Origin of the sequence: Helicobacter pylori Shi112 (assembly GCF_000277405.1) — a bacterium.
Lineage (GTDB): Bacteria > Campylobacterota > Campylobacteria > Campylobacterales > Helicobacteraceae > Helicobacter > Helicobacter pylori_C.
In genome coordinates, this window is record NC_017741.1 from 979,970 (window position 1) to 1,037,640 (window position 57,671).

At 38.7% G+C, this 57,671-nt stretch carries 50 protein-coding genes, 4 tRNA genes and 2 pseudogenes (2 of these 56 running past the window's edge); 25 read left to right on the forward strand and 31 right to left on the reverse strand.

Translation table 11 applies throughout. The annotated features are described in order from the left end of the window. On the forward strand, window positions 1-3,970 hold the 3' portion of the coding sequence (locus tag HPSH112_RS04685) for a vacuolating cytotoxin domain-containing protein (protein ID WP_014662258.1). 3,209 nt of this gene lie to the left of the window's left edge; only the last 3,970 of its 7,179 coding nucleotides appear in the window; the start codon falls outside the window, past its left edge; the stop codon is at window positions 3,968-3,970. Between the two features lie 52 nt (window positions 3,971-4,022). Beyond that, window positions 4,023-5,120: a Hop family outer membrane protein HopJ/HopK gene (gene hopJ / locus HPSH112_RS04690; RefSeq protein WP_001172978.1), complete on the forward strand. Its 1,098-nt coding sequence runs from the start codon at window positions 4,023-4,025 to the stop codon at window positions 5,118-5,120. A 57-nt stretch (window positions 5,121-5,177) separates the two neighbouring features. Here the strand turns inward: hopJ and HPSH112_RS04695 are convergent, their stop codons facing one another. Further along, window positions 5,178-5,384: a 2-hydroxymuconate tautomerase family protein gene (locus HPSH112_RS04695; RefSeq protein ID WP_001115888.1), complete on the reverse strand. Its 207-nt coding sequence runs from the start codon at window positions 5,382-5,384 to the stop codon at window positions 5,178-5,180. A gap of 145 nt (window positions 5,385-5,529) precedes the next feature. Here HPSH112_RS04695 and recR point away from each other — a divergent pair, with 145 nt between their 5' ends. The 11 genes from recR to HPSH112_RS04750 all read left to right on the forward strand — a co-directional run bounded on the left by recR (window position 5,530) and on the right by HPSH112_RS04750 (window position 15,149). Next, on the forward strand, window positions 5,530-6,111 hold the full coding sequence (recR, locus tag HPSH112_RS04700; protein ID WP_001099588.1) for a recombination mediator RecR: 582 nt from the start codon (window positions 5,530-5,532) through the stop codon (window positions 6,109-6,111). Continuing rightward, on the forward strand, window positions 6,108-7,253 hold the full coding sequence (gene truD / locus HPSH112_RS04705) for a tRNA pseudouridine(13) synthase TruD (RefSeq protein ID WP_001052413.1): 1,146 nt from the start codon (window positions 6,108-6,110) through the stop codon (window positions 7,251-7,253). The genes recR and truD overlap by 4 nt, the downstream gene beginning before the upstream one ends. Continuing rightward, window positions 7,222-8,172, forward strand: coding sequence for a zinc metalloprotease HtpX (gene htpX, locus HPSH112_RS04710; RefSeq protein WP_195727936.1), 951 nt, complete (start codon window positions 7,222-7,224; stop codon window positions 8,170-8,172). Before truD ends, htpX begins: the two co-directional genes overlap by 32 nt. Then, window positions 8,173-8,715, forward strand: coding sequence for a GTP cyclohydrolase I FolE (folE, locus tag HPSH112_RS04715; protein WP_000426951.1), 543 nt, complete (start codon window positions 8,173-8,175; stop codon window positions 8,713-8,715). It abuts the gene before it with no gap. 15 nt (window positions 8,716-8,730) lie between these two features. Further along, window positions 8,731-9,642, forward strand: coding sequence for a polyprenyl synthetase family protein (locus HPSH112_RS04720; protein ID WP_001064288.1), 912 nt, complete (start codon window positions 8,731-8,733; stop codon window positions 9,640-9,642). Continuing rightward, window positions 9,639-10,442 (forward strand): 5'/3'-nucleotidase SurE, encoded by an 804-nt coding sequence (gene surE / locus HPSH112_RS04725; protein WP_000722482.1) that lies wholly within the window; start codon window positions 9,639-9,641, stop codon window positions 10,440-10,442. The genes HPSH112_RS04720 and surE overlap by 4 nt, the downstream gene beginning before the upstream one ends. Beyond that, on the forward strand, window positions 10,439-11,098 hold the full coding sequence (locus tag HPSH112_RS04730; RefSeq protein WP_000041796.1) for a hypothetical protein: 660 nt from the start codon (window positions 10,439-10,441) through the stop codon (window positions 11,096-11,098). Before surE ends, HPSH112_RS04730 begins: the two co-directional genes overlap by 4 nt. Window positions 11,099-11,101: 3 nt before the next feature. Beyond that, entirely contained in the window at window positions 11,102-11,704 is a 603-nt protein-coding gene (locus HPSH112_RS04735; RefSeq protein WP_000236865.1) for a 6-pyruvoyl trahydropterin synthase family protein, read from the forward strand. Between the two features lie 3 nt (window positions 11,705-11,707). Then, window positions 11,708-12,463, forward strand: coding sequence for a 7-carboxy-7-deazaguanine synthase QueE (locus HPSH112_RS04740; RefSeq protein WP_000775609.1), 756 nt, complete (start codon window positions 11,708-11,710; stop codon window positions 12,461-12,463). 10 nt (window positions 12,464-12,473) lie between these two features. Continuing rightward, entirely contained in the window at window positions 12,474-12,959 is a 486-nt protein-coding gene (locus HPSH112_RS04745; protein WP_000153436.1) for a GNAT family N-acetyltransferase, read from the forward strand. A gap of 225 nt (window positions 12,960-13,184) precedes the next feature. After that, complete coding sequence (locus tag HPSH112_RS04750) at window positions 13,185-15,149, forward strand: porin family protein (protein ID WP_001228491.1); 1,965 nt, start codon at window positions 13,185-13,187, stop codon at window positions 15,147-15,149. Window positions 15,150-15,281: 132 nt separating this feature from the next. Here the strand turns inward: HPSH112_RS04750 and HPSH112_RS04755 are convergent, their stop codons facing one another. From HPSH112_RS04755 to HPSH112_RS04795, 8 genes and pseudogenes are all read right to left on the reverse strand, one after another. Further along, on the reverse strand, window positions 15,282-16,664 hold the full coding sequence (locus HPSH112_RS04755; RefSeq protein WP_080024716.1) for an MFS transporter: 1,383 nt from the start codon (window positions 16,662-16,664) through the stop codon (window positions 15,282-15,284). Window positions 16,665-16,927: 263 nt separating this feature from the next. Beyond that, window positions 16,928-18,255, reverse strand: a pseudogene (locus HPSH112_RS08495) (GmrSD restriction endonuclease domain-containing protein). Between the two features lie 274 nt (window positions 18,256-18,529). Continuing rightward, window positions 18,530-19,243 carry an amino acid ABC transporter permease gene (locus HPSH112_RS04770; protein WP_014662261.1) on the reverse strand — a complete coding sequence of 238 codons (714 nt, stop codon included), beginning with the start codon at window positions 19,241-19,243 and terminating at the stop codon, window positions 18,530-18,532. After that, window positions 19,227-20,003 (reverse strand): amino acid ABC transporter substrate-binding protein, encoded by a 777-nt coding sequence (locus tag HPSH112_RS04775; protein ID WP_014662262.1) that lies wholly within the window; start codon window positions 20,001-20,003, stop codon window positions 19,227-19,229. The genes HPSH112_RS04770 and HPSH112_RS04775 overlap by 17 nt, the downstream gene beginning before the upstream one ends. 66 nt (window positions 20,004-20,069) lie before the next feature. Beyond that, window positions 20,070-21,203 carry an alanine racemase gene (gene alr, locus HPSH112_RS04780; protein ID WP_000917977.1) on the reverse strand — a complete coding sequence of 378 codons (1,134 nt, stop codon included), beginning with the start codon at window positions 21,201-21,203 and terminating at the stop codon, window positions 20,070-20,072. A gap of 6 nt (window positions 21,204-21,209) precedes the next feature. Continuing rightward, on the reverse strand, window positions 21,210-22,562 hold the full coding sequence (locus tag HPSH112_RS04785; protein WP_000447570.1) for an alanine/glycine:cation symporter family protein: 1,353 nt from the start codon (window positions 22,560-22,562) through the stop codon (window positions 21,210-21,212). A 40-nt stretch (window positions 22,563-22,602) separates the two neighbouring features. Beyond that, a complete protein-coding gene (locus tag HPSH112_RS04790; RefSeq protein WP_000712564.1) occupies window positions 22,603-23,835 on the reverse strand; it encodes an NAD(P)/FAD-dependent oxidoreductase in 1,233 nt (410 codons plus the stop codon). A gap of 22 nt (window positions 23,836-23,857) precedes the next feature. After that, complete coding sequence (locus tag HPSH112_RS04795; RefSeq protein ID WP_000665805.1) at window positions 23,858-24,235, reverse strand: RidA family protein; 378 nt, start codon at window positions 24,233-24,235, stop codon at window positions 23,858-23,860. A gap of 323 nt (window positions 24,236-24,558) precedes the next feature. Here HPSH112_RS04795 and HPSH112_RS04800 point away from each other — a divergent pair. The 7 genes from HPSH112_RS04800 to HPSH112_RS04830 all read left to right on the forward strand — a co-directional run bounded on the left by HPSH112_RS04800 (window position 24,559) and on the right by HPSH112_RS04830 (window position 27,691). After that, window positions 24,559-24,633 (forward strand) — tRNA-Gly (locus tag HPSH112_RS04800). Window positions 24,634-24,664: 31 nt separating this feature from the next. Next, window positions 24,665-24,964 carry a TRL-like family protein gene (locus tag HPSH112_RS04805; RefSeq protein ID WP_014537130.1) on the forward strand — a complete coding sequence of 100 codons (300 nt, stop codon included), beginning with the start codon at window positions 24,665-24,667 and terminating at the stop codon, window positions 24,962-24,964. 64 nt (window positions 24,965-25,028) lie between these two features. Beyond that, a tRNA-Leu gene (locus HPSH112_RS04810) sits at window positions 25,029-25,115 on the forward strand. A 74-nt stretch (window positions 25,116-25,189) separates the two neighbouring features. Further along, window positions 25,190-25,264 (forward strand) — tRNA-Cys (locus HPSH112_RS04815). 47 nt (window positions 25,265-25,311) lie between these two features. Continuing rightward, a tRNA-Ser gene (locus HPSH112_RS04820) sits at window positions 25,312-25,399 on the forward strand. Window positions 25,400-25,524: 125 nt separating this feature from the next. Next, window positions 25,525-27,015, forward strand: a complete 1,491-nt coding sequence (locus tag HPSH112_RS04825; RefSeq protein ID WP_000524348.1) for a Na+/H+ antiporter NhaC family protein — start codon at window positions 25,525-25,527, stop codon at window positions 27,013-27,015. A gap of 313 nt (window positions 27,016-27,328) precedes the next feature. Continuing rightward, window positions 27,329-27,691, forward strand: a complete 363-nt coding sequence (locus tag HPSH112_RS04830) for a hypothetical protein (protein ID WP_014662263.1) — start codon at window positions 27,329-27,331, stop codon at window positions 27,689-27,691. Window positions 27,692-28,267: 576 nt separating this feature from the next. Here the strand turns inward: HPSH112_RS04830 and HPSH112_RS04840 are convergent. Genes HPSH112_RS04840 through accD form a run of 3 tightly spaced genes read right to left on the reverse strand, consistent with a single transcriptional unit; the run spans window position 28,268 to window position 30,626 of the window. Next, entirely contained in the window at window positions 28,268-29,281 is a 1,014-nt protein-coding gene (locus tag HPSH112_RS04840) for a LapA family protein (protein WP_001213525.1), read from the reverse strand. Window positions 29,282-29,290: 9 nt separating this feature from the next. Next, complete coding sequence (gene rlmH, locus HPSH112_RS04845; protein WP_001203873.1) at window positions 29,291-29,743, reverse strand: 23S rRNA (pseudouridine(1915)-N(3))-methyltransferase RlmH; 453 nt, start codon at window positions 29,741-29,743, stop codon at window positions 29,291-29,293. Between the two features lie 13 nt (window positions 29,744-29,756). Then, complete coding sequence (accD, locus tag HPSH112_RS04850) at window positions 29,757-30,626, reverse strand: acetyl-CoA carboxylase, carboxyltransferase subunit beta (protein WP_000505031.1); 870 nt, start codon at window positions 30,624-30,626, stop codon at window positions 29,757-29,759. Between the two features lie 80 nt (window positions 30,627-30,706). On the opposite strand from accD, the gene recO reads away from it, so the two are divergent. Both recO and HPSH112_RS04860 read left to right on the forward strand, forming a co-directional pair. Further along, on the forward strand, window positions 30,707-31,321 hold the full coding sequence (recO, locus tag HPSH112_RS04855; RefSeq protein ID WP_014534432.1) for a recombination protein RecO: 615 nt from the start codon (window positions 30,707-30,709) through the stop codon (window positions 31,319-31,321). Window positions 31,322-31,331: 10 nt separating this feature from the next. Beyond that, a complete protein-coding gene (locus HPSH112_RS04860) occupies window positions 31,332-31,988 on the forward strand; it encodes a nicotinamide-nucleotide amidohydrolase family protein (RefSeq protein WP_000669207.1) in 657 nt (218 codons plus the stop codon). 2 nt (window positions 31,989-31,990) lie between these two features. Here the strand turns inward: HPSH112_RS04860 and HPSH112_RS04865 are convergent, their stop codons facing one another. The 18 genes and pseudogenes from HPSH112_RS04865 to glyS form a co-directional block, all read right to left on the reverse strand. Further along, window positions 31,991-32,557, reverse strand: coding sequence for a hypothetical protein (locus tag HPSH112_RS04865; RefSeq protein WP_000476671.1), 567 nt, complete (start codon window positions 32,555-32,557; stop codon window positions 31,991-31,993). A 64-nt stretch (window positions 32,558-32,621) separates the two neighbouring features. Continuing rightward, on the reverse strand, window positions 32,622-33,254 hold the full coding sequence (rdxA, locus tag HPSH112_RS04870; protein WP_000670101.1) for an oxygen-insensitive NAD(P)H-dependent oxidoreductase RdxA: 633 nt from the start codon (window positions 33,252-33,254) through the stop codon (window positions 32,622-32,624). Beyond that, window positions 33,251-34,105, reverse strand: coding sequence for a prolipoprotein diacylglyceryl transferase (lgt, locus tag HPSH112_RS04875; RefSeq protein ID WP_000995099.1), 855 nt, complete (start codon window positions 34,103-34,105; stop codon window positions 33,251-33,253). The genes rdxA and lgt overlap by 4 nt, the downstream gene beginning before the upstream one ends. 9 nt (window positions 34,106-34,114) lie before the next feature. Beyond that, window positions 34,115-34,843 (reverse strand): RluA family pseudouridine synthase, encoded by a 729-nt coding sequence (locus tag HPSH112_RS04880; RefSeq protein WP_000409608.1) that lies wholly within the window; start codon window positions 34,841-34,843, stop codon window positions 34,115-34,117. A gap of 16 nt (window positions 34,844-34,859) precedes the next feature. Then, window positions 34,860-36,041, reverse strand: coding sequence for a lipid IV(A) 3-deoxy-D-manno-octulosonic acid transferase (gene waaA / locus HPSH112_RS04885; protein WP_000472192.1), 1,182 nt, complete (start codon window positions 36,039-36,041; stop codon window positions 34,860-34,862). Further along, the gene (locus tag HPSH112_RS04890) at window positions 36,042-36,794 is read right to left on the reverse strand and encodes a zinc ribbon domain-containing protein (RefSeq protein WP_001091743.1); all 753 of its coding nucleotides are present in this window, start codon (window positions 36,792-36,794) and stop codon (window positions 36,042-36,044) included. A gap of 9 nt (window positions 36,795-36,803) precedes the next feature. Next, complete coding sequence (locus HPSH112_RS04895) at window positions 36,804-37,535, reverse strand: GTP cyclohydrolase I (protein WP_001229705.1); 732 nt, start codon at window positions 37,533-37,535, stop codon at window positions 36,804-36,806. 1 nt (window position 37,536) lies between these two features. Then, window positions 37,537-38,433, reverse strand: a complete 897-nt coding sequence (glyQ, locus tag HPSH112_RS04900; protein ID WP_001150909.1) for a glycine--tRNA ligase subunit alpha — start codon at window positions 38,431-38,433, stop codon at window positions 37,537-37,539. Between the two features lie 13 nt (window positions 38,434-38,446). Next, the gene (locus HPSH112_RS04905) at window positions 38,447-39,385 is read right to left on the reverse strand and encodes an NAD(P)H-dependent glycerol-3-phosphate dehydrogenase (protein ID WP_000401707.1); all 939 of its coding nucleotides are present in this window, start codon (window positions 39,383-39,385) and stop codon (window positions 38,447-38,449) included. Window positions 39,386-39,705: 320 nt separating this feature from the next. Then, entirely contained in the window at window positions 39,706-41,946 is a 2,241-nt protein-coding gene (locus HPSH112_RS04910; protein WP_000513318.1) for a dynamin family protein, read from the reverse strand. Continuing rightward, a complete protein-coding gene (locus HPSH112_RS04915) occupies window positions 41,946-44,288 on the reverse strand; it encodes a dynamin family protein (RefSeq protein ID WP_000993661.1) in 2,343 nt (780 codons plus the stop codon). Before HPSH112_RS04915 ends, HPSH112_RS04910 begins: the two co-directional genes overlap by 1 nt. Before the next feature lies 1 nt (window position 44,289). Then, window positions 44,290-45,936 (reverse strand): annotated as a pseudogene (locus HPSH112_RS08785) (dynamin family protein). 198 nt (window positions 45,937-46,134) lie between these two features. Further along, window positions 46,135-46,422: a virulence factor gene (locus HPSH112_RS04925; RefSeq protein WP_000271449.1), complete on the reverse strand. Its 288-nt coding sequence runs from the start codon at window positions 46,420-46,422 to the stop codon at window positions 46,135-46,137. Window positions 46,423-46,489: 67 nt separating this feature from the next. Further along, entirely contained in the window at window positions 46,490-46,771 is a 282-nt protein-coding gene (locus HPSH112_RS04930; RefSeq protein WP_000880304.1) for a DUF3240 family protein, read from the reverse strand. Between the two features lie 10 nt (window positions 46,772-46,781). Then, complete coding sequence (locus HPSH112_RS04935; protein ID WP_000881215.1) at window positions 46,782-49,841, reverse strand: efflux RND transporter permease subunit; 3,060 nt, start codon at window positions 49,839-49,841, stop codon at window positions 46,782-46,784. Continuing rightward, window positions 49,841-50,920, reverse strand: a complete 1,080-nt coding sequence (locus HPSH112_RS04940) for an efflux RND transporter periplasmic adaptor subunit (protein WP_000816801.1) — start codon at window positions 50,918-50,920, stop codon at window positions 49,841-49,843. Before HPSH112_RS04940 ends, HPSH112_RS04935 begins: the two co-directional genes overlap by 1 nt. Beyond that, window positions 50,917-52,212 (reverse strand): TolC family protein, encoded by a 1,296-nt coding sequence (locus tag HPSH112_RS04945; protein ID WP_014662264.1) that lies wholly within the window; start codon window positions 52,210-52,212, stop codon window positions 50,917-50,919. Before HPSH112_RS04945 ends, HPSH112_RS04940 begins: the two co-directional genes overlap by 4 nt. Then, window positions 52,202-54,304 (reverse strand): glycine--tRNA ligase subunit beta, encoded by a 2,103-nt coding sequence (gene glyS / locus HPSH112_RS04950; protein WP_000555182.1) that lies wholly within the window; start codon window positions 54,302-54,304, stop codon window positions 52,202-52,204. The genes HPSH112_RS04945 and glyS overlap by 11 nt, the downstream gene beginning before the upstream one ends. A 111-nt stretch (window positions 54,305-54,415) precedes the next feature. Between glyS and HPSH112_RS04955 the strand changes: the two genes are divergently transcribed. Genes HPSH112_RS04955 through gatC form a run of 3 tightly spaced genes read left to right on the forward strand, consistent with a single transcriptional unit; the run spans window position 54,416 to window position 57,258 of the window. Continuing rightward, a complete protein-coding gene (locus HPSH112_RS04955; protein ID WP_000681997.1) occupies window positions 54,416-55,474 on the forward strand; it encodes a hypothetical protein in 1,059 nt (352 codons plus the stop codon). Window positions 55,475-55,486: 12 nt separating this feature from the next. Next, window positions 55,487-56,962 carry a 2,3-bisphosphoglycerate-independent phosphoglycerate mutase gene (gene gpmI, locus HPSH112_RS04960; RefSeq protein WP_000057745.1) on the forward strand — a complete coding sequence of 492 codons (1,476 nt, stop codon included), beginning with the start codon at window positions 55,487-55,489 and terminating at the stop codon, window positions 56,960-56,962. A gap of 14 nt (window positions 56,963-56,976) precedes the next feature. Next, window positions 56,977-57,258 carry an Asp-tRNA(Asn)/Glu-tRNA(Gln) amidotransferase subunit GatC gene (gatC, locus tag HPSH112_RS04965; RefSeq protein ID WP_001165197.1) on the forward strand — a complete coding sequence of 94 codons (282 nt, stop codon included), beginning with the start codon at window positions 56,977-56,979 and terminating at the stop codon, window positions 57,256-57,258. 71 nt (window positions 57,259-57,329) lie between these two features. On the opposite strand, the gene HPSH112_RS04970 is transcribed toward gatC, so the two are convergent. Beyond that, window positions 57,330-57,671, reverse strand: partial view of an adenosylmethionine--8-amino-7-oxononanoate transaminase gene (locus HPSH112_RS04970; RefSeq protein ID WP_001010864.1) — the final stretch only. 969 nt of this gene lie beyond the right edge of the window; 342 of the gene's 1,311 nt are visible here — the last part of the coding sequence; its start codon lies off the right edge, out of view — the gene reads right to left on this strand; its stop codon occupies window positions 57,330-57,332.

Consider the following 57,671-nt stretch of genomic DNA (forward strand, 5'->3'; position numbering starts at 1 on the left):
CGCTCAAAAAGGCATTACTGGCATTAGTGGGGCTAATGGCTATGAAAAAATCCTTTTTTATGGCATGAAAATCCAAAACGCTACCTATAGCGACAATAATAACATTCAAACTTGGTCGTTTATAAACCCTCTCAATTCTTCTCAAATCATTCAAGAGAGCATTAAAAATGGGGATTTAACCATAGAAGTTTTAAATAACCCTAACTCGGCTTCTAACACTATTTTTAATATCGCTCCTGAGCTTTATAATTACCAAGCTTCTAAGCAAAATCCTACCGGTTATAGCTATGATTATAGCGATAACCAAACAGGCACTTATTACTTGACAAGCAATATTAAAGGTCTTTTCACCCCTAAAGGCTCTCAAACGCCTCAAACCCCAGGCACTTATAGCCCGTTTAACCAGCCTTTGAATAGTTTGAATATCTATAATAAGGGTTTTTCTAGTGGGAATTTAAAAACGCTTTTAGGGATCCTTTCTCAAAATTCCGCTACCTTAAAAGAAATGATTGAATCCAATCAATTAGACAATATCACTAACATCAATGAAGTGTTGCAACTCTTAGATGAGATTAAGATCACCCCAGTGCAAAAGCAAGCGCTCCTAGAAACCATCAACCATTTGACTGACAACATCAATCAAACCTTTAATAATGGGAATCTCGTTATAGGCGCTACTCAAGATAATGTTACAAACTCTACTAGCTCTATATGGTTTGGGGGCAATGGTTATAGCAGTCCTTGCGCGCTAGATAGCGCCACTTGTTCTTCTTTTAGAAACACTTACTTGGGGCAATTATTAGGCTCAACTTCCCCCTATTTAGGCTACATCAACGCTGATTTTAAAGCTAAAAGCATTTATATCACTGGAACGCTTGGAAGCGCTAACGCCTTTGAAAGCGGAGGGAGTGCGGATGTAACCTTTCAAAGCGCTAATAACTTAGTGTTGGATAAAGCTAACATAGAAGCTCAAGCCACAGACAATATCTTTAATCTTTTAGGTCAAGAAGGGATTGATAAAATCTTTAATCAAGGGAATTTAGCGAATGTTCTCAGTCAAGTGGCTATGGAAAAAATCAAGCAAGCCGGCGGTTTAGGGAACTTTGTAGAAAACGCTCTAAGCCCTTTGAGTAAGGAATTGCCCACTAGCTTGCAAAATGAAACCTTAGGCCAACTTATAGGTCAAAATAATTTAGATAATTTATTGAATAATAGTGGAGTCATGAATGCAATCCAAAATATTATCAGTAAAAAACTAAGCATTTTTGGTAATTTTGTTACCCCATCAATCATAGAAAACTACCTTGCTAAGCAGTCTTTAAAAAGCATGCTAGACGATAAAGGGTTTTTGAATTTTATCGGTGGGTATATAGACGCTTCTGAATTAAGCTCTATTTTAAGCGTGATTTTAAAAGACATTACTAATCCTCCTACAAGCCTGCAAAAAGACATTGGTGTGGTGGCGAACGACTTGTTGAACGAGTTTTTAGGACAAGATGTCGTTAAAAAGCTAGAAAGTCAAGGTTTAGTGAGCAATATCATTAATAATATTATTTCTCAAGGCGGGTTAAGCGGCGTTTATAATCAAGGTTTGGGGAGCGTGTTGCCGCTCTCTTTACAAAATGCACTCAAAGAAAACGATTTAGGCGCTCTTTTATCGCCTAGAGGCTTGCATGATTTTTGGCAAAAAGGGTATTTTAACTTTTTAAGCAATGGCTATGTTTTTGTCAATAATAGCTCTTTTAGCAACGCTACAGGGGGCAGTTTGAATTTTGTTGCTAACAAGTCTATTATTTTTAATGGCGATAATACGATTGATTTTAGCAAGTATCAAGGCGCATTGATTTTTGCTTCTAATGGCGTTTCTAATATCAATATCACAACCCTAAACGCCACTAATGGCTTAAGCCTTAATGCGGGTTTGAATAATGTGAGCGTTCAAAAAGGGGAAATTTGTGTTAATTTAGCCAATTGCCCCACAACAAAAAACAGCTCTTCTACAAACTCTAGCGTAACCCCCACTAACGAATCTTTAAGCGTGCGCGCTAACAACTTCACTTTCTTAGGCACAATCGCTTCTAATGGAGCTATTGATTTGTCTCAAGTAAAAAATAATAGCGTTATAGGCACGCTCAATCTTAATGAAAATGCGACCTTGCAAGCCAATAATTTAACGATCGCTAACGCTTTTAACAACGCCTCTAACTCTACAGCTAACATTAATGGTGATTTCACCTTAAACCAACAAGCGACTTTAAGCACTAACGCTAGTGGTTTGAATGTCATGGGGAATTTTAATAGTTATGGCGATTTGGTGTTTAATCTCAGCCATTCAGTTAGCCATGCTATTATCAACGCTCAAGGCGCAGCGACGATTATGGCTAATAACAATAACCCTTTAATCCAATTCAACACTTCTTCAAAAGAAACAGGCACTTACACGCTCATTGATAGCGCTAAGGCCATTTATTACGGGTATAACGACCAAATCACAGGAGGCAGCAGTTTAGATAATTACCTTAAGCTTTACACGCTCATTGACATTAATGGCAAGCGCATGGTGATGACTGACAACGGCTTAACTTATAACGGGCAAGCCGTGAGTATTAAAGATGGCGGTTTAATTGTAGGCTTTAAAGATTCTCAAAATCAATACATTTACACTTCTATTCTCTATAATAAAGTGAAAATCGCTGTTTCTAATGATCCTATCAATAACCTACAAGCCCCCACTTTAAAACAATATATCGCTCAAATTCAGGGCGTTCAAAGCGTGGATAGCATTGATCAAGCTGGAGGCACTCAAGCGATTAATTGGCTCAATAAAATCTTTGAAACTAAGGGAAGTCCTTTATTCGCTCCCTATTATTTAGAAAGCCATTCCACAAAAGATTTAACCACGATCGCTGGAGACATTGCTAACACTTTAGAAGTCATCGCTAACCCTGATTTTAAAAATGACGCCACTAATATTTTACAGATCAACACCTACACGCAGCAAATGAGCCGTTTAGCCAAGCTCTCTGACACTTCAACCTTTGCTAGCGCTGATTTCCATGAGCGTTTAGAAGCCCTTAAAAACAAGCGATTCGCTGATGCGATCCCTAACGCTATGGATGTGATTTTAAAATACTCTCAAAGAAACAGAGTTAAAAATAATGTGTGGGCGACAGGAGTTGGAGGGGCTAGTTTTATTAATGGAGGCACTGGGACTTTATATGGTATCAATATAGGGTATGACAGGTTTATTAAGGGCGTGATTGTGGGGGGTTATGCCGCTTATGGGTATAGCGGGTTTCATGCAAACATCACCCAATCAGGCTCTAGCAATGTCAATATGGGTGTTTATAGCCGAGCGTTTATCAAAAGAAGCGAATTAACGATGAGCTTGAATGAGACTTGGGGATACAATAAGACTTTCATCAACTCTTATGACTCCCTACTCTCAATCATCAATCAGTCTTACAAATACGACACTTGGACGACTGACGCTAAAATCAATTACGGCTATGATTTCATGTTTAAAGATAAAAGCGTTATTTTTAAACCTCAAATAGGCTTAGCCTATTATTACATTGGTTTGTCTGGTTTAAGGGGCATTATGGATGATCCTATTTACAACCAATTCAGAGCCAATGCTGACCCTAATAAAAAATCCGTTCTAACGATTAATTTTGCCCTAGAAAGTCGGCATTATTTCAATAAAAACTCTTATTATTTTGTGATTGCGGATGTGGGCAGAGATTTATTTATCAATTCTATGGGGGATAAAATGGTGCGTTTCATCGGTAATAACACCCTAAGCTATAGAGATGGCGGCAGATACAACACTTTTGCTAGCATTATCACAGGCGGGGAGATAAGGCTATTCAAAACCTTTTATGTGAATGCCGGCATAGGGGCTAGGTTTGGGCTTGATTATAAAGATATTGATATTACCGGAAATATTGGTATGCGCTATGCTTTTTAATGGTATCATCAAACCCATTTTTAACAAGCCCAATTCATAGCAGGATCAACCCATGCAAAAAACCTTATTTTCTTTACCTTTGCCTTTTTCTTTATTTTTATCTTTTTGTATCGCTGAAGAAAATGGGGCGTATGCGAGCGTGGGGTTTGAATATTCTATTAGTCATGCCATCCAACACAATAACCCTTTTTTGAATCAAGAACGCATCCAAATCATTTCTAACGCTCAAAATAAGATTGATAAACTCAATCAAGTCAAAAATGAAATCACAAGCATGCCTAAAACCTTTGCATATATCAACAACGCTTTGAAAAACAATTCTCAATTAACCCCTACTGAAATCCAAGCTGAGAAATACTACCTCCAATCCAGCTTTGAAAATATTGAAAAAATCGTGATGCTTAGCGGTGGCGCTGCATCTAACCCACAACTAGTTCAAGCGTTAGAAAAAATCCAAGAACCCACCACTAACGAATTTGAAGAAAACTTAAAAAATTTAGAATCGCAATTCGCTCAATCCCAAAACCGCATGCTTTCTTCTTTGTCTTCTCAAATCGCTGCAATTTCAAATTCCCTAAACGCGCTTGATCCTAATTCTTATTCTAAAAACATTTCAAGCATGTATGGGGTAGCTTTGAATGTGGGTTATAAGCATTTCTTTACCAAGAAAAAAAATCAAGGGTTTCGCTATTACTTGTTCTATGACTATGGTTACACTAATTTTGGTTTTGTGGGTAATGGCTTTGATGGTTTGGGCAAAATGAATAACCACCTCTATGGGCTTGGAATAGACTATCTGTATAATTTCATTGATAATGCACAAAAACATTCTAGCGTGGGTTTTTATGCAGGCTTTGCTTTAGCGGGGAGTTCGTGGGTAGGGAGTGGTTTGAGCATGTGGGTGAGTGAAACGGATTTTATCAACAATTACTTGATTAATTATCAAGCTAAAATGCACACGAGTTTTTTCCAAATCCCTTTGAATTTTGGGGTTCGTGTGAATATGGACAGGCATAACGGCTTTGAAATGGGCTTAAAAATCCCTTTAGCGATCAATTCCTTTTATGAAACGCATGGCAAAGGGTTAAATACCTCTCTCTTTTTCAAACGCCTTGTGGTGTTTAATGTGAGTTATGTTTATAGTTTTTAGGGGGTTAGGGGAATAAGCACCCCTTAAATGTTATCGCAACCTTTGAATTTTAAAGATTTAGTTTTTTTGTCTCAAATGATGGACGCTCTCGCCCCCAAGACCATAATTATTAGAATCCACCTCATCTATAATGACCACAACAGAAGCCTTATTTTTGTTTAACACCTTAACCATCAAATCTGAAACCCCTTCAATCAATTGCTGTTTTTGCTCGTTTGTTGGCCCTCCATTTTCTGGCACAAGTTTGATATTGATAAACGGCATAGTATTCCTTTAATTTGAGATGACGCATCATAGCGCTTTTATTTAAACGCTTTATTAGCGCCTTTCATATTAAACCCTCTTTTAAAAAACCATAAAAGCCCTTTTAATGGCTTTCAAGTCAAGTTAAGTTTGATATACTAACAAAATGAATACTTATAAAAACAGCTTGAATCACTTTTTAAATTTAGTGGATTGTTTAGAAAAAATCCCCAATGTGGGTAAAAAATCCGCTTTTAAAATGGCGTATCATTTGGGTTTAGAAAACCCCTATCTGGCGCTGAAAATCACGCACGCTTTAGAGAACGCCCTAGAAAACCTTAAAAGATGTGCATCTTGTAACGCGCTCAGTGAGAGTGAAATTTGTGAGATTTGCTCTGATGAGAGCCGGCAAAATTCTCAACTTTGCATGGTTTTACACCCAAGAGATGTGTTTATTTTAGAAGATTTAAAGGATTTTTTAGGGCGCTATTATGTGTTAAATTCTATAGAAGAAGTGGATTTTAACGCCCTAGAAAAACGCCTGATTGAAGAAAACATTAAAGAAATCATTTTTGCTTTCCCTCCCACTTTGGCTAATGATTCTTTAATGCTTTATATTGAAGATAAATTGCAACATTTCCACCTCACTTTCACTAAAATCGCTCAAGGCGTGCCTACTGGAGTGAATTTTGAAAACATTGACTCAGTTTCGCTCTCAAGGGCGTTTAATTCAAGGATCAAAGCATGAATTTAAATTTTATGCCCCTATTGCATGCTTATAACCATGCGAGCATTGATTTTCATTTCAATTCTAGCGCTAGGGATTTTTGCGTGCATGAAGTGCCTTTGTATGAATTCAGTAACACAGGCGAACATGCCGTTATTCAAGTGAGAAAAAGCGGTTTAAGCACTTTAGAAATGCTTCAAATTTTTTCTCAAATTTTAGGGGTAAGAATCGCCGAATTGGGTTATGCGGGCTTGAAAGATAAAAATGCGCTGACGACTCAATTCATCTCACTCCCTAAAAAATACGCCCCTTTATTAGAAAAAAATACGAGCAACTTTCAAGAAAAAAACCTTAAAATTCTGTCTTTGAATTACCACCATAATAAAATCAAATTGGGGCATTTGAAAGGGAATCGCTTTTTTATGCGTTTTAAAAAAATGACCCCCCTAAACGCTCAAAAGACTGAACAGGTTTTAGAACAAATCGCGCAGTTTGGCATGCCTAATTATTTTGGCCCGCAACGCTTTGGGAAGTTCAATGACAACCACCAAGAAGGTTTAAAAATCTTGCAAAATCAAACGAAATTCGCCCATCAAAAATTAAACGCTTTTTTAATTTCAAGCTATCAAAGTTATTTGTTTAACGCGCTTTTAAGCAAACGACTAGAAATCAGTAAAATCATTAGCGCTTTTAGTGTCAAAGAAAATTTAGAATTTTTCAAACAAAAAAATTTAAATATCAATCCAAACACCCTAAAAGCCCTTAAAAACCAAGCCCACCCCTTTAAAATCTTAGAAGGCGATGTGATGTGCCATTACCCTTATGGGAAGTTTTTTGACGCTTTAGAATTAGAAAAAGAGAGCGAAAGGTTTTTGAAAAAAGAAGTTGCGCCTACGGGGTTATTAGACGGCAAAAAAGCTCTTTATGCAAAAAATTTGAGTTTAGAAATTGAAAAAGAATTCCAGAATAACCTTTTAAATAGCCATGCTAAAACGCTAGGCTCTAGGCGGTTTTTTTGGGTGTTTGCAGAAAATGTAACTTCTCAATATGTGAAAGAAAAAGCGCAATTTGAATTGGGATTTTACTTGCCTAAAGGGAGTTATGCGAGCGCGTTGCTCAAAGAAATCAAGCATGAGAAAGGAGAAAATAATGACGAATTTTGAAAAGATTATCGTGCAAAACAGGCTCAAAACGAACGCAGTTTTAGCGACTTATTGCGTGATTTTTGCTTTTATTGGGTTGTTGGTGGATGTCATTAGAATTAATGCTAACGATTTAGGAACAGCTCTTTTTAAACTCATGACTTTTCAAATTTTTCCTACGATCACCATGGTCATGTTTTTAGTGGCTTTTGTCATTATTGTTGTTTGTATCCAAAATTTTAGCTCTATCATGTTAAGCGGTGATGAATACAAGCTTATTGACAAAAGCAAGGTTTTAAGCTCTAAAGAAAACCAAATCCATCGCCTTTTGTTAGAGCTTTTAGAAGAGACTAAGCTTCATTTTGAGCCTAAGCTTTATATCATTAAAGCCCCTTACATGAACGCTTTTGCGAGCGGGTGGAATGAATCTAACTCCCTTATCGCTCTTACAAGCGCTTTAATAGAGAGGTTGGATAGAGATGAACTAAAAGCCGTGATCGCTCATGAGCTCAGCCACATCAGGCACAATGACATTCGCTTGACCATGTGTGTGGGGATTTTAAGCAATATCATGCTGTTGGTGGCTAATTTTAGCGTGTATTTTTTCATGGGGAATCGCAAGAATAGCGGGGCGAATTTAGCCCGAATGATTTTATTAGTTTTACAGATCATTTTGCCTTTTTTAACGCTCCTTTTGCAAATGTATTTGAGTCGCACACGAGAATACATGGCTGATAGCGGGGCGGCGTTTTTAATGCATGACAATAAGCCCATGATTAGAGCCTTACAAAAAATTTCTAACGATTATGCGAACAACGATTACAAGGGTGTAGATCAGAACTCCACTCGATCGGCGGCTTATCTTTTTAGCGCTGAAATGTTTAGCACCCACCCTAGCATTAAAAATCGTATCCAATCTTTATCAAGGCGCGTCATTTAAATGGAAAATTTTTTCAACCAGTTTTTTGAAAATATCGGCGAAGATAAAAACAGAGAGGGCTTGAAAGAGACGCCTAAAAGGGTTCAAGAATTATGGAAATTCTTGTATAAAGGCTATAAAGAAGATCCTAAAGTGGCTTTAAAAAGCGCGTATTTTCAGGGTGTTTGCGATGAAATGATAGTGGCTCAAAACATTGAATTTTACTCCACTTGCGAACACCACTTGCTCCCTTTTTTGGGGAATATCAGTTTAGGATACATTCCTAAAGAAAAGATTGTAGGCATTAGCGCGATCGCTAAACTCATTGAAATTTATAGCAGACGCTTGCAAATCCAAGAAAGGCTGACCACTCAAATTGCCGAAACCTTTGATGAAATCATAGAGCCAAGGGGCGTGATTGTGGTTTGTGAAGCCAAGCATTTGTGCATGAGCATGCAAGGGGTGCAAAAGCAAAATGCGATCATTAAAACAAGCGTTCTAAAAGGCCTCTTTAAAAAAGACCCTAAAACCAGAGCTGAATTTATGCAACTCTTAAAATCTTAGGTTATAATTCCATGCATGAATAACCCTAATTTATCCTTTTACCATAATGAGTGCGAGCGTTTTGAAAGCTTTTTAAACCACCATCATTTACACCTTGAAAGCTTCCACCCTTATTTGGAAAAAGCCTTTTTTGAAATGGTGCTTAATGGGGGTAAAAGGTTCCGCCCTAAGCTTTTTTTAGCCGTGCTTTGCGCGTTAGTGGGTCAAAAAGATTATTCTAACCGGCAAACAGAATATTTTAAAATCGCTTTAAGCATTGAATGCTTGCACACTTATTCGCTCATCCATGACGATTTACCATGCATGGATAATGCCGCTTTAAGGAGAAACCACCCCACTTTACACGCTAAATACGATGAAACCACAGCCGTTTTAATCGGCGATGCGCTCAACACTTACTCTTTTGAATTGCTTTCAAACTCTTTACTAGAAAGCCATATCATTGTGGAATTGATCAAAATCTTAAGCGCTAATGGGGGGATTAAAGGCATGATCTTAGGGCAGGCTTTGGATTGCTATTTTGAAAACACGCCCTTAAATTTAGAGCAGCTCACTTTCTTACACGAGCATAAAACCGCTAAATTGATTAGCGCAAGCTTGATGATGGGGTTTGTTGCAAGCGGTATTAAAGATGAAGAGCTTTTTAAATGGCTTCAGGCTTTTGGGTTAAAAATGGGTCTTTGCTTTCAAGTGTTAGATGATATTATAGATGTTACACAAGATGAAGAAGAAAGCGGTAAAACCACTCATTTAGACGGCGCTAAAAACAGCTTTGTGAATTTATTGGGGCTAGAAAAGGCAAGCGGTTACGCCCAAACTTTAAAAACAGAGGTTTTAGACGATTTAAACCTACTAAAACCCGCTTATCCTTTATTGCAAGAAAATTTGAACGCATTATTGAACACTCTATTTAAAGGCAAGACATGAAAAAAATTTTACTCACCAACGATGATGGCTACCATGCAAAAGGCATTAAAGCTTTAGAACAAGCTTTAGAAAAAATGGCAGAAATTTATGTGATCGCCCCCAAGCATGAAAAAAGCGCATGCTCGCAATGCATCACCATCACTGCGCCTTTAAGAGCGGAGAAAATTAAGGGCAAAGAAGGCAGGCATTATAAGATTGATGATGGCACGCCAAGCGATTGCGTGTATCTGGCGATCAATGAGCTTTTTAAACATGTTTGTTTTGATTTAGTGATTTCAGGGATCAATCTTGGATCCAACATGGGCGAAGACACGATTTATTCTGGAACGGTGGCCGGAGCGATTGAAGGCACCATTCAGGGCGTGCCTTCCATTGCGATTTCTCAAATCCTTTCTCATAGAAACAAAAACACGCCCCTAAGTTTTGATCTGGCTCAAAAGATTATCCAGGATTTAGTCCAAAACATTTTCACAAACGGCTACCCCTTAAAAGGGCGCAAACTCTTGAATGTGAATGTCCCTAATTGCTCCTTACAAGAATATAAGGGCGAATGCATCACCCCTAAGGGCTATAGGTTGTATAAAAAAGAAGTGCATAAGCGCACAGACCCCAAAAATGAAAGCTATTTTTGGCTGGGGTTACACCCTTTAGAATGGCAAAAGCGCGAAAATGAAGACAGACTCTCTGATTTTGACGCTATTGCTTCAAACCATGTTTCTATCACGCCTTTAAATTTAGACTTAACCAGTTATGATGATTTGAAAAATTTGGAATCTTGGCATAAGGGAATGTTAAAGTGAGTAAAAATCACCGCTTGGCTTTTTTAGGGCTGATTGTTGGGGTTCTATTCTTCTTTAGCGCATGCCAACACCGCTTGCACATGGGGTATTATTCAGAAGTTACAGGGGATTATTTGTTCAACTACAATTCCACTATCGTGGTGGCTTATGACAGAAGCGATGCGATGACTTCTTATCATATCAATGTGATTGTTTATGAATTGCAAAAATTAGGCTTTTACAATGTCTTCACGCAAGCGGAATTCCCACTGGATAAAGCCAAAAATGTGATCTATGCGCGCATTGTCCGCAACATCTCAGCTGTGCCGTTCTACCAATACAATTACCAACTGATCGATCAAGTCAATAAACCTTGTTATTTTCTTGGAGGGCAGTTTTATTGCTCCCAAACCCCTACCGATTACTACGCTATCAATGGCTTCAGCGAGCAAATTTTAATGAGCGCTAATTCGCATTTTATTTTGGATTGGTATGATGTGGTGCTGCAAAAACGGGTTTTGTATGTGGATGGGAGCGTGAGCGGGAGGACTTGCGGCTATCAAATGCTCTATAGGGATTTGATTAAAAGCACGATCAAGCGCATTGATTTTAACCGCCCTGAACGCTACTACTACAATCTAAGACTGCCCCTTTATCAGCCATGTTATAGGCAATGAGTAATGGTTATCAGGCGATTGTATAAATTTTGCGCTAGCCATGTGGTGCGCAATTGCTCTTCTGTAAAATGCGCTCAAAATATCCATGGGCATAATTATGAAGTGGAGGTTTTTATTGAAACCAACCGCTTAGACAGTGCGAACATGGCGTTAGATTTTGGGCTGATGCAACAAGAAATGCAAGTTTTCATTGAGTCGTTTGATCATGCCCATCATTTTTGGGACAAAGAAAGCGATGAGTTTCAGCGTTTTATAGAAAATCATTGCGTTCGTTATGTGAAATGCTCGTTCAATTTGAGCGCAGAGAGTTACGCTCTCATGTTTTTATACTACCTGACAAGGATCTTACAAAAAAGCGTTTTTTCCAATAACGAAGGGGAGTTAAAAATCTCTAGCGTGCGCGTGCATGAAACTAAAAACGGCTACGCGGAGAGCTTTTTAAAAGATTTAGAAAACCCCCATTTTAAATCTTTAGTGCATAATTGTTGCGTTTCTTTCTCACAAGGCATTCAAAATTTGTGGCATGATAAGGATTTTTTTAATAAAATCATTAGCGATGAAAAACAATGCTTTTTCCACGCTAAACCCCTACACCAAATCCCTTAAAAAATGAAACTCCCGGTCGTTGAGAGCTTTTTTTCCTTACAAGGTGAAGGAAAAAGGATAGGCAAACCCAGTCTTTTTTTGCGCTTAGGGGGGTGTAACCTTTCATGTAAGGGCTTTAATTGTAAAACCATATTGCATGATGAAATCCTAACAGGTTGCGATAGCTTGTATGCGGTGCATCCTAAATTCAAAGAAACTTGGGATTATTACAATGAGCCTCAATCTTTGATTGAACGATTAGAGGATTTAACCCCTAATTATAAACATTTTGATTTCATTCTTACAGGCGGGGAGCCAAGCTTGTATTTTAATAACCCTATTTTAATCAGCGTTTTAGAGCATTTTTATCACAAAAAAATCCCTTTATTTGTAGAGAGTAACGGCTCTATTTTTTTTGAATTTAGCCCTATTTTAAAAGAATTGCATTTCACCCTGAGCGTCAAACTCTCTTTTTCTTTAGAGGAAGAAAGCAAGCGGATCAACCTTAAAGCCTTGCAAAATATTTTAAATAACGCTAAAAGCGCGCATTTTAAATTTGTTTTAGAGAGCAAAAACGCCGCTCAATCTATCATAGAAATTCAAAACCTTTTGAAACAACTTTCATTAAAAAATAATGAAATCTTTTTAATGCCCTTAGGCGCAACGAATAAGGAATTAGACAAAAATCTCAAAACCCTAGCCCCCCTAGCCCTAGAGCATGGTTTTAACCTTAGCGACAGACTCCATATCCGCTTGTGGGACAATCAAAAAGGGTTTTAAAAAATCAATCATGACCATCAAAGTTTTTTCGCCCAAATACCCTACTGAATTGGAAGAATTTTATGCCCAACGCATCGCTGATAACCCTTTAGGGTTTATCCAACGCTTGGATCTTTTGCCCAGCATTAGCGGATTCGTTCAAAAATTGCGCGAGCGTGGCGGGGAATTTTTTGGAATGAGAAAGGATAAAAAGCTCATTGGGATCTGCGGGCTTAATCCTATCAATAAGACAGAAGCAGAGCTGTGCAAATTCCACATGGATAGCGCTTATCAATCCCAAGGGTTGGGTCAAAAACTCTATGAGAGCGTGGAGCGATACGCTTTTGTTAAAGGCTATACTAAAATCTCTCTGCATGTGAGCAAAAGTCAAATCAAGGCATGCAATCTCTATCAAAAGCTGGGTTTTATGCCAATCAAAGAAGAAGATTGCGCGGTTGAGTTGGGTGGAGAAACTCTGATTTTCCCCACTCTTTTTATGGAAAAGATTCTGTCCTAATTGGCACATCAATTTGACACGCATCCAAGCGATAACTCTAATTATCAAACTTTGATTAACACAGCCTAATTAATACTAAATTAGCCCTAAAACAAACGCTTGTTTTTAAAATTTTGTTTCAATATGAAATACCAATCCCTTATAAAAGCTTTAAATTTCAAAAAATAAACAAACAATCCCCTTAAATGGTATAATAAAGACACTATAAACTAAAAAGAAATAACCATGAGAAAACTATTCACTTCGTTTTTATTATTCAGTGCTTTAGAAGCTAATGAGAAAAATGGCTTTTTCATAGAAGCCGGGTTTGAAACCGGGCTGTTAGAAGGCACACAAACGCAAGAAAAAAGACACACCACCACGAAAAACACTTACGCAACTTATAATTATTTACCCACAGACGCCGTTTTAAAAAGAGCGGCTAATTTATTCACAGACGCTAAATCTATATCACAATTGAACTTTTCATCTTTATCCCCTGTTAAAGTGCTGTATATTGGTGGTAAATTAACTATAGAAAACTTCCTACCTTATAATCTGAGCAATGTTAAGCTTAGTTTCACAGACGCTCAAGGCAATATGATCGATCTAGGCGTGATAGAAACTATCCCCAAACACTCTAAGATTGTTTTACCTGGGGAAGCGTTTGATAGTCTAAAAGAGGCGTTTGATAAAATTGACCCCTATACTTTCTTTTTTCCAAAATTTGAAGCCACTAGCACTTCTGTTTCTGACGCTAACACGCAAAGGGTGTTTGAAACGCTCAATAAGATTAAAACAAATTTGGTCGTAAATTATAGGAATGAAAACAAATTTGAAGGTCACGAAAATCACTGGGAAGCCTTTACCCCACAAACCGCAGAGGAATTCACGAACTTAATGTTGAACATGATCGCTGTGTTAGACTCTCAATCTTGGGGCGATGCGATTTTAAACGCTCCTTTTGAATTCACTAACAGCCCAACAGATTGCGATAATGATTCTTCAAAATGCGTAAATCCCGGAACAAACGGGCGTGTCAATTCTCAAAATGAAAGTTATGTGTTAAACAAACAAGACATTGTCAATAAATTTAGAAACAAAGCGGATCTTGATGTCGTTATTTTAAAGGATTCAGGGGTTGTAGGGCTTGGGAGTGATATTACCCCTAGCAATAATGATGATGGTAAGCATTATGGTCAATTGGGGGTAGTGGCTTCTGCTTTAGATCCTACAAAACTCTTTGGCAACAACCTTAAGACTATCAATTTAGAGGATTTAAGAACCATTTTGCATGAATTCAGCCACACTAAAGGCTATGGGCATAACGGGAACATGACTTATCAAAGGGTGCCAACCGGTCAAAATGAAAACGGCAAGCCAAAAGATTCTGATGGCCTCCCCTATAATGTGTGTTCGCTTTATGGCGGATCCAATCAACCCGCTTTCCCTAGCAACTACCCTAATTCCATTTATCATAATTGTGCGGATGTTCCGGCTGGCTTTTTAGGGGTAACAGCAGCGGTTTGGCAGCAGCTCATCAATCAAAACGCTTTACCGATCAATTTCGCTAATCTCAATAGTCAAACAAACTACAATCTAAACGCCAGTTTGAACACGCAAGATTTAGCCAATTCCATGCTTGGCACCATTCAAAAAACCTTTGTAACTTCTAGCGTTACTAACCACTATTTTTCAAGCGCTTCGCAAAGTTTTAGAAGCCCTATTTTAGGGGTTAACGCTAAAATAGGCTATCAAAACTACTTCAATGATTTCATAGGGTTGGCTTATTATGGCATCATCAAATACAATTACGCTAAAGCTAGTGATCAAAAAGTCCAGCAGCTAAGCTATGGTGGGGGGATAGATTTGTTGGTGGATTTCATCACCACTTACTCCAATAAAAATAACCCTATAGACATTCAAACCAGAAGGAATTTTTCTTCATCCTTTGGTATCTTTGGGGGGTTAAGGGGCTTGTATAACAGCTATTATGCGCTCAATAAAGTCAAAGGAAGCGGCAATTTAGATGTGGCTACTGGATTGAACTACCGCTATAAGCATTCTAAATATTCTGTAGGGATTAGCATTCCTTTAATCCAAAGAAAAGCTAGCGTCGTTTCTAGCAATGGCGATTATACGAACTCTCTTGTTTTCAATGAAGGGGCTAGCCATTTTAAGGTGTTTTTTAATTATGGGTGGGTGTTTTGAAACGCTAAAAGATTAAAGAGCTTAATCAAACGATGATTTTATTGTGATGCGCGGAGCTAGGGGGTTTTTTTAAAAACCCACCAACGCTATCGGCTAAATCTTGATTGAATTACTCAAAGGTTTGCGCTTCTTTCATGTTATGGGCGGCACTTCGTGTTGGGGGTTAGATTGATTGTAAATTGGTGCCATTAAAAGCGATACGATAAAAGCAATTAAAGCAACCACAAAAATATAAAAGCTTAAACCATAGCTTTGCAAACTTTCAGGCGCGGCTATAGCTTTTGCATTTAACCAGCTTGAAAGTTGAGGGGTAAAGCCAGCGGTTATAGCATAGGCTATGTTATAAGCGAAGGAAATCCCGCTAAAACGGATTCTAGCGCTAAACACATCGCTCATAAAAATGGGGCAAAAATTCATAATACCCGCACAAAAGCAAGCTAAAAAGTATAAAACTATGGTATTCACTAAACTCGGCACGTTAGAATAAAATTCTTTAAAAAATAAAAAGCCAAAAAAAGCAAAGACCGCGCTAAAAGCCATGCAAACTTTGTGCGGTTTGATTTTATCGGCCAAAAACCCGGTTAAAATAATAGAACTTACAATGCCAACAAGCCCTAAAATTTGAAAATAGGTTTTTTCAAAAGGAGTGAAATTAAAATTAGGATGCATGAGGGTAAAATTTGGAACAAAAAGGATAAAAATCAAAATACAAGCGGTTAAAACCCAAGTGATAAGCATGGAGATTAATATACCAAAGAAAGAATTTTTAAACACCTCTTTAAGCGGGAATTTAACTAAGGCATTGTCTTGCTTCATTTGCTGAAAAACAGGAGTTTCTTCTAAAAAGCGTCTCAAATAGACAGAAATGATACCAAAAATCCCTCCAAGCCCAAAAGCAACCCGCCAAGCCCAAGCTTCAACAACAGGCTTGTCAAAAACCATGTAAATCCCAATATAAACCAAACTCCCAAGCAAAATCCCAGAAACTACAGAAGCGCTTAAAAAACCAATATAAGTGTTTTTTTGACCTTGCGGAGCATGTTCATAAACAAAAACCCAAGCGCCAGGCAATTCACCACCCACAGCAACGCCTTGACAGATCCTAACAAATATCAAAAAAACAGGAGCTATGTAACCAAGATAATGAGCGTTTTTTGGGGTAAGTCCCATGCTATCAACGCCAAAACTCACAAAATGATTAAAAGTTGGCATCAAAGCGAGTGCAAAGGTTGGGATTACCATCAATAAAATAGAGAGCATGAACATGTTTTTACGGCCGAATTTATCCCCAAAGTGGGCCATCACTATGCCGCCAAGCGGGCGCGCCAGATAACCTGCAGCAAAGATACCATAAGTGTTGATTTCAGACCAAATAGGGCTGAGAGTGTTTGGGAAAAAGTGTTTGGCAATGATACTCGTAAAAAATACAAAGATAATAAAATCATAAAACTCTAAAGTCCCCCCAAGCGAAGATAATCCTAAGGTTTTTATCTCTTTTTTGCCTAAATGTTTTATTGATTATCCTTTCACTAAGGCTATCGCCCTGTTTTAAATTTGTCATTTTGAAACTAATAGGGATAAGATTGATTTATAACTACCTTACACCTTAACGGCATTTTTAGATAACAAATATTAAATGAAATTTTATTAGCGCTCAAAAATTGAATCATTTTATCTTTTTTATCATTAAGCATCACTTAAAAGGATTTAAATTTTGTTTTACCCGTTTTGTCAAAACGCTTACTTGATTGTATCAGCCACGAAAACACCCCCCCCTATTAAGACTGGGGTAATAACACTTCTTTTAATTTTGTAATGATAGCTTCTTCTCTTTTCTTACGAAACTCCTTTATATTTTCCCATTCTAATTTTAGTTTAGGGTCAATATAATTTCTTTTTTTATACTCTTCTATGGCTTGCTCATTTTTATATTCTTCTTTGAGCCACACTTCAGGGTCTTTATCCTTTTTGGCGCTGTTTTCTTGGCCTTCTAAAAGCTGGAGGTTGTATAAATGATTCCCACACTCATAGAAATCTTTATCCAATTTTTCATTTTTCTTTTTAAACTTGGACTAAATATGGTCTATATGAAAAGTGGTGGTTTTATAGTTCAGATTGGGGTATAAGATTTGCAAAACAGGAAAGACTTTAGTAGGGCGATCAAAAGACACCATGCCTTCTATAGCATCATTAGTGATTTTTAAAGGGTTTGTTTCATGTTTAGCTAAATTGTGGTTGAATGCTTCAAAAGTGCGAGCTTCTTTGATGCTATGAGCTATGATACTGAATTTTGTATCCGTTGACCCATCAAAATAACCCATGATTTGAGCGTTGCGGACAAATTTTAGGGCTTGTTCTTCATCGTTTTTATCCATTTTTTGTTTTAAAAAATAAAAATAGGCTAAGCTGGATAAAATATAAGCTGAACCTAGATGGCCGGCATAACCAAAAGTTTCTAATAGGTTTGCAGCGTCATAGATGCTTTTTGTAATTTTTTCCCAATTTTCTTCAATCTCTTTGACATTATTTTTATTAAAATTTTTTAATTCAAAAGTAGTGTCTTTACCAATGAGAAGCAAGCAAGTTTTTAGCACTCGGTCTTGCTCCACATTTGGAAAGCCTTTGTCTTTTAAAGCATCCACTAACTTGTCCATTTTTTCTCTAATATCGCTTGAAAAGCTTGCTGTCAAAATGGACATCAATAAATCTGAATAGCTTAACTTAACCCCGCCACTATTGACACGGATAAAAATATTTAAAACTTTATTAAGATTTTTTTCTTTTTCTTCAAAAAATGAGATGAGTTGTTTGGTGTGAAAAGCGTCTTTTAGCTTTTCTAGTAAATTCAATTCATTCCCTTTTAAACCATGTTCTTGTGTGTAATTCAAAACACCACTTTCCAACTCTAAAATATCCCCCACCTTAAACCAAAAATGATCTTTATCGTTTGTAGGCGCTTTGGCATGGAATTCAAATTGGTAATTGTCTTCTGGATTGTCCATGTTTGGCTGGTGTTTCAAATTCAAATACAAACGCTTCTCTTCATAAGCGTTGGGTTATCGTATCTAGCCCCCTTTTTCTTAAGCGTTGCCTTTAAGCCCGATATAAAGCGAGGTTAAGCGCTGTTGGCCATCTAGGACAATACACAACTCATCACGACTGATTTGTTCAATATAGATTTTTTCATTGTGAGGCTTTCGCTCATCGTAATTTGTAATGAATTTATAGAGTTGGAAATTGAGTTTATTCTCGTCTTGTTCGTCGCTCTTGGCTATATCCTCTTTTTGTAATTTCCAAAATAAAAAAGAGCCAATAGGATAGCCCTAAGAATGGAGTCAAAAAGTTGCTCTATCTTTTTTCATCGGCTTTTTTGAGCCAACTTAATTTAAGATTTTTTCCACGCGCTTTTGAATCACTTCTAAAACCAAGCAAAAAAGCCAGTAAATCAAAGCGGCTTCCAAATAAATAGGCAAAAAGTCATAGCTGGCGTTCGCTTTTTGCTGCGCGATTCTAAAAATCTCTGCGATAGTTACCACCGAAGCTAAAGAAGTTTCTTTAAAAAGGCTGATGAAAGTGTTGCTCAGGCTTGGCGTGGCGACTTTGAGCGCTTGAAAAAAGATGACATGCCAAAAGGTTTGCAAGTAATTCAAGCCCAAACTCAAGCTTGAATCCCACTGATCTTTAGGGACAGAAAGAAAACTCGCCCTCAAAGTCTCTGAAGCGTATGCCCCTACATTGAAAGAAAACGCAATAATGCCTGCTGGGATTGGATCAATATAAACCCCAAGGGCGGGCAAACCATAAAACACCACCACGATTTGGACCAATAAAGGCGTGCCTCTAATGAGCGAAACATAGAAATTCACGCCCGCCAATAAAGCCTTATGAATGAAATGTTTAGGGGGTGCGATTTTAATGAGGGCCACAAAAACCGCAATGAATAAGCCCAAAATGAAAGAAATGATCGCCAAAGGCAAAGAAATGCAAAAAGCGGCTTTTAGCATGGGGTAGAAAGCCTCTAATAGTAATTCCAAACGCTCCTTGCTCAAATCTAAAGATTCAAAAAACAAAGACAGATTATGGCTGGCTGACATCTTTTCCAAAAAATTGTTCGCCTAAGCGTTTTAAAACCCCTTTATCTATCAATCTTTGCATCGCCTGGTTGATAAGCTCTAAGGCTTTTTCTTGGTGCTTGTTGATGACAAAGGAAGCGCCCCCATCTTTTTCTTTGGACTCCCATGCGATTTTAAAGGGGTTGTTTTTGTGGGTGTTTAGGTAGTTTAAGATCGCTAAAGAACTATTTAAGGTCAAATCGGCCCGTTTTTGCGCCACCAGCAACAAAGCTTGCGCCATAGAATCCACCGAAACGATTTGAGCGTCGTATTTGAAAGCGATTTCCCCATAAGTGGAGCTTAAAGTGTTAGCCGCCCTCAAACCCTTAATGTCTTTAATGTCTTTAATGCGGTTTTCATCTTTTCTAACCAGCATGATCGTTCCTGAATAGCTATAAGGCAAGCTTTTATCAAAAGTCGCTTGGCGTTTTTTAGTCGTCAAACTCACCTGGTTAGCGACCATATCAAAACGCCCCGATTTCAAGCCTGTAAGCATAATATCCCATGAAGTTTCGTGGAATTTGATTTTCACGCCAAGCTCTTTAGCCAACTCCCTAGCCACTTCCACATCATAGCCGGTGAGCTTGCCTTCCTTATTATGGTAAGTGAAAGGGGGGTAAATGCCTTCTGTGCCAACGCTAATCGTTTCTTTATTGATAAGTTTTTCATACAAGCTAGAAGCGTTCAAAAAACCCCCAAAAAAGCTTATTGCCAATAAAAAGAGAAATAAAACTTTTTTCATTTTATATTCTAATCCTAAATTTTTCAAGCATTCTAACACAAAATAAAAATTTTGCATGGTTTGATTTTAAATATAGACGCGCTCCAAGCGTTTGGATAGAGTGCTGATGGTTTCATAAGGAATGGTGTTTAAAAGCGTAGCGATTTCGCTTGCGTCATTAGCCTTAGCGCTTTTATCCCCAAACAAGATGACCTCATCGCCCTCTTTGGCTTGAATATTATTGAGCTTGACAAAGCACTGATCCATGCACACCTTGCCAATAAGGGGGGCTAACTGGTTATTGATCGCTACTTGAATGCGATTGCCTAAAGCGCGCATTAACCCGTCTGCATACCCTAGAGCTAAAACACCCACTAAAGTTTCTTCATTGGTATAAAAGTGCTCGCCATAGCCAATAAATTCGCCTTTTTTAACGCTTCTGATTTGAACGATTTGAGCTTTTAAACTGATAACATTTTTTAAAATGGTTGGGCATGATTTTTTCATTTCATTAGAAGGGTAAAAACCATAGAGCATGATTCCTGGGCGATAGAGGTTTAACAAACGATTTTCATTCCCGTTACACAAAGAAAGGATGCCGGCGGAATTGTAAGCATGGCGGTATTGAAACTCTATTTTTTGATTTGAAAGCTGCTCTAAAAAAGCGTTAAAGGCTTTCATTTGGTTTTTAGCATGGGTTTTAATGTTGGAATCAGCGTTGCTTAAATGCGTGAATATCCCCTCTATTTCCAAGCCTTTTAAAGCGCGGATTTTTTTAATGGTTTCTATGCTTTTAAAATTAGGTTCTAATCCCAAGCGGTGCATGCCGGTATCAATTTTGAGATGGATTTTTAAGCGTTTTTGAGATTTTAAAGCCATTTGAGAAAAAACTTCCGCTTGTTCAAGGCTAAAAATCATAGTGCTCAAATCGTTATCAATCAGCATGGAAGCGTTAGAATTAGGGCTATAGCCTAAAATCAAAATGGGGGTTTTAGAAAAATAAGAGCGCAACTCTAAAGCTTCATCTAAAGTCGCTACCCCTAGATAATGTGCCCCTTCTTGTAAGAAAATTTCGCTCGCTTTTATGGCTCCCACCCCATAAGCGTTCGCCTTGACAACCGCCATGATGTGGGCGTCTTTAGGGACGATGCTTTTGGCTGCGCTAAAATTATGCCTTAAAGAAGCGGTATTCACTTCTACAAAACTCGCCCTTTTTAACATGCCGTCTTACTTGTTAGAATGCTTGCTAAAATACCAACGCGTTTCCGAAGAAACTACCTTATGCAACAAAATCAACGCAATCAAATTAGGGATAGCCATAAGCCCGTTAGAAAGATCCGCTAAATTCCACACAAAATCAATTTTAGCCATAGCCCCCACCATCACACTCGCTAAAAAGATCAAGCGGTAATATTTCACTTTTTTTTCACCAAAGGCGTATTCAGTGCATTTTTCCCCATAATAAGCCCAACCAATAATCGTAGAGTAGGCAAAAAAGATCATGGTTAAAAAAATCACCACCGTCCCTAATGAGCCTAGAAAATACTCCGTGCTTTTTAGAGTGAGCAAATTAGCGCTTAATTTTTCCCCATTAGGGAGCAAGGTGTTGTATTCTGGCGCCATTAAAATCACGCTCGCTGTTGCCGAACACACTATTAAAGTTACAATAAAAGTTTGGAGCATGGACACTAGGGCTTGGCGCACCGGGTGGTGCGTTTGAGCGCTTGCGGCAATAATGGCTGAGCTCCCCAACCCCGCTTCATTAGAATACAACCCCCTAGCCACGCCCGTTTTTATCATCGTCGCTACCAACGCGCCGCTCGCTCCGCCCACAACGGGTTTAGGGTTAAAGGCTTCTTCAAAAATGAGTTTGATCGCTTGAATGGCTAAATCAAAATGGTTAAAAATAATAAAAAGAATGGTGATCAAATATAAAAGCACCATCACAGGAGCTAAGTAAGAAGTGAATTTGCCAATGGATTTAATCCCCCCAATGACAATGAAAGCGGTTAAAATCGTGAGCAATAAGCCTGAAACCCAACTGGGCAAGTTCGCTTGTTCGCTCAAAATGGAAGAAACCGCATTAGATTGCGTCATGTTACCGGTGCCAATGCTTGCAATAATCGTAAAAATCGCAAACGCCATGGCGAGTTTGGGCATGTTAAGGCCGTTTTTGATGTAATACATAGGCCCTCCGTTGTATCCAAACGCCCCTTTTTCCCGGTATTTCACCGCTAAAATCCCCTCAGAATACTTAGTCGCCATGCCAACAAGCCCGGTAACCCACATCCAAAACACCGCACCTGGCCCTGCAATGCTAATAGCGGTCGCTACGCCTACGATACTCCCAATGCCTACAGTCGCCCCTAAAGAGAGCATGAGGGCGGAAAATTGCGAAATGTCGCCCTTAGATTGGGACTCTTTGTCAAAAAGGATTTTGATCGCATAAAAAATCTTACTGAATTGCAAACCCCTAAGATAGAAGGTTAAAAACAAGCCGGTGCCTACTAATAAAATTTGCATGGGAATCCCCCACACAAAATTAGATAACAAACGCACCACCGAATCAATCGTTTCCATAAAAACTCCTTAATAAACTAGGGTTTAAAAAAGAAATTCCTTAATCCCTAAAAAATGCAGAAAAAAGCATAATATCGGCATTTTTTTCATTCGCTCCGTCTTGGCTTAAATCGGCGATGATTTTACCAATGGCCGGGCCAAAAGTGATGCCAAGCCACCCTAGTCCTGTCGCATGGATTAAGTTTTTATAGCGTTTGTCAAACCCTAAATAAGGAATATCATTAGGGGTTAAGGGCCTGAAACCGCACCACTCTATGGCGTCTTTCATTTCAAAAGGCTGCGTGAAAGCGGCTAAATTCTTTTTCATGTTAGCGATTTGCTCTTTATCAATGAGGGCGTTGTTGGTGTTTAATTCTAATTTAGAAGTGATCCTAACGGTGTCTCTTCGTGGGGTCATTGCCATGAAAATATCCGCAAATAAAGAAGAGGTTTTGGGTTTTAATTCTTCAGGCATTTTAAAGGTGATGCTATAGCCTTTAGCCCCCATCATTAAAAAATCGTTCTTGGTTTTTTTAATGAGAGTGGGGTTAGCCCCGGTGGCTAGAATGATTCTTTCTGCTTGGATTTTTTCCTTATGCGTGATAACGCCATCAATGAGATTATTTTTAAACTCAAAATCAACCACTTCTTCATTATAAAGAAACTCCACGCCCGCATTTTGTAAATATTCTTGCAAAGAGTGCACCACTTCGCCCGGATCCACATGCGCATTTTCGGTTAAAAGCACGCTCCCACAGATGTTGCCATTAACAATAGGCATGTATTCTTTGGTTTCTTTCATATTCAAGATCTTATAAGCACCGCTGTCATCGCAAGTTTTAAGCTTTTTTTCAAAATTTTCTTCTAGAGTGTAGATCATTAAAAGCCCGTCTTCTTTATACCAAAAGTCCATGCCGTCTTTTAGCATTTGATGATAAATATCAATACTCAACCACCCGTAGCGTTCAAACAACGCCATGGTGCGGTGCGTGGATTTGGCGTTCGCGCTTTGCATAAACTTTAAAATCCATTGATAGAGCTTTAAATTAAGCCCAAAATGGAATTTTAAAGGGGCTTGGTTTTTGAGCATGAGTTTTAGGGTGTCTAACACCACACCAGGGCATGAGAGCGGGGCTTTTTTAAACGCAGAAATGAGCCCGGCATTCCCAAAAGAAGTGCCGTTTGTGCCATCGCTTTTTTCAATCACGCAAACCTTATGCCCTAATTTATGCATAGAATACGCGCAAGAAAGCCCTACAATCCCACCGCCTATTACCACGACCTCTTTTTTCATGCTGATAATCCCTTGAATAAAATTACTTAATGGCTATCGCTTCAATTTCTACTAAAGCGTCTTTAGGCAGTTTAGCCACTTGAAAGGTCGCTCTGGTCGGATAAGGCTCTTTAAAATAACTCCCATAGATTTCATTCACCACCGCAAAATCGTCTAAACTTTTCAATAAAATAGTCGTTTTAACCACGCTATCCATCCCTAACCCTGCTTCTTTTAAAATCGCTTTGATATTTTCCATTGACTGCGTGGTTTGAGAATGAATATCCGTGCCTTTAAATTCGCCGGTGCTCGCATCAATACCCAATTGCCCAGAGACAAAAACAAGATCGTTAGTAGCGATAGCTTGAGAATAAGGGCCTATCGCTTTTGGGGCTAGCGTTGAATGAATGACTTCTTTCATGATTGAAACTCCTATGATTATGTGTTATGACAGCTATTATTATGCAATCAAATTAATAAAGAAATAAAAAATGAGCGCAAAACGCTTTGAATTTTCATCTTATTATAAGGTATTGTATATTTTTTACCCATATTTAGCAACTCTTAAACGGGTTTTATTTGAATTTATGGCTTATTTTACAAAGCATTTTTATAGACACTGCCACTATAAAGAGAACAGAGTCGCAATCTGTTTTCATAAAAGAGAATTGAAAATTTTAACAAAACCTTGACTTTTATTATTGAGTTTAGATACAATAACAATTGTCTTTTTGAATAAAGAGTGCGGGAATAGCTCAGTGGTAGAGCACGACCTTGCCAAGGTCGGGGCCGCGGGTTCGATCCCCGTTTCCCGCTCCATAACTTAAGTAGTATTTAAGAGGATTTAAGATTGCGTTTGAAGTTAGCTAGCGTATGCTTGGGCGTTTTGATGAGTGGTTGTGCGTCTTCTTCGCCAAATGGTGCTCTTATCACTATGGTAACGATGCCAGTTTCTGGTAATGATGCACAATACTCCAAAGAAGGGCGTGCGAGTTGTTGGAGTTTTTTTAGCCTTGTGGCTACCGGTAATTGTTCGGTAGAAAAAGCGGCTAAAAGCGGCGGTGTTACCAAGATTAAAATGGTGAGCCGTGAGACAAACAACTTTTTAGGTATTGTTGGCAAATACACCACGATCGTTCAAGGCGACTAGTTTTAATATTCAGAGAGCGTAGTTGAATCACCTTTCGTTCCACTCTAGGCTTAAAGCCTGAATTGCCCAGGTGGTGGAATTGGTAGACACAAGGGACTTAAAATCCCTCGGTAGCAATACCGTGCCGGTTCAAGTCCGGCTTTGGGCACCATCATTGCAAATTAAACCAAATTAATATATGGTTTGATTTTGTTATCTCAATAGACGCACTAGTGTTAAATTTAAGGCGACATAGCCAAGTGGTAAGGCATGGGTCTGCAAAACCTTGATTCCCCGGTTCAAATCCGGGTGTCGCCTCCATATTGTAGTCATTTAGGGACTTTTGTAAGGGACTTTTATGAAAATAGCGGGAGATGGCTGAGTGGTTGAAAGCGGCGGTCTTGAAAACCGTTGAGGGTCATACCTCCGGGGGTTCGAATCCCTCTCTCCCGGCCACTTGATTAAAATCTTTTAAGCGATTTGTTTTGGCAAATTCATCTCTTCTTTTAACAAAGAATTTTGTGAATATTGATTGTCTCTTTTAATTGAAATTTAAAGATTAGTTTAAAGGATTTTATTCGGTGGGATTGTCAGCGTTAAGCCTCATTGTTCCTTTCAGCGTTATTTTAATGGTGGTTTTCACTAAAAGAGTTGCGCTCTCGTTGTTTGTAGGCATTTTAGTGAGCGCTGTTTTAATGCATTCTTTACACCTTTCTCAACTTGTAGAATATATTTATCATAAAATCACTTCCGTTTTTTACACTTATGAGCCAGAAAAGGGGCTTCATTTCAATCTTTCCAACCTCTATGTTTTTGGGTTTTTAATCTTTTTGGGCATTTTAAGCCAAGTGATTTTAAAATCCGGTAGCGTGCAAAACTTTGTCAAAAAAGCTAAAAAATACTCTAAAAACGCTAAAACCCCTGAATTTATCGCCTTTTTTTCAGGCATCATTATTTTTGTAGATGATTATTTTAACGCCCTGACCGTGGGGCAAATCTCAAAGTCTTTAAACGACGCTCATAACTCCACACGAGAGCGCTTGGCTTATATCATAGACTCCACTTCAGCGCCGGTGTGCTTATTAGTCCCCATTTCTAGCTGGGGGGCATATATTATGGGAATCATGAATAACGACAGCTCGCCCTTATTAAAAGATAGTTTTTCGGTGCTTGTCCAAAGCTTAAGCAGTAATTATTATGCGATTTTTGCGCTCATTGCAGTCTTTCTCACTATTTTATGGCAAATCAATCTCCCTAGCATGAGAAAGTATCAAAACATAGGCGTGAAGGATTTTTATAGCGAACAAGAAGAAAGCCTTTCAAAACTAGCCCCCTTGAGTTTGTTACCCCTTTCTATTTTATTATTGATTGTGTCCATTTCATCATTGATTTTTTATACCGCAGTGATCTTAAAAAACACCGATGCGAGTTTTTCGCTCTTTTATGGAGGGCTGTTTTCGCTCATTGTTACTTATCTTTTAGCTTATAAGTTTTTAGAAAAAGGGAGCTTTTTTAAACTCATGTTGGATGGCTTTAAAAGTGTGGGACCAGCAATACTAGTCTTAACGCTCGCTTGGGCTATTGGGCCTGTGATTAGAGATGACGCTCAAACAGGGCTTTACTTGGCCCGCATTAGCAAGGAGTTTTTAAATAGTGGGGGAGGCGTGTATATGCCTTTAATCTTTTTTTTAATCTCTGGGTTTATCGCTTTTTCTACCGGCACAAGCTGGGGGGCGTTTGCGATCATGCTTCCCATTGGAGCGGGCATGGCCCATGAGAGCGATATTATTTTGATTGTTTCAGCGATCCTCTCAGGTGCGGTTTATGGCGATCACACAAGCCCCATTTCTGACACGACTATACTATCGGCTACGGGGGCAGGGTGTTCGGTGCAAAGCCATTTCATCACACAATTCCCTTATGCGACTATAGCGATGCTTTGTAGCGCAGTGAGTTTAGGGGTGGCAAGTTTTATGCATTCGCGCTCGCTCGCGCTTGTAATCGGTGTGGCTTTGCTTGTGGGGGTGTTTTATCTTTTAAAAAAATTTTATGGTGAAAATCTAAAAACCTAAATATTCTTAAGAAAAGCTTAAAAATCCCATTTTTTAAAATTAAAATAAGGTTTGAGCGATCCATATTGGACTAATAAAGAGTCTTATTTCATTATCAATCAATTAAAAAAAGTTATTCAAAAATAACCACCAATTATAAAAATCTTCACAAATTCCTAAAGAGTAACGCTTTTTAAAAAAATACATTTTTTTTAATTTTTTAACCAATCGTTAAGGTGTTTTAAGTTAAATTTCCTTATCTGTTAAATATACGGATAATGTTATATCTTAAGGAAAGAAAATGGGGGTTAGGACACTAATAAGTTTAGGGATTTTGTTGAGCGTTTTGAGTGGCGATGATCTGAGATTGCATTCAAAACCTTTAGTCTATTCGGCTGGAAGTGGGATTATTGGGATTGATATTGACAAACGGACATTTTACAAACGAGCGTTCGCTTTCACGATGAAATCATTGTTCGGTGAAAACTTGCTTCTCTTTGTCAAATTGAAACATTCTGCGTTAATGAGCAAACACATGAAAGGGCCTTTGGAAAACCGCCATCATCATTCTTTTACTAAAAATTATGAAAAAGCGATCAATGGTTGTCAAAAATATGTCCATATCAAATTGCCTGAAGGCGCTCCTAGCAACTTCAAATCAGGCTCATACATGGCCACTATGGTGGTGCGTTTTTAAAGCGTTATTTGGGGTATTCTTTAATACCCTTATCATCTTTTTCTTATCATCTTTTAAAAACACAAATTTATTTTTTAGCCTTTTTTTAATCTTCTTAGGATTTTTTATCCCACTAGCGCGAAAAACTCTGTCTTTTAGGTCGCAAGATGCAAGCGCATAGCCGTTAGGCTAAAAGAGGTTAAAATCCCCCTAGTCTTTTATAGGGTAGGAAATATCCATGCAGACTTTAAAGAGCCTTTCGTGTTAGCGTTCAATGTTAGTTAGGAAGCTCCTTTCTTTAGAAAGGGGCGCTCTCACATTGATTGAGTGGGGTATTTTCAAAATGTTGATAAAAATTCATAGAAGAAAATAAAAAGGCTTTTGTTTTTATCAAATACGGGTCTAAAACTTTTTATGGTGGGTTATAGCGTATTTTTGGCTTTAGTTGTTTCTTTTTAGGATTAGTTTAGGTTTAAAAGCATCACTCTCTTTCCTCTTATCATTTGGCACTAAAAGCGACTCAATTAGCCCATTCCTTGATGATTGATCTCTTTGCAATCATCTAATCTGCCCTAAAGTTGAAGCAAAACAAACCCCCTACAAAAACGCTTCTAATTTATAGGCTTTTTTATGCTCTTGTTTCAAATCCATGTAAGCGTTTAAGAGCATGTATTCTTCAAAAGGTAAAGCCATTAGATGCTCCTTAGCGAGATCGTTCATTTCTAATTCTAACAACACGAATAAAAAGGCTTTTTGCGCCTTATCGTCTTCTTGGCTTAAAATCTCAAAAAATTGGAACCATTGATCAGGGACAAGAAATTTTTGCGCTTTTTGCGCGAGCTTTAAATAATCATTCTTGTCATAACCCACCCTTTTGCAGAGCTCTGAAATCTTTAAAGTGTCTGTGTTTAAAGATTTTTCAAAAAAGGCTTTTAAAAAAGACTTCACGCATTCTTTATCTAGGTTATCTTGCATCGCATTCAAAGCATTTAAAACCTCTTTTTTGCTGCCTTTTTGGGCGATTTCTATAAAAGCGTAGCGTCGTAATTCCAAAGGGATTTGCGCGTTTGTTAAAACTTCAAAGGCGTTTTTCAAATCGTTATGGATGAAAGCTTTCAAGCGTTTAGAAAAATAAGCATGATCATAAGCCAGAGAGTGCTTAGCGTGATCTTTAGGTTCAAGGGTGTTATTTTCTATATTGTGGTAGTGCTTAAAAAGGTTATCCACTTTTTCGCACCCGCTATTTGGCGTGTTTAAATCAGCCTTTAAATCATAGCGGGCTAAGATTTGAGAGAGGTTTTTAGCGAGATCGCTTTTAAATTTCGTTTTTAAAAAAGTCTTTTGAGTGTCTTGAGACAGGATTTGTTTGAGCAATTTGTCAAAATCCCTTTTTTCATGGTATAAGCGGATTTTATGGCTGAGATTGTGCTTGAATAAAAAAACCCATGAAAAAAAAGCGAACATGCCCAAAACGCCCATAAGCCATACGGCAATGGGAAAATTAAAGCTGTAGCTCCCTAAATTGAAGGCATAAACTTGCGGATCGATGCTATAAACAAACACGCCAAAACCCACAATGAACAAAAATGTAAAGATAATGTAAAAACGCATGCGCACCTCCTATTTATGGTATGGATGCTTAAAAATAATGCTTAAAGCCCTATAGATTTGCTCGCATAAGACAATTTTAGCCACTTCATGGCTAAAAGTCATCTCGCTCAAACTCCAAGCTTGACAATCCTTTAAAAAATTTTCTTCAAACCCATACGCTCCAGCGATAAAAAAATTAATATTAAGATGATTTTCTAACATTTTACTAAACGCAAAGCTATCGCCCCTTTGAGCTTTAGGGTGTAAGGCAATATTTTTTGCCTTAGGGTTTAAATACGGCTCAAAGGCTAGAGAATAGCTTTTTTGAGCGAGTTCTTTAGAAACTTTTTGAGCGTTGGCGGTATTTTTAGGGAATAAATCCACTAATTCCAGCTCGCAATCAAATTGCTTGCATTGCTTTTGATAGATTTTCACTAACTCTAAAGGCGAACTTTTAGCGATAGAATACACCACGCAACGCATCAGTATTAAAACTTTAAAAAATCTTTGAAGTTTTATGCATCATCATAGCGATCAAATCGCTCAAAGTTTTTTTCAAATCCTTCCTATGCACAATCATATCAATCAAGCCATGCTCTAACAAAAATTCCGCTGTTTGAAAGCCCTCAGGCAAATCCGCCCCTATAGTTTGCTTAATCACCCTAGGCCCTGCAAAACCTATCATCGCCCCAGGCTCTGCGATAATGAGATCCCCTAAAAAGGCAAAAGACGCGCTAACGCCCCCATAAGTGGGATCGCTTAAGAGCGAAATAAAAGGGAGTTTGGCCTCACTCAATCGGTTCAAAGCCGCGCTCGTTTTAGCCATTTGCATGAGCGAATAAGTGGATTCTTGCATCCTAGCCCCCCCACTCGCTGAAACAATCAATAACGCTTCTCTTTTAGCGACCGCGCGATTGATCGCTCTTACAATCTTTTCTCCCTCCACAGAGCCTAAACTCCCCCCCATAAAGCTGAAATCAAACACCACGATCTGCAAAGGCATGCGGTTGATTTTAGCCTCACCGCTGATCACTGAACTTGGGCGGTTAGTCCTTTTTTCGTATTTTTTAATGCGTTGTTTATAGCTCTCTTTATCCACGAAATTTAAAGGGTCATTAGGCCGTAAGTGCTTGTCAAACTCTTCAAAACTCCCCACATCGCACAGAAATTCAATCCTTTCAGCCGCCTTCATGCGGAAATGGTAATGGCATTTCAAGCACACGCTGTATTTACTAAACACTTCTTTATGATACATTAACGCATAACATTTAGGGCATTTCACCCAATGGTTTGGCTGTTCTTCCTTACTTGGTGCTGTCCGCAATTTATTGATCTTAAAATTTTTAAAGAAATCTGCAAATCCCATGTTTTTCCTTAATTTTGCAGTTTTGTTAGGATTGTATCCAAGTTTTGCTTATAATAAACAAAATTAGCTTAAGAGTAGTGATGCAAGGGTTTCTTTTACAAACACAAAGCATAAGGGATGAAGATTTGATCGTGCGCGTTTTAACCAAAAACCAGCTCAAAACCCTCTATCGTTTCTATGGCAAACGCCATAGCGTGCTGAATGTGGGGCGTAAAATTGATTTTGAAGAAGAAAACGATGATAAATTTTTACCCAAGTTAAGGAATATTTTGCATTTAGGCTATCTTTGGGAAAGAGAAATGGAGCGCTTGTTTTTTTGGCAACGCTTTTGCGCCCTCTTGTTCAAGCATTTAGAAGGCGTGCATTCTTTGGATAGTATCTATTTTGACACTTTAGATGATGGGGCTAACAAACTCGCCAAACAGCACCCCTTAAGAGTGATTTTAGAAATGTATGCCACGCTTTTGAATTTTGAAGGGCGCTTGCAAAGTTACAATTCTTGTTTTTTATGCGATGCAAAATTAGAGCGTTCTGTCGCTTTAGCGCAAGGGTTTATTCTAGCACACCCCTCTTGTTTGAAAACTAAAAGCCTGAATTTAGAAAAAATCCAAGCTTTTTTTCGCACTCAAAGCACGATTGATTTAGAAATAGAAGAAGTGGAAGAATTATGGCGCACGCTGAATTTAGGGTTTTGAAAGGTTAAAAATGAAATTTAAATTTTTGAATATGGATAATGAGAGCGGTTTTATTTTGATTGAAAAAGAATTGAAACGATTGGACATTCTCGCTCAAGTCAAAAAAGATTGCATTGAATTAAAAGGCGAGAATATCAAACAAGCAAGAATCTATCTTAAAACGCTTTTTAGCTCCAATATTGTGGAATTAGACGACCATCAAAAAAGCGCAAACGCTTTAATAGAGCGCTTGAAATCTTTAGGTTTAAAAATTGCGGTGGCTGAAAGCTGCTCTGGGGGGTTATTATCGCATGCATTCACTTCCATTAGCGGGGCTTCAGCGGTTTTTATGGGAGGTGTTGTGTGTTACAATGAAGAGGTTAAGCGCGAATTATTGAAAGTCAATGCCACGACTTTAAAAGTCTTTGGGGTTTATAGCGAAGAATGCGTGAAAGAAATGCTATTAGGCGTGTTTTTGAATTTTAAAGCGGATTTAGCGCTTGCGATAAGTGGGGTGGCTGGCCCTAATGGAGGGAGCAAGGCTAATCCTGTAGGCACGATTTATATTGGTGCGCAAAAATTAGGATCTCAAGCTTTAATTGATCGCTGTTTTTTTGAAGGGAACAGAGAAAGCATCCAAAATAAAAGCGTAGAGCATGCCCTAAACATGCTCGCTAGAATGCTATAAAACTACCTTAATGCACAAACGCTACCAAATTCTTTTTGAGCGACCTTAGCGATGTAAGCGATTTCATTATCATTAAGGTTTTCAACGCTCGCTTTTAAATACCTTTTGATTTGCTCAATCTGGCAACCCTCTAGCTTGATTTTCACCACAGCCACCCCAGATTTTAAATTCGTATAGGTGTCGGACACTTGAATCTTAGTCGCTAGGTAATTATAGATAGCGTAGCTGATATTCGTAGTCGTTTGCTCGGACTCATGGAATTGCTCCATGAAGCGTTTTTTATACCTCATCATGATTTCATGAAAAACCACGATCAAGCTCAATTTAGCGTTCAAAGTCGCTTGCTCAATCCCTAAATATTTATTATTAACAGGGATATACGCCACGCCCATTTCTTCATAGGGGACTTTAGGGTCTTCAAAAACCCAAGCAGGAGCATCAGATAATTCTGATTTCATGCCCTTTAAATCAGAAACTAAAATCCCATCATCTCTTAAAATACTCTTAGCGCTTAATGAAACGCTTGAAAACACCCCTAAAAGAGCGATTAAAACCATTCTTTTAAACAAAATGCCACTCCTTAAACTTTAATTTGGGTTTGATTATAGTTAAAAAGTTTTTGATTTTGTTTAATCACAACCAAGTAATTGCATCAACTTTTGATTTTCGTGATTTTTGGCTCGCTTCTGCCACCCTCTTACCCAATGCGATCAAACATGCGATTTTAGGCTTATTGATACGCTCTTCTAAAATCTCGCCCACTTTTAAAGGATCAAAGCCTCCAATAATGCAACTATCCAATCCCATTAAGCTCACGCCCATGCAAATTTGCCCCACAGCGATATAGCATTGCTCTAAAATATAGCTTTCTAATTTTTGCATGCTGTGGTTGAATCTCACGCCAAGCATTTGAGCAAAAGACGGGATCACTCTAACTTTATAAGACTCCGGATAGAGGTTTTGCATGTAGTGGCTGTGCGGTAACAACTCGCTGGGTCTTAAAGGGCATACCACCATTAACGCTGAAGCGCTTTTAATCATTTCTCCATTAAAATAGCTGTGTGCTGCAATTTGTTTTTTTACATCCTTATTAGTAACCATCACAAAACGCCATGGCTGCGTGTTGTAAGAGCTTGGCGATAGCCTGGCGATTTCAGCGATTTCTTCTAATTCTTCGCTAGAGAACTCGTAATGGCTATCAAACATCTTGCAAGAATGGCGCTCGTTTAATAATTGTCTTCTTTTTTCTTGATCCAAAAATTTCATTGATTTCCCTTTATTTTTTTAGAATTTTTCGTAGCATACAATAAAATCCCTAACGAAACAATTACCATAAGCAAGCTTAAAATCTGCCCCATGCTCAAATTCAAAAAATAAACCCCCATCTGGCTATCTGGCTCTCTGTAAAATTCCGCAATAAAGCGCATCAAGGAATACCCCAAGCCATAAACCACAATAAGCAACCCATGCGTTTTGGTGTGTTTTTTAGCCCACATTACCATTAAAAACACGATAACCCCCTCTAAAAACGCTTCAATCAATTGGCTGGGATAGCGCAATTCATTACCCACCATAATGCCTATGATTTGCCCTAAATGGCTGTCTTTGGGGACAATCCTCCCCACAAGCTCCTGGTTTAAAAAATTCCCAATCCTCCCAAAAACATACCCCAAAGGCAGGCTAATCGCAATCAAATCCAAATAAATCAAAAGCTTTTTTAGATCTTTACGGCTATAAAGATACGAAGCGATCAAAAACCCCACCAACCCCCCATGATAGCTCATCCCACGAATGCCTACAAAATCCCCATTGCTATCAAAAGGGTTAAAGATTTGCCAAAAATGCGTCAAATAATAGCTGGAATTAGGCTCATAAATAAGAATGTATCCTACCCTTGCCCCTAGCACAATGCCAAGCTCCGCCCATAGAAAATAACTCTCAAATTCCTTCCTTTCAATGGGGAATCGCTTGGGGTCTTTTTGGATCATTCTTAACGCCATATAAAAAGCGGTAACAATCGCGCACGCATACGCCAAACCATACCAATGCACTTCAATACTGCCAAGACTAAAAGCGATAGGGTTAAATTGATCATAAATCGTATTCCAAGCGTTCATGATCAATCCTTAAAATTCAAATTCTTTAGGGGGGATCGCTTCAAATTCATACCCTAGTAGCGCGATTTTATGCGCATGGAGCATCAAGCGTTTGGCTGAACTTGGCTCATTATTATAAAGCGTATCGCCTATAATGGGGTGGTTGATGTGCTTTAAATGGACTCTGATTTGATGCGTTCTTCCGGTTTTGATTCCCACTTTTAAAAGGGTTTTTTTGTTGATGATTTTTAAAGGCGTGATTATCGTAACCGCTTCTTGCCCTTTTTTAGAGATTTTACTGAAAGCTTTAGTGGTTTTAATCGTAAGAATGGGAGCGTTAATTTCTTGCTCTTCTTCTATAATGCCTTGAGCGAGCGCTAAATACTCCTTTTTAACCGCCCTGTCTTTAAAAGCCTTTTTAGCTTTTAAGTGGAATTCTGAATTTTCTTTCACCAATAAAATCACCCCGCTTGTTTCTTTATCCAAGCGGTGCAACAAAACCCAACCTTTGAAAAAAGAAACCAGATCATAGCTCTCTATAAAGGGAGGTTTAAAAAGGGCTAGAATGTTTTCATCTTCAAAAATCACGCTGGGTTTTTCAACCTTTTGGACGCTAAAATGCGTGTTTTTAGGTAATTCTTTTCTAGCAACCATCAATTTCTTCCCCCCTACACTCACTAACCCCAAATCAATCAAAGCTTTGGCTTTTTTATGCGAAATGTTTTCTTGAACGCTCAATATTTTATAAGCTTTTTCCATGTTTATCCTTATCCTTTTAATGTTTAATGAAGGCGAGCAATTCGTTTAAATCATGCCCGTTTTCTAAAAAACGCGCCACGCCTAAATTTTTGTAATCTAAAAGAGCGTCTAACAAATCCTCTTTTTGAACGATTTTATAAGGCTTGATTAATTCAAACAACGCTACTTGGTTGAAAATATACTCCCCTGTGATCAAGCGTGCATTAAAAAACGCCGGCTCTAAAGGGTTATGCCCCCCCATTTTGACAAACGAACCCCCTAAAATGACAATATCTGCGATTTGATAGAAGTTATTCAATTCCCCCAAGCGATCCACTAACAAAATATCGCATTCCACAAAACCCTTTGAAGAAAAACACTCCCAACTAAAACGAGTCGTTTTTAAAGCGTCTTGCAATAAATTTTGCACGCTTTTAAAACGCTCAGGGTGGCGCGGCACGACAAAAAGCCTTGCGTTTTTATGCGTCTTTTTGAACTCCAAGAACGCTTTTAACCCTAATTCCTCCTCACTCTCATGCGTGCTGGCTAAAACAATGTTTAAAGCGCTTGGGTTTTTAGGGTAAAACGAAGCGGTTACAGGCTTTGAAAAACGCTTGATATTCAAAAAATCCACCACTTTTTTTGCCCCTAGATTCAACAAGCGCTTTTTATCGTCCTTGCTTTGCGCTAAAACCAAATCAATGCGTTTGAATAAAAGTACATAAAAAAAAGAAAAACGCTGGTATTTAGGGTAAGAACGAATGCTGATGCGAGCGTTAATGAGCATGGTTTTTGCCCCTAATTTTTGAGCCGTATCAAACACATTAAACCACAATTCCGCTTCTGTAACCACCAAAGTTTTTAAGCGTTTTAAATTTTTTTTCCATGCAAATAATAGGGTTTCAAAAGGCAAGTAACGCACTTCTATATGCTCCAAATTCTGGTAAGTTTGAGCGGCTAATTCAAAACCGGTATTAGTGGTAACGCTAATTAAAATCGGCTCTTTTAAAGCTTGAATGATTGGCTCTAAGGATTTGACCTCCCCATAAGAGCATGCATGAAACCAAAAAACCGGCTCGCTTTTTAAAAGATTGTCTTTGAGAAAAAAACGAGCTTTCAAAGAATGGCGGTATTTTTCTTTAAAACTCCAAAAAAAGATGAAAGGCGCACCAAGAAGATGCCCCAAAGTTAAAAATAAAAGGTAGAAAAACTTAAACAATCAAACTAATTCTTGGCTTTCTTTTGGAGGTTGAGCGCTGTTTTCATACGCGTCCTCAGCGTATAAAATACGCCCGCAATACGGGCAAGTGATCATATCCCCACTCGTTAGCACTTCAGTATAAATCTTATCGTTCAATCTAATAAAACAACCCCCACAAGCCTGTTTTTTGATCGTTACAATGCTCGTGTTTTTCGCCCATCTTCTAATCCTTTCATAAAAGCTATAGATTTTAGGCTCGGTTTTTTCCACGAGATCTTCTTTCTTTTTAAAGATGATTTGTTGGGTTTCTTTGATGTTTTTGACTTCGTTTTCCACTAAGCTTTCCAATTCCAACGCCAATTTTTCAAGCTCTAGCATTTCTTTTTTCAAATCCTCTTGTTTTTCGCTTTTGTGCTTGATTTCATTTTGCAGGTTTTCAATTTCTCTGTTGGCCTGGTTGGATCGCTCTTTAGCAATATCTTCTTCAATGTTTAAAGAGCGCAATTCCCTTTCGGATTTGATCTCGCTCATTTTCTTTTGGATGCTGGCGATTTTAGCGTTTGCGTCTTGTAAGGTTTGCTCGTTTTTAGAAACCTGTAATTTTAGGGCTAATTTTTCCTCTTCTAAATTCAAAATCGCTTTATTTTTAGCTTCTTTATCATTCAAGGCTTTATCCAAGTCTTTGCGTTTTTCTCTGATCAATGGCTCTAAGGAGTCAATTTCTTTATCCAAATGCGAAATTTCAATCAATTGTTTGAGATGGGTGTTCATCGCTTTCCTTTAAATGATTTGCAAGGGGTTTTTAAAATTCTCTATTGTAACCAAATAATTGAAAGAATGCAAAATTTCAGCCACAATCAGCGCAAAACCCCTTTCGCTATAATAATGCGTGGCGTCAATCAAGCTTATCCCTAAAGATTGAGCGATCATAGCGTCATGGTATTTCACATCGCCTGTAACCAAACAGCTTTGCGCTTTTAAAGAAGAGAACATGGACGCTCCCGATCCGCACACAAACGCTAAATCTTTAATGATTGGAGAACTTTTGACACACGCCAATAATCCCACCCCTAAAGAAGATTTGATTTTTTTTACCAACGCATCAAATTCTATATTAGCGTTTTCTTTCACTAACATAAGGCCTTTTTCCATCAAGCCATCAAACCCTAAAAGCACGCTAGCGAAATGCTTGTTTAAATGCGTTTTGTCAAAATTCGTGTGCATGCTGATGACTGAAATGTTTTTTTGGATTAAAATTTTTAAAATATTACCCGGATAAGCCTCATCATTAAGCGTTTTTAAGGGCTTGAAAATTAAAGGGTGGTGCGTGATGATTAGGGCGTTTTTGGGAGCGTTTAGAGCGATTTTAAGCGTGATTTCTAAGCATGCAATAATCTGGCTAAACTCATGGTTTTCACTCCCCACATTCAACCCGCTATTATCCCATGATTCTTGAAGTTCAAAAGGCGAAATGCGCTCTAAAACTTCCAACACTTCCTTAACTAACGCCATTTTAAGCCTTTGTTAAAGCGTTTTTTAAACGCTCTTCCCTCTCTTCTTCTTGCTCTTTATAAAGAATGGCGCACCCTTTTGCCAAATCCCTGATTTGTAAAATATAATTTTGCCTTTCAGCCACCGAAATCGCTTTTCTGGCGTCTAAAATATTGAAAAAATGCGAGCATAGCATCACAAAATCATAAGCCGGTAGCGGGAGCTTGTTTTCCAAGCAATGCAAGGCTTCGGCTTGAGCGTTTTTAAACATTTCTAACAGCCTTTTCACGCTCGCTATTTCAAAATGATACTTGCTAAATTCGTATTCGCTTTCTAAATGCACTTGCGCGTAATTCACGCTGTCATGATCTTTTTTAGCCCATTCAATCTCTAGGATATTTTCCACTTTTTGGACATACATCGCTAATCTTTCTAAGCCGTAAGTGATTTCTACAGGGATAGGGTTACAAGCAATGCCCCCCACTTGCTGGAAATAAGTGAATTGCGTAACTTCCATGCCATCAAGCCACACTTCCCAGCCAAGTCCCCATGCCCCCAAAGTCGGACTCTCCCAATTGTCTTCTACAAATCGTATATCATGCTCATTAAGGTTTATCCCTAACACTTCTAAGCTTTTTAAATAGAGTTCTTGGATATTAGAAGGGCTTGGCTTGATGACCACTTGGAATTGGTAATAACTCCCCAAGCGGTTAGGGTTTTCCCCATAACGCCCATCAGTAGGCCTTCTAGAGGGCGCGACATACGCCACATTCCACGGCTTTTTATCCAAACTCCTTAAAAGCGTGGCCGGGTGGAATGTCCCAGCTCCTGCAGGAATATCATAAGGTTGGATCACCAAACAGCCTTGATTCTTCCAATACTCCTGTAATTTTAATAATAAACTTGAAAAATCTTGCATGCTCTCTTTCCTTTTAAGCGCGTCTGATCAAATCGTTCATGCTCTCTAGCACACTCTTACCCCTTAAAAGCAAGGCTAATTCGCTCGCAATGGGCGTATAAATGCCGTATTTTCTAGCGATTTCCACAATGGCGTTGGTCGTTTTCACCCCTTCAGCCACTTCGCCTAATTCTTCTAAAACCACCTCTAAAGGCTTGTTTTGGGCTAACCCCAAACCCACACGATAATTCCTAGATAAAATAGAATTAGCGGTTAAAAACAAATCCCCAGCCCCAGAAAGCCCTAAAAAAGTCTCCGTCTTGCCCCCAAAGAACGCCCCAAAGCGTTGCATTTCCACCAAACCCCTAGACAATAAACTCGCTTTAGCGCTATTGCCTAATTTCAAGCCATCACAAACCCCCCCAGCAATGGCTATCACATTTTTATACGCGCCAGCGATTTCACCCCCTATGATGTCTTGTTGGGCGTAGGCTCTGATAAAAGAGGGGGTTTTATTGGCAAATTCTAGCGCTAAAGCCTGATTATTAGAATGAATGACTAACGCGCAAGGCAGGCCTTGAATGATTTCAGCCGCAAAACTCGGACCCGCTAAAAAACACAAAGAATTAGGATCGATAAAATCCTTTGCGATCTCGCTCACAAACGCCCTGTTTAAAACCTCTATCCCTTTAGAAGCGATTAAAACCTTAGCGTTTTTGGGTAAAGAAGCGTTTTGAAACCATTCCCTTAGATGCTGCACGCTAATAGCGATGACATAGAGCGCTGCTTTCAAGCCTCTTTGTAAATCCACTTGCTCTATGGGGGCAGAACCTTTAGAAATCAAAGCGTCATTGAGCTTTTTTAACGGCTCGTTTAGATCGCGCCTTGAAATGATTTTGACTTCATTCTTTTCTCCAAAAGCAAAGGCTAAAGCCCTCCCCCACGCCCCGCCACCAAATACTGCAATTTCCATTAAATTCCTAATCTCATTGATTGTAAAACTCACCATTTTACAATAATAAGTTTAAAATAGCCCTTACATTCAAAACGCTGTCTTTGATTAAAAATAGAGTAGTTTAAAAAATTTTTTAAATTTTAAAAAATGGGGTTTTAATTACTTTGTTTTAAGCTCATTTTTAAGGGGATAGAGGGTATTTTGAAACCATTCCCCCCTACAACTAAAAACCACCCAAGAAAACCGCTTTTTAAAAGCTACCGCTTGCTTTTCGCAAGCTCTTTTATTTTGATTGTAAAAAATGCTTTTAGCATTTTTAAATCTTAATTGCTGTTTTCTTATTTGCCAAACAAATCATTAAAAAGACTTTCAAAAAAACCTGGCTTTTCGCCATTTCTCCACTTTCGCAACTCGTTTTGAAACTCGCTATCATTTAACCATTCTTGATAACCTCTCTCATTTGCTTCTTTAAAGCCCTTAAGTCTTAGCAAATTCCCCAAAGAAAATTCCGATTCGAGCAGTTCGTTGTGATATTCTATTCGCTCTCTGTGTTCTCGGATTTCTTCTTGGCTCAAATCCCAAGAGTCTATACCATACATGTTGAACTCCTTGTAAAACAGCACCATTTTTTTGATCTCTTCAAACTCCCGGCGGTTTGTTTCTTCCGGTGTGTTTCTTAAATCCCTCCACTCTCGCAAACCGTTTTGAAACTCGCTATCATTCAAGCATTCTTGATAAACTTCATTGTTTCTTTCTTTGTATCCTTTAAGTATTGACAAGTTTTTTAAAGAATAGTCTAGTTGGAGCAATTTATTATCATAATCCATGCTCTCTCTTACTTTTTGGATCTCTTCTTGGCTCAAATCATAACACTCCAAATAATACATGCTGCGATCCCTAAAATACAACACCATTTTTTTGATCTCTTCAAACTCCCGGCGGTTTGTTTCTTCCGGTGTGTTTCTTAAATCCCTCCACTCTCGCAAACCGTTTTGAAACTCCTCATCGTTTAAGAACTCTTGATAGTCTTCATCCTCTTCTTCTTTTTCTTTAAATTCCCTAAGCCTTGACAAGTTTTGTAAAGAATAGTCTAGCTGGAGCAGTTCATTACAAGAATCTATTTCCTCTCTTGCTTCTTTGATTTGTTTTTTATTCAGATCATAGCAATCCAAACCAAACAAAGCGCAATCCCTACAATCCAACACCATTTTTTTGATCTCTTCAAACTCCTGGTAGTTTTCTTCATCGTCCTCTTCATCATCGTTTTCTTCTTTGTATTTTTCCCAAGTATAAGCACTCACACGATCAAAAACTTTATCAATGCTCTTTTTGAACAGATCCATCACTTCTTCCAACCGCTCCAAACTCTCTTGCTTGGCTCGTTCTTTTTGGGAAAACTCCCTCTTTAAAGTCTCAATCCTCCCAAAAATTTTGTTGCCGAAATCATCAAATCCTTTTTGCATCAGATCCAGCTCGAGAGAACGCAACTCTTTCTGATAGCGTTTGAACTTGCTCAGATCTTCTTTGATAGCCTTTTCATACGCCAAACGCACATTGTATAAAACGCTTAAAATTTCTTTTTGTTTTTCGCTCCTTTTGTCCAAAGAGCGCAAGAATCCCTCAAGCGGCGTGAAAATGGAGCTGTTTTCATTGATTTCTTTGCTCCTTTCATGGTCTTCAGAGCTATGAGTGCCAATCCCATAAATCTCTACGCCCTTATCTTCTAAAATTTCTCTGATATTGGTAGCGATTTTTTCTAAATCGTTTTTTGTCTTCATGTCAGCCTTATTCAACACGATAAAAACTTGCTTACCGTGTTCTTCGTATAATTCTTGCAAATAGTCTAAATCATCGCTCTGAATTGTCCCATGCTGGCAGTCAATGACCCACAGAATGTATTTGGCGTTCGCAAGGTATTCTTCAGAGGCTTGTCTGTCCCCACCCGTATAGCCTTGATTGGAGGGGTTATAGCCAGGCGTGTCTATGAAGCATAAGTGTTTGAAGGGCAGTGGGGCGCTCAAGATCATGAAAGGCATGATGCTCTTAAGGTCAAAGTCAAAGGCGTTTAGGGTCTTATGGTCAAAAGAAAAATCAGGCAGCTCCACCACGCCTCCATTTTGAGAGTGCCCCATCAAAACTTCTCTCTCACCCTTCAAGCAATAAGTGGGAATCGCTGTGGTTTTATCAAGTCCTATGGGGAGCTTTAACCCCAGTAAATGGTTCAAAAAGCTGGATTTGCCCGCGCTAAAACCTCCCCCCACCGCAACCATGCTCTTTTGAAACAAACTAGGGTAGCTCGCTACTAATTGCAATTCGTTACCAAGCTCTTGGAGGGTGCGCAGCGCCACCGCCTGCTCTTTGAACTCCACTTCATTAGAGAACGCCAAAAACTCGTTATCCAAGATGCGCTGGTATTCTGCTAACCCTTCATTTTCAATTTTGGCGTTTAAAACGCGCACGATCACGCCATGTTGCTTCTTCAAACGCTCCAGCTCTGAATCGTGGCTCTCATTTTCGTGAGCTTCCAAATCTTCAGAACTTTTTAAATTTTTAAACCAATCAATACCCACAATACCCATTAGATCTCCTTTAAAGCTTTGATTTGTTTCTCTATTTGAGCGAGCGATTCTTGTTGGTTTTCAGCTTGCTTTTTCAAGTCTTTTGCACTTTCTACCAATTTTGAAATCAGATTGCTGCCAAAATTTTGTCCCAATAAATTTTTTCTCAAACCATCCACATAAGTATCCGCATCGTCATGGGCTTTCCTTGTGAAATCCCTCACATAGCGTTCTGCAGTGCTCATAAACTCAATAGCGTCATCATCTTTTAACATACCGGTGGCGTTTGCTACCTTTTTAGGAAGCTTGTCAGCGTAATCAAACTTTTTAAATTTGATCTTATCCGTAACGGCATCCACGCTCTTTTTGAGCTCTCTCTCATCAATCAAACTATCATCATGGATGATTCCACGCAAGACGGGAAAGACCTTTTGATAAATTCCTTTTCTAAAATCGCTCTCAAAAGTTCTGACGCTCTTGTTCAAAATTTCTTGGCATTCTCTGTTCATCTCTTCCAAATAATCCACCACCGCTCCGGCTTTGACAATCGTTATTTCTCTTGAGCACTCAACCTCATCATAGCCCCAACTCTTTTCACCAAAAAGATCGCCAAAAAAACCTTTAACATCTCCAAAAAAGCCATCTTGCTTCACTCTCTCGGTGTAATACTCTGTCTTTTCTTCTTTTTCTCTTGTAGCGCTATTTTTAGCCGCTTTTATGAATTTTTCCAGATCGCTATTCAGACTCTTTCTAATACTCTCCAATAACTCTCCTGTGTATTCCCTATACGCTTCATGGGATTTGTCTTTGATTTCATTAGCGAGTTTGTCATACTCTTTTAACTGCTCAGAAATCTTCTTCAGATCGGCGTTTTTGATCCTGTCTTTTTCTGACTCCAATTCTTCCAAGAGGTTTGCCACTAATAAAGAGAGGTTGTCGGCTTGAGCTTTTAGGTATTCTTGCAGTCTTTGAGAAATAATGTTTTCTTTTTCTTTGGCGGCTTCTTCTAAACGCTCTTTAATCGCACCCATATTGCTTAAGAGCAGTAAATTTTCTTTAGATTTATCACCGCTACTGAAAGCGTCAGGGTAATCGTTTGTCAAATTCTCCCATGCGAGCTGATACTCTTCTTTTTCTCTTTCCCAAGAAGCTTGGTTTTTGAAATCCTTATACATGCTGTAGCAAATCCCTGAAGTCAAAATGACGCCGTTTTTGATCGCGCTTTCAAAGATCTCTTGTTGATGGGGGTATTTTTTCTTCAACAAACTCATGGTCGCATTGAGGGAAGATGAAAGGATCTTTTGCACATTTTCTAAGGCTGTGGGGAGGTGGTGGCGAGAGTTTTCCACTTCACTGGGAGTGCAGACAGCAGAGTCTGCTTGACTCGCCACAAAATAAACCCTCTGAATGCCTTCTTTCTTAGAAACCCTGTCAAACAAATCCATGTCGCTATCCGTTAAAAACTGATTGGAAGGGCTTATCACAAACACCACATCGCATTCTTTCAACAAGGCTTTGGTGCGTGCCTCTCTTGAGACAATCGGATCGTTCACGCCCGGGGTGTCAATGATTTCTAAATTTTTAAGGTTGGGGTTATTCAAAGAAATTTGCACCGCATTGGTGTATGGCGTGTATTTTCCCTCTGGGCTCACATAATCTTTTAAAGTCTTACTGAGATTCTCCAAGCTCTTGGCATGGATATGCGGATCTAGATGACCATGTTTGATACCACTTTTTTTCATTTTTTCGTATTGATCGTGCGATGCCTTAAGCCTTGTATCTTTTAACTTGGTTTCGGCAATTTTTTGAGCTCTTTCTCGTATTTCTTCAGAACTCAAGATTTTCTGTTTGGGCGCTTTTTCATCGCTTTTGTTTCTGCGAACCATACCTATTGCTGCTTGTTTCCATTCTTTAGCCCTATTCAAAAGACCTTGTTGCTTCTCTTCAAGCTTTTTGACTTCTTCGCTAACGATTTCTTTGAATTTCTCTTCATACCTCTCATGATCTCTTTTGAGCTCTTCAATGTCTTGTTCGTCATAAAACTGCGCCTCAACACTCAGACTTTGAGCGTATTTTAAAATAGTAAGGCTAGCAGTCATGGGCGTTGCTGCTTTGGGTAAAACCTCTTTTCCCTCAAAAATCAAAGCGTTTAAGAGCGAGCTTTTACCCGCTTTCACGCGCCCAATAATGCCGACTTTAAGCCCCCTATTTTCAGCTTGCATGCCCTTTAGCGTTTTCTCTAACTCTTCTGTTTTAATCACAGCGTTTTCGCTGATAAAAGGCCCGTCTTTTTCTTGCAAGCCTTGTTTTTCTATCACTTTTTCAATTAAAGCGCTTTTTTGAATGAGTTCTTGAGCGTTCATTTTAATACTTTAAATATTGTTGTTCTAAACCGCTTAAAGCGTTGATCTTATTTTCTAAAATTTGTTTTTGCGCTTCTAGATCGTTTAGGTGTTTCTCTTTTTCTTTTTGCGCGAGCGCGATTTCTTGTTTTTTATGCGTGATTTCTAATTCGCACTAATCTTTTAAAGATTTTAGGGAATTTTCCAAAGCCTCATTAAACAAGCCTGGTAAAACTTTTTTAAGGCTGTGTTGAACCTCTGGTATCACTTTGATTTCAATCAGATTTTCTAATTTCGAGCGCTCTTTTTCTTCATTCCTAAAGAATGAAGCAATGATATTGGGCAACAATGGCAGTAAATCTTTTAAAAGAGGTTTTAACTCTTGTAAAATCAGCGCGAATGGTCTTGTAACCGGATTCTTGGATAGAAACAAGCTTAAAGCGTTGATCCCTAATTCAATCCCACGCTCTAAATTCACAGACAAATCGCTAGGAAGCTTGCGTGTTGTTCAAGCTTTCAAATTCCGCATGGAAATCTTTTAAAAAGGAAAGGTTGGTTTTTTCAATCTCTAATTTAGCGTTTTTGATCAAGCTTTGTTGCATGACGCTTTCTATTTCGCTATTAAGCTCGTCAGGCTTGTTGATTAAAGAGGCTAAATAAGGTTTTTGCTCCCTTACATATTCTATTACTTTTTTAACCACAGATCCCACAGCCACGCTAGAATACTCTTCTTCTAAATTAGCCCTTAATTTTTCATAGGTTTTTTCAATGCCTTTAACGCCCAAATCCAAAGCTTCGATCTCTTCTAAAGCCTTTTCTTTAGAGTAATCAAAGCTTTTAATCACGCTTTTTAGGCTGTTTTGTAACTAGGAATTTAAAAACTTCAATCGTTCCAAATACAAAGAGCTAAAAAGCTTTTCAGCGTCTATTTTATCCGCTACTTCTAAAAGAGCGTTATTGTCTTTATCAGAATAAATAAGATGCGTTGTCAAATCAAGGTGATCTTGGATTTGATCTTGAATAATATAGTGAGAGATTTCTTCTACTTGCGAAGGCGTTCTTAAATTCGTTTTACTCAAAATAAAACTAAGACCTTTGTCAAACTCTAAAAGGTTTTTTAATTCCCTAACCATGCGTTTAGTGAGACTGCTCTCTTCTGCGCTTGTGAGAATGACAAAATGCACGCCTCTTTCTAAATATTCCAAAATGGCATGGGTGTGGCTTGAAATAGGGCTATCAAAGCTTGGCATATCCACAAACACTAAAGGAGCGCTGTTTTTCAAAGCTTCATTATTCAAATAAACCTTAAGGTAGGAATACTTAGGCGCATTTTCTTTAATAATCTCAAAACTTTGCTCATTCAGTTCAAAACTTTCTGCTTTTTCATCATTGTTTGAAAAAGCTTCTATGCGTTCATTGGCGCTATAGTGCAACTCTGTGGCTAAAGAAGTCTCTGGCGTGATAGCGGTAGGCAAAACGCTCTTTAAAGCGGTTCAATAGCGTGCTTTTCCCTGCACTAAAATTCCCCACAACGGGTATCACAAGCTGTTGTTTTTGAATGCTTGCTTAAAAGCGTGGAACATTCTTTTTTATCAATCTCTACTTCTTTTAAAACTTCTAAAACCTGTTCTAAAAACTTCACAAAATTCGTCTGTGCACGTAAAACCATCATCAATCCTTTATAATTAAAATCTAAAATCCAAACAAGATGCAAAAATCCCCAAAAAAGGTTTATATGGGTGTGGGTTTATATGGGGGTGAAAAGATAAAGCGGCTGACTAGAGAGAGAGAGAGAAGGCGAATTTTTAAGAATAACAATCATTACAAATTCCTAACACAATTTATACGGCTCTTATTATACTCAATTTCACAAAACAATTTTGATAGCTGGCATTAAATCGTTGTTTTCTTCTATTTTTAGCATCCTCACATCTTTAACACAGATCGCAAAGCTTGGTATCTGCTTGGCTAAAATTTGCACCGTGGCAACGCAAGTAACGGCGTTGATGGTCTCATCGCCAAAATACACGCTGCCTTGTTGCCATTTAAAGCCATGTTGCTCCATGAACTTACGAATATCCGAATGAACTTTTGAGAGATTCACTGCGTTTTCGTTCAGGCAATTGGTGTCAAGATCAAAGGTTACAGCATACATCTTCACTCCTTTATCAGTTTGTGTTATAGCATATTTTACTGAAATCCGTTTGATTAGCGCATGCGTTTTACAACCCATGCGTTTGCGAATAAAACAATTTCATTTCTTTGGAAGCGAACTGATTTTTTAGCGCTTTTGCTAGAGATAAAGCGATCTCATCGCTTAAAAAAAGCTTGAATTTAGCGTAATCCTTGCGCCCACTCACCTGCTCTTTTTGGCTTAAAAGCAAAGAAGAAGCGGCGTATTTATAGCATTCCACATAAAAAAAATCATCAAAGCCTTTTTCAAACAAATAATCTATTAAAGCGTCTTTCAAACAAATATCAATATAAATTTCTAAAGCGAGCATGTGAAATCCCTTAATTGATTTTAATCTTTTTAGCAATAAGCATGAACATGGGCGGTAATAAGAGTAAGGTTAGAGCGCTTGAGGTGACTAAGCCTCCAAGCACCACGATCGCTAAAGGTTTTTGGACTTCTGATCCCACGCTATGAGAAAATAATAAAGGTATCAAACCCAAACCGGCAATGCAAGCGGTCATTAAAACCGGCCTCAAACGCCTTTTGGCACCCAATAAAACACATTCTTCTACGCTTTTTCCTTGCAATAAAAGCTCTTTAAAATAACCTATCATCACCACGCCGTTTAAAACCGCAATCCCAAAAAGAGCGATAAAGCCCACGCTCGCTGGCACGGAAATATACTCCCCTACCGCAAACAACGCAATAAGGCCTCCGGTAACCGCAAAAGGGATATTCAAAAGAATGAGTAAGGCTAAAGGAATGCTTTTAAAAGTGAAAAAAAGAATGAAAAAAATCGCTAAGATGCTTAAAGGGATAACGGTGGAAAGCCTTTTATTGGCCCGTTGCTGGTTTTCAAACTGCCCCCCATAAGTGATATAGTAGCTAGGAGGGAGTTTGATGTTTTGAGCGATCACTTTTTTAGCCTCTTCTACAAAAGAGTTCAAATCGCGCCCCACCACATTACTGCGAACCACGCTCATGCGCATTGAATTTTCACGCACAACAGAAACAGGGCCATCCACTTCTTCAATTTTAGCGATAGAAGTGATAGGCACTAAAACGCCATATTTTGAAGTCAAGGCTAAACTTTTGATTTTAGTGATAGAGCTTGCAAAATCGCTCTCTTGGCGAATCATCACCGGCGTGCGTGAAATCCCTGTAGGAATCACATCCACAACCAAACCCTCTAAAGCGGATTTTAAAAACTTGGAAAATTCATCGCTAGTGATCCCCACATTCGCCATCGCTTCTTTATTAGGGGTTACATACAAATAATTCACGCCCTCATTGAGCGTGGTTAAAACTTCACTGGATCCTTTAATCCCTTTTAGAACTTGCGCGATTTGAAAACTCAATTTATTCAATTCGCTAATATCATCTCCAAAAATCTTAACCGCTAAATCCCCCCTAACCCCTGTAAGCATTTCAGAAATCCTCATTTCAATGGGTTGGGTGAAAGAAAAGTTAATCCCCTTAAAGTCTTTTAAAGAATCGGTGATTTTTTCTAATAATTCATCTTTGGTTTTAACGCTCCATTCTTTTTTAGGGATGAAAGAAATAAAAGTATCGGTTTGATTCAAGCCCCCTAAATCCAGCCCCAATTCATCGCTCCCTGTGCGCGCGACAATGCTTTTGACTTCCTTGACATGCTTTTTAATCGCGCTTTCAATGTTTAACATGAGATCCCTAGATTGATCTAAAGAAATAGAAGGGGTGGTTTCTACGCTCAAAACCACATCGCCCTCATCTAAAGCGGGCATGAAATTCTTCCCCACAAAAGGGAATAAAGAAAGGCTTGCGATTAAAAAAACAAACGCTCCTAAAATCACTTTTTTAGGGTTATGCACAAAAAATTCCAATAAAGGGGCGTAGATTCTGTTTAAAAACCTCGTTAAAAAGGTTTCGCTATGGGGCGTGGCTTTTAAGACAAAAGAGCTCACTACAGGAATGATAGTGATGGATAAAACTAAAGTGCCTAAAAGCGCATACACAATGCTTTGCGCTAAAGGCCTAAACATCTTGCCCTCTAACCCCTGTAAGGTTAGAATCGGCACAAAAAACACAATAATAATCACCACCCCGCTCACCACCGAAACAGCGATTTCTTTGCATGAACGATAGATCGCATGGAGTTTGGTGGTTTTAGTGTTAGTGCTTAATGTTTCAAAAGCGTTTTCCACCACCACCACGGCTGAGTCAATGAGCATGCCTATAGCGATAATCAACCCCCCTAAACTCATCAAGTTTAAAGTCAAATCGCTAAGTTTGATAAAAATAAACGCCACGGACAAGCTTAATGGCAAGATCACCCCTACAGCCACGCTCGCTCTCAAATTCCCTAAAAATAAAAAGAGCGTGATGACGATTAAAACAACGGCTTCAATGAGCGTTTTAGAAACCGTGGCAATGGCTTTTTGCGTGAATTCTGAGCGATCATAAAAAACATTAATGGAAACGCCGTTCGGTAAAAAGGGTTTTAATTCCTCCAGTTTTTGATACACTTGAGTGATGATTTCTTTGGTGTTAGCGTCTTTTAAAGAAAGCACCAAGCCCTCTGTGGTCTCGCCCACGCCATCTTTAGTGACAAACCCTAAGCGGGTGCGAGATTGGCTGATGACTTTCGCAAAATCCTTAATGTGCAAATGCCCTAAATTAGTGGAAACGGTGATTTTGCCAATGTCTTCTAAACTCAAAGAAGCGGTTTGGATTTTGACTAAAAAGGTTTCGCCATCTCTATCCACGCGCCCCGCTCCGCTGTTTCTTAAATTCACTCTCACAGCCTCTTCTAAATCAGAAATGCTTATCCCAAGCCTTGCCATGTCGTTAAAATCCGGCACAATCACAAACGCTCTGCTAAAGCCTCCAATGGAATTGACATCCGCCACGCCGCTAATCATTCTTAATTGCGGGCGGATCACAAAGTCTAAAAGCTGTCGTTTTTCTATTTCGGTGATATTGCCATCAATGGTGAACATAAAGATGTCTGACAACGGCGTAACAATGGGCGCCATGCCCCCTTCAACCCCTATGGGTAAATCTTTCATCACGCTGCTCAAGCGTTCATTAACAATGTTTCTCGCTAAATAAATATCCACGCTGTCATCAAAATCTATCGTGATGTCTGAAATAGAATATTTTGAAATACTTCTTAAAGATTTTTGCCCTTTTAGCCCTAAAAGCTCCAATTCTAAAGGGCGCACGATGTTGTTTTCCATTTCTTCAGGGCTAGAGCCAGGAAGTTTTAAAATGATTTTAACTTGAGTGGGCGAAATATCCGGGAAAGCATCCACTGGAGTGTTGATAAAACTATAAGTCCCAAAAAACAAAACAAGAATCGCACAAACAATCACGATTATTCGCTGGCGTAAGGAAAATTCAATAATGGAAGCGAGCATTATTCTTCCCCTAAATTGTTGATCATGCCTTTTAACCCTATCAATGACCCCACTGCCACGCTGTCATTAGGGTGTAAATTTTTAGCGTTCACGATAAAAATCTTGCTGCGTTCTTCTAAAACTTGAACCACCACAGGCCTAAAACCTTTAGGCGTTCTCACAAACACCAGGTAATCCTTTCCGTTTCTAATCAAAGCGTTTGAAGGGATCAAAACCGAGCCTTTAGGCTGTGAGCCTTGAATATACATTTCTACCATTTCCCCCACATGGTAATTGCCCTCATCTAATAAAGCGGTGGCTAAAATCGTGTTAGAGCCTTTGTCTAACACCACCGAAACGCTTTGGATTTTTCCAATTTTTTCCCCCTCTTCATTATAGACCGGCGAATCTCTTTTAATGGATTTAGAAACGCCTATAGGCAATTTAATTTGAGCGATCAAATTATCGCTTTTTGAAATACGCACATAACTAGTGAAAGCTAAAATCTTCTCACCCACATTTTTAGGCGCTAACGCTAAAAGACCGCTATCTCTAGCCACAATCCTAAAACCATACTGCCCTTTAGGGTTTTTGGGATCCACGCCAAAGCTTTTAAACGCGCTCTCTAATTGTTCCACCTTTAAGCCCATTTCTTCACTGGTTAGAAAGCTAGTTTGATACTCCCTTTTAGGGATCACCCCAGCCCTATAAAGCTCTAAATCTTTTTTAGTAATATCTTTAGCGATTTTTAATTTATTTTGGTTGTTCTGCAATTCAAAATACAAATTGCTCAAATCAATAGAGCTCACTTCACAGATCGCATCTCCAGCTTTCACCTGCTCGCCCTCTCTTTTATAAACCGCGACCACAGACGCATCAAAGCTCAAGCTCTGCACCACAGAGCTTTTACTATCAAAATCAATATAAGCGTTAAAAGGAAGCCCTTTACTAAAAATTTCTTTATCTAATTTAATAACCTTTAACCCCATGGGTTGCAAGTTTTTTTCTTCTAAAACAATTTCTGGATACTCTTTGGCCTCTAAAGAAACACCCATTGAAAAAATACCCATTAACATAAGCCACAATAACGCCCGCTTCAATGCAATACTCCTAATCTGGTCAAGCTCTCCCCTAAAGTTTCTTCTAAAAGCGCGCTAATATCAATGTATTCAATCTTAGCTTCCGCTAGAGTGATGAGGGCGTCCATGTAAGAATTTTGATAAATCAAGTATTCAAAAAGCCCGATTTTTTGGGCTTCATAAGCGATGCGCCCCATTTCCATCAAACGCTTCTTATTGGCAATGGCTTCTTTTTGGGTTTCAATGTATGCTTCTTTGGTTTTGAGCTGGTTTAAGTAGGAGTTGGCGTTGATTCTAATGTTTCGTTTCATCACTTCATTTTGCGCGAGCGTCCCGCTTTGCAAATCCAAGAATTTACGCTTTTGATAGATATTTTTAGGCGTTACCGGTAAAGGGATATACACTTCCACGGAAAGATTGGTTGAAGAGTTATAACTTTCAGAGCCAATCCCAAATTCAAATCCATTAAACACATCTCTATTAGCCAATTTCGCATTCACCTGATAATCTTTAGCCGTCAAATCCAAAATATCCACATACAACGAGCGATCCAATTTAAACTTTAAAGCTTCAGGTTCTAATCGCACGTATTCAAAATCCAAACCGATCACCTTGACATCATGCAAATGGTCTAAATAAGTGTCAAAATGCGCCCCTTCTTTGACCGGCTCCACAATAGCGAGCATCGTGTCTAGCATTTTTTCTAAATCTATGAGTTTGGTTTCCACATTGGTTTTAGCGAGTTTGGATTCCAAATAAGAATTATTGAAGTTGATGTAATCCTTTTCGCTCATGCTGCCGGCTTTGACTTTTTCTTTAGCGATTTTGAGCTGCGAATAGAAGTTCGCTTCCCGTTGCACATACACCTGATACTTTTCTTTAGTCATCACATAAGTCAAATAAAGGCGTTTAGCGCCAATAAAAGCGAGATTTTTACTCAATTGATAACTTTTATCGTATTGAATGGTTTTAATAGAAAGGCTTTTGGATAAAAGCGAACTCACCCATGGGAGCTTGGGTCTTACCATTAAAAGGGTTCTGGGTTGCGCTTCTATAATGCCTTGGAAGTTTTTCACCATAGAAGTTTCATTCATAATGTAAGGGAAATCCCAAGCGTTCACGGAGCGTTGCTCATTCAAACGGCTTTTAAAATCGGCTTTTTTGCCGATCAACTCCATAGAGTTGGTTTCCACTTCTTTAAAAAATTCTTGTAGGGTAAAGGTTTTTGCATCAAGCGTGCCAACACCGCTTATTAAAAAAGTTACCCCCAAACAAAAACGCTGGACTTTGCACTTGAAGCCGCTAAATCGCAATTTCTTTAATATCCCCAATTTCTAAGAAACTTTGATACACGCCCCACAAGAAATTTTTACGATTTTTTTGGATTTCTATATCTTTATCCATCACCAGCACGCTTTTAAAATATTCTTCTAAAGGTGCATGCAAACCAAAATAAGCCTCTATTTTGCTATCCAAACTCTCAAAAGCGCTTGTTTTGATCGCATTGAACGCTTCAAAAAGGGCATGCTCTTGCGATTCTTTGAAAAGACTTATAGAAAACTCGCTTGATTCGTTAGGGTTTCTGTCTTTATTGATATTGGCTAGGCGTTTGAAAGCGCTAAAAAGCAACTCTTTTTTTTGAGCGTTCTTGGGATCGTCTAAAAAGCGTTTTAAGGCTTTGACTTTTTGAATGATTTTAACAATACCTCGCTCGTTGGTGTTTAACACGCTCCTTATGATAGAGGGGTTACAATCTATTAAATTATTAAAGCGCTCCAGTAAAAACTTCTCTAAAATCTCTAAATCAAAGCTTTGATAAACGCCCACTTTTTCAAAGAGGTTTTTTAAATCCGCTTTCAAATCAAATTCTAACCCATAATGTGCAACGATTTTCAATAGCCCAAAACTCAAGCGCCTTAAAGCAAAAGGATCTTTAGATCCGCTAGGGATTTTACCCACGCTAAAAAGAGAAAAAAGGCTGTCTAATTTCAAGCTCAAAGCCACGATCGCGCTAAAAACGCTAGAGGGCAAGGGAGCGTTTTCGCTTGCGGGCAAATACTGCTCTTTCACACTCAAAGCGACTAACTCGTTTTCGTTTTGTTTTAAAGCGTAGTAATAGCCCATGATCCCTTGAAGCTCGCTAAATTCATACACCACTTCACTGAGTAAATCCGCCTTAGCGATTCTAACGGCTCGGCCAACCAACTCAAGGGCTTTTTCTAAAGGCATGTTTAAAGATGAAGCGTATTTTTGCGTCAAATATTGAGCGATGATTGCTTCTCGCTCCATTTTATCCTTCAAAGTCCCTAAACCTTGCACAAAAACCACGCTCTCTAAAGGGGCGTTATCTAAAGGCTTTTTGAGATCGTTTTCATAAAAGAAAACCGCATCGCTCAAACGGGCTTTTAAAACCTTTTGATTGCCTGCAATGATTTTTTGCTTGTCTTTACTGATAGCGTTGCTCACCACAATAAAGCCGTTGTGTAATGTTGGGCTTTCTTGGATTTTTTGATTAAAGGCTGCAAAATAGCGTTGGTTTTCTTTCATGGAAGTGGTGATGATTTCACTGGGTAATTTTAAAAACGCCTTGTCAAACTCCCCTAAAAGCGCGCTGGGGTATTCCGTGATCGCTACCACCTCATCTAATAAATCCCTATCTATTTCTACGATGATGTGACGCTTTGTTTCTAGCTCTTTAATTTCTTGTAAGATTTTAGCTTCGCGCTTTTTAGGGTCTAAAATGACATGGTTTTTTTCTAAAACTTCAAAATAGGCTTTAGGGCTATCCACTTGGATAAAATCAAAACCCTCTTGTCGGTGCGCTTTCGTGGCTTGTTTGGTTTTAAAGCCATACTCTTTGACTTCAATATCGTTAAAATTTTCCCCATTAAACAACACGCAAATGTTATGAATGGGTCTGATAAAGCTTTTTTCCACGCTGCCCCAACGCATAGACTTCCCGAAATTCAAACCCTCTAAAAACTCTAACACAATGGGCATGATTAAGTCTTTTGTAGGCTCTTTCGCATGGATTTTAGCGTGATAAAGCACCTCTTTATTGTTTTTGAACGCTGTTTGGAAATGCTGGTGATCTTTTAACCCTAATTTTTGATAAAACCCTAAACCTAACGCATTCAACCCTTGCGTTTTATCTTGATGGTTGCATGCGATTTTAACGGGAGGCCCAAAAAATTCCTCTTTGGTTTCTTGGGTTAAAAGGGGAAAATCTTTAACCAACAAACACAAACGCCTAGGGGTGTAAAAAATCTCTATCTTTCCCACTTCTAAAGCGCGCTTATTAAAAAGAGCGTGGAGTTTTTTAGGCATTTCTTTATATTCATTCAATAACGCTTGAGCGGGCAATTCTTCAACCAAAATCTCTACTAACAATTCATCTGAATGCAAAATCTCAATTCTCCCTAAAAAACAAAATCACTTTTAAGACTAAATCATGTTAGAATTATACATGAATTTATTATTAGTTCAGTTTATTTCTCAACACAAAAGGTAGGCGTTTTGAAACATTTGACCCCACTCACTCACACCATCTTTAAAGCCTTATTGCTAGGCACAGCCTTGAGTGCATCTTTAAGCTTAGCCGCAACAGAAAGCCCCGCTAAAACAGAGCCTAAGTCCGCTAAAGGGGTTAAAAACAAACCCAAATCGCCCGTTACTAAAGTCATGATGACCAATTGCGATAGTATTAAAGATTTTAACGCTAAGCAAAAAGAAGTCTTAAAAGCCGCTTATCAATTCGGCTCTAAAGAAAATTTAGGCTATGAAATGGCGAGTATTGCATGGAAAGAGTCATGCGCAGGGGTTTATAAAATCAATTTTTCGGATCCGAGCGCGGGCGTGTATCATTCCTATATCCCAAGCGTTCTAAAAAGCTATGGGCATAATGATAGCCCCTTTTTGCGTAATGTGATGGGGGAATTGCTCATTAAAGACGATGCGTTTGCTTCTGAAGTGGCTTTAAAAGAGTTGCTCTATTGGAAAACACGCTACCATGACAATCTAAAAGACATGATTAAATCTTACAACAAGGGCAGTCGTTGGGAAAGGAGTGAAAAGTCTAACGCTGAAGCTGAAAAATATTACGAAGAGATACAAGACAGGATCAGGCGTTTGAAAGAATCTAAAATCTTTGATTCGCAGTCTAGTAATGACCAAGAATTGCAAAAAAGCGCTAATAGCAACTTGGATTTAGACCCTATCGGCAACGCCATGCCCCAAACCTTAATTGCCAAAGAAACTCAAACAGAAGAAACCCAAGCAGAAAAATCCCAAGAAATGAAAGAGGCAACTAGCGAGCAAACAACCAGTAAGCCAGAAAAAGCAAAAGATAAACCCATGCATTTGGCTCAAACCAACAGCGCTGATTTCACACCCGCTAAAAAAAGCCCTCAAAAACCGGCTAAAGTGAGTCCAAAACGCTCCCCCAAAAACAATAAAAATAATGTAAAAAGCAGCACCAAAACCGCTTCCAAAAAACAAGAAGTGTGCAAAAATTGCTCTCCAGGGCAAAAAAATGCGATTTTAGCTAACCGCATCACCCTCATGCAAGAGCTTTAAAAAGTCCTAAAAATGGCACAAAAAACTCTTTTGATTATCACTGATGGCATCGGGTATCGTAAAGATAGCGATCATAACGCATTCTTTCATGCTAAAAAACCCACTTATGACTTGATGTTTAAAACCTTGCCTTATAGCCTAATTGATACGCATGGCTTGAGCGTGGGTCTACCTAAGGGGCAAATGGGAAATTCTGAAGTGGGGCATATGTGTATTGGGGCTGGTAGGGTGCTGTATCAAGATTTAGTTAAAATTTCTTTAAGCCTTCAAAACGATGGCTTAAAAAACAACCCCGCTTTTTTAAACACGATCCACAAAAGCAAAGTGGTGCATCTTATGGGTTTAATGAGCGATGGAGGCGTGCATTCACACATTGAGCATTTTATCGCTTTGGCTTTAGAGTGTGAAAAATCCCATAAAAAAGTCTGTCTGCATTTAATCACCGATGGGCGCGATGTCGCTCCTAAAAGCGCTTTAACTTATTTAAAACAAATGCAAAATATCTGCAATGAAAGCATTCAAATCGCTACCATAAGCGGTCGTTTTTATGCCATGGATAGGGATAATCGCTTTGAAAGGATTGAGCTTGCGTATCATAGCTTAATGGGGCTTAATCACACGCCTTTAAGCCCTAGCGAGTATATCCAAAGCCAGTATGATAAAAATATCACCGATGAATTTATCATGCCCGCTTGTTTTAAAGATTATTGCGGCACGCAAGATGATGAAAGTTTTATTTTTATCAATTTCAGGAATGATAGGGCCAGAGAAATCGTGAGCGCTTTAGGCCAAAAGGAATTTAGCGGCTTTAAGCGCCAAACTTTTAAAAAACTCCATATCGCTACCATGACGCCTTATGATAACACTTTCCCCTACCCTGTTTTATTCCCCAAAGAAAGCGTTCAAAACACGCTCGCTGAAGTGGTCTCTCAACACAACCTGACCCAAAGCCATATCGCTGAAACTGAAAAATACGCGCATGTAACTTTTTTCATCAATGGCGGGGTGGAAGCGCCTTTTAAAAATGAAAACCGGGTGCTTATCCAAAGCCCAAAAGTAACCACTTATGACTTAAAGCCTGAAATGAGCGCTAAAGAAGTAACCCTTGCGGTGTTAGATCAAATGGAATTAGGCACGGATTTGATCATTGTGAATTTTGCTAATGGCGATATGGTGGGGCATACGGGGAATTTTGAAGCGAGCATCAAAGCGGTAGAAGCGGTGGATGCATGCTTAGGAGAAATCCTTTCATTGGCTAAAAAATTGGATTACGCCATGCTTTTAACCAGCGATCATGGGAATTGCGAACGCATGAAAGATGAAAATCAAAACCCCTTAACCAACCACACCGCCGGGAGCGTGTATTGCTTTGTTTTGGGGAATGGAGTTAGATCTATTAAAAACGGAGCGCTAAACAATATCGCTAGCAGCGTGTTAAAACTCATGGGCCTTAAAGCCCCAGCAACGATGGACGAACCCCTATTTTAAACTAAAGGAAGAGAATGCAAATTGATGACGCATTATTGCAACGCTTGGAAAAACTGAGCATGCTAGAGATTAAAGATGAGCATAAAGAGAGCGTTAAAGGCCATTTAGCCGAGGTTTTAGGCTTTGTGGAAAACATTTTCGCTTTAGAAACTAATGATCTAAAAACAGATACAAAGCTATGCACCCCCTTAAGAGAAGATGAGCCCAAAAGCCAACCCCACATTGCCGAAGAGATTTTAAGCCAAAACAAACACAGCCAGGATCATTACTTCGTTGTGCCCAAAATCATTGAATAGGTTTTATTGAATAGGTTTCATATCAAGTTAAAAACTTGATTTTTGAAATCAAACAGACAGAAAAAACGCTTTCAGCCTTTTTTTAACCCATCAAGAATTTCCACTAACCCCGCAATCGCCTTGTTGATTTCTTCATGCGTGATAATGTAAGGGGGCATGAGGTAAATGGTGTTGTTTAAAGGGCGCAATAACAGGCCTTTGGTTAGAGCTTTTTTAAAAACCGCCAAACTCAAACGCTCTTTGGTTTGAATGAAGACTTCAAATGCAAAAACCATGCCCAAATGCCTTAAATCAGACACCACTTGTTGCTCTATCAAGGGTTTTAATGCGTTTTGGAGCGCGTTAAAAATAAATTCGCTTAAAGCCTTGTTCTTTTCAATAACGTTTTCTTTTTCAAAAATATCCAGCGTAGC

Bases quoted from the DNA above. Each gene is read 5' to 3' on its own strand.
- HPSH112_RS04915 (WP_000993661.1), bottom strand. From the start codon at position 44,288: ATGAACGCTCAAGAACTCATTCAAAAAAGCGCTTTAATTGAAAAAGTG.
- recO (WP_014534432.1), top strand. From the start codon at position 30,707: ATGCAAGGGTTTCTTTTACAAACACAAAGCATAAGGGATGAAGATTTG.
- surE (WP_000722482.1), top strand. From the start codon at position 9,639: ATGAAAAAAATTTTACTCACCAACGATGATGGCTACCATGCAAAAGGC.
- gpmI (WP_000057745.1), top strand. From the start codon at position 55,487: ATGGCACAAAAAACTCTTTTGATTATCACTGATGGCATCGGGTATCGT.
- htpX (WP_195727936.1), top strand. From the start codon at position 7,222: ATGAGAAAGGAGAAAATAATGACGAATTTTGAAAAGATTATCGTGCAA.
- HPSH112_RS04860 (WP_000669207.1), top strand. From the start codon at position 31,332: ATGAAATTTAAATTTTTGAATATGGATAATGAGAGCGGTTTTATTTTG.
- HPSH112_RS04790 (WP_000712564.1), bottom strand. From the start codon at position 23,835: ATGAAAAAAGAGGTCGTGGTAATAGGCGGTGGGATTGTAGGGCTTTCT.
- folE (WP_000426951.1), top strand. From the start codon at position 8,173: ATGGAAAATTTTTTCAACCAGTTTTTTGAAAATATCGGCGAAGATAAA.
- alr (WP_000917977.1), bottom strand. From the start codon at position 21,203: ATGTTAAAAAGGGCGAGTTTTGTAGAAGTGAATACCGCTTCTTTAAGG.
- HPSH112_RS04935 (WP_000881215.1), bottom strand. From the start codon at position 49,841: ATGCTCGCTTCCATTATTGAATTTTCCTTACGCCAGCGAATAATCGTG.
- HPSH112_RS04890 (WP_001091743.1), bottom strand. From the start codon at position 36,794: ATGAACACCCATCTCAAACAATTGATTGAAATTTCGCATTTGGATAAA.
- truD (WP_001052413.1), top strand. From the start codon at position 6,108: ATGAATTTAAATTTTATGCCCCTATTGCATGCTTATAACCATGCGAGC.
- HPSH112_RS04740 (WP_000775609.1), top strand. From the start codon at position 11,708: ATGAAACTCCCGGTCGTTGAGAGCTTTTTTTCCTTACAAGGTGAAGGA.
- HPSH112_RS04750 (WP_001228491.1), top strand. From the start codon at position 13,185: ATGAGAAAACTATTCACTTCGTTTTTATTATTCAGTGCTTTAGAAGCT.
- rdxA (WP_000670101.1), bottom strand. From the start codon at position 33,254: ATGAAATTTTTGGATCAAGAAAAAAGAAGACAATTATTAAACGAGCGC.
- HPSH112_RS04770 (WP_014662261.1), bottom strand. From the start codon at position 19,243: ATGTCAGCCAGCCATAATCTGTCTTTGTTTTTTGAATCTTTAGATTTG.
- HPSH112_RS04840 (WP_001213525.1), bottom strand. From the start codon at position 29,281: ATGCGTTTTTACATTATCTTTACATTTTTGTTCATTGTGGGTTTTGGC.
- recR (WP_001099588.1), top strand. From the start codon at position 5,530: ATGAATACTTATAAAAACAGCTTGAATCACTTTTTAAATTTAGTGGAT.
- HPSH112_RS04695 (WP_001115888.1), bottom strand. From the start codon at position 5,384: ATGCCGTTTATCAATATCAAACTTGTGCCAGAAAATGGAGGGCCAACA.
- HPSH112_RS04735 (WP_000236865.1), top strand. From the start codon at position 11,102: ATGGTTATCAGGCGATTGTATAAATTTTGCGCTAGCCATGTGGTGCGC.
- hopJ (WP_001172978.1), top strand. From the start codon at position 4,023: ATGCAAAAAACCTTATTTTCTTTACCTTTGCCTTTTTCTTTATTTTTA.
- HPSH112_RS04720 (WP_001064288.1), top strand. From the start codon at position 8,731: ATGAATAACCCTAATTTATCCTTTTACCATAATGAGTGCGAGCGTTTT.
- HPSH112_RS04795 (WP_000665805.1), bottom strand. From the start codon at position 24,235: ATGAAAGAAGTCATTCATTCAACGCTAGCCCCAAAAGCGATAGGCCCT.
- rlmH (WP_001203873.1), bottom strand. From the start codon at position 29,743: ATGCGTTGCGTGGTGTATTCTATCGCTAAAAGTTCGCCTTTAGAGTTA.
- HPSH112_RS04910 (WP_000513318.1), bottom strand. From the start codon at position 41,946: ATGGGTATTGTGGGTATTGATTGGTTTAAAAATTTAAAAAGTTCTGAA.
- HPSH112_RS04785 (WP_000447570.1), bottom strand. From the start codon at position 22,562: ATGGAAACGATTGATTCGGTGGTGCGTTTGTTATCTAATTTTGTGTGG.
- glyQ (WP_001150909.1), bottom strand. From the start codon at position 38,433: ATGCAAGATTTTTCAAGTTTATTATTAAAATTACAGGAGTATTGGAAG.
- accD (WP_000505031.1), bottom strand. From the start codon at position 30,626: ATGGGATTTGCAGATTTCTTTAAAAATTTTAAGATCAATAAATTGCGG.
- HPSH112_RS04930 (WP_000880304.1), bottom strand. From the start codon at position 46,771: ATGCTCGCTTTAGAAATTTATATTGATATTTGTTTGAAAGACGCTTTA.
- HPSH112_RS04895 (WP_001229705.1), bottom strand. From the start codon at position 37,535: ATGGCGTTAGTTAAGGAAGTGTTGGAAGTTTTAGAGCGCATTTCGCCT.
- HPSH112_RS04925 (WP_000271449.1), bottom strand. From the start codon at position 46,422: ATGTATGCTGTAACCTTTGATCTTGACACCAATTGCCTGAACGAAAAC.
- lgt (WP_000995099.1), bottom strand. From the start codon at position 34,105: ATGAACGCTTGGAATACGATTTATGATCAATTTAACCCTATCGCTTTT.
- gatC (WP_001165197.1), top strand. From the start codon at position 56,977: ATGCAAATTGATGACGCATTATTGCAACGCTTGGAAAAACTGAGCATG.
- HPSH112_RS04745 (WP_000153436.1), top strand. From the start codon at position 12,474: ATGACCATCAAAGTTTTTTCGCCCAAATACCCTACTGAATTGGAAGAA.
- HPSH112_RS04905 (WP_000401707.1), bottom strand. From the start codon at position 39,385: ATGGAAATTGCAGTATTTGGTGGCGGGGCGTGGGGGAGGGCTTTAGCC.
- HPSH112_RS04775 (WP_014662262.1), bottom strand. From the start codon at position 20,003: ATGAAAAAAGTTTTATTTCTCTTTTTATTGGCAATAAGCTTTTTTGGG.
- HPSH112_RS04880 (WP_000409608.1), bottom strand. From the start codon at position 34,843: ATGGAAAAAGCTTATAAAATATTGAGCGTTCAAGAAAACATTTCGCAT.